Raw genomic sequence first — 57,671 nt, 5'->3', positions numbered from 1 at the left:
AAAAGATCACGGATGACCATTTCGATGGTGTTTTTGCGCTTTTGTGGAAGGGAAGCATCAAACCCTGCTAATTCTGCGGTGCCAGCTACGCGAATTCTGTCATCAAATCGAGTCATAGCGACTTTATAGGTTTCATCCATCACAGTAGATCGAGGAGAGAAGTGTTCATCTTCCATCGGGATGGTGAGTGAATAGCCTTTGACAGGGTAGACCGGAATATCAATATCGAGTTGCTTGAGTAGCGCTGTAGAGTAGCTTCCAGAGGCCACCACATATTGGTCTGCTTTAAATTGTCCTCGGTTCGTTTGGACACCTATGATCTTTTTGCCTACTGTAACCCAATTGCTTACTTCAGTATCGAATTCAAATCGGACACCGTGTGCCTTAGCAAGCTCCGTTAGTTGTTGGCAAAATTGATGGCAATCGCCCGTTTCGTCATCAGGTAGATGCAAGCCACCAACCAGTTTGTCTTTCACAAGTGCAAGCCCTGGCTCTTGTTCAATACATTGTTCGACGTCCATTAGCTTAAATCGGGTTCCGCTTTGTTCAAGGAGCTGCATGTCCTTTTCAATGGCTTGCAGCTGTTGATGTGTTCGGAATACTTGCAAGGTCCCAAACTGACGTCCTTGATACTCAATGGCGTGTTCTTGGCGTAACTGTTCTAAGCAAACACGGCTGTGGTTAGCGATCGAAAGCATGCGAGCCTTGTTAACTTGATAGCGAGGTAGGGTGCAGTTCGCGACCATTTTACTCGCCCAGCGGATCATGTCGGCATTCAGAGTGGGTTTGATTTTAAGTGGAGCATGCTCCTCCATTAACCACTTAATGGCTTTAACAGGAACACCAGGCGCAGCCCAAGGCGAAGAATAGCCATATGAAATCTGCCCGGCATTGGCGAAGCTCGTTTCCATGGCACTGCTTGGTTGGCGGTCAATGACGGTAACTTGATAGCCTGCTTGAGATAAATACCAAGCAGAGGTTAAGCCGATAACGCCGCTGCCTAATACGATGACTTCCATTGATGCACTCCACACATTTATCAGAGTGCTCAGTTTCTTTTCTTTACCTTTTGTTAACAATCGATATAAATTACACACAGCGTTTAGAAAAACTATAGGCTCAAGGATGAAAAGTAATCTGATAAGTGGTTTGTGTTTATTTAGCCAAGTCGCGGAGTACAACAGCTTTACTGGTGCTGCAAGACATTTACACCTCACCACTGGTGCCATAAGCCAACAAATTATTCATTTGGAAGCGTTATTAGGTTTTACTTTATTTGAACGCCATTCTCGCGGTATTCGTTTAACCGTAAAAGGCACTCAGTTACACCAAGCGACGCAGTTTCACTTTTCGGAACTGAGCAAATTGCTTGATGAGCTCAAAGTAGAAAAGCAAACCAATGAAATTCGTTTGAAGTTGACGCCTTCTTTTGCTTTCAAATGGTTAGTCCCAAAGCTCGAAAGCTTCCATCATGATAATCCGGATATCCAAGTACAAATCTTTGCGGAAGGTGCGCTGGTAAATAGTGAGATAAAAGACTATGACGTCGCAATTGACTATGGTCTTCATCCTTATAGAAATGCTAACGCGGAGCTGATTTTGGATGAGCATCTGCTACCGGTGATGAGTCCAAAATACCTTGAGGATCATGGCTGGCTAAAAACGTTGTTTGGTGAGCAAAAAAACTCAATGCCAGTGAAGCAATGGCAAGAGGCGACGCTACTACACGATGCGATGCCATGGGAAAAAGCGACGCGTGACTATGAGTGGCTATATTGGGCGTCAGCGATGGGGTTGGATTTTAAAACCGATATCGGACACTTTTTTAATCGAACGGATATGGCAATGTCTGCAGCCGAAGCAGGCGTTGGGATTGCGATGGCACGAATGGCACTGATTGAGGATGAATTGACGACAGAGCGTTTGGTTTCTCCATTCAAACCGATTCCTGCTAATGCAGGGTATTACTTGATCATGAACACACGTACGAATGCGACAGAAACGTTTCGTCACTGGTTACTTGGACAGTCGAAATAGCGTTTTATCTCTGTGATTCATCCCTACGTTATTTGTTGAAAAATTGGGCAATATAAGTTTTAAGCAAGGTAAGTGCTTTTCTTGCCGCTATTTGAGTGATGAAAGACAGGGAAGAACATGAAAGACGAAACGCTATCCATCCATTTTGGTTACGAAACTGACCCTACCACTAAATCTGTCGCGACGCCGATTTATCAAACAGTCGCGTACGAGTTTGACAACGCGCAGCATGGTGCTGATCTGTTTAACTTGGAAGTGCCGGGGAATATCTACACTCGCATCATGAATCCGACTAATGACGTGCTGGAAAAACGCATGGCAGCGTTAGAAGGCGGCATTGCTGGATTGGTCGTGAGTGCGGGGAGTGCAGCGATTAACTATGCGATTCTGACGTTAGCGCAAGCGGGCGATAACATCGTTTCTACGCCGCAACTTTATGGCGGTACTTATACCTTGTTTGCGCACATGCTCCCAAATCAAGGTATTCAGGTGAAGTTTGCTAAAGATGACAAGCCAGAAAGTTTGGCCGAATTAATTGATGAAAATACCAAAGCGGTGTACTGCGAGAGCATTGGGAACCCTGCGGGCAATATCATCGATTTAGAACGTGTGGCGGAGCTTGCTCACGCACAAGGCGTGCCTGTGATTGTGGATAACACCGTCGCGACGCCAGTGCTGTGCAAACCCATCGAGTTCGGTGCGGATATCGTAGTTCACTCTCTCACTAAATACGTTGGTGGGCATGGCACCACATTGGGTGGCGTGATTGTGGATTCAGGTAAATTCCCTTGGGCGCAGCACAAAGACCGCTTTCCTGTTTTCAACCAACCAGAACCTTCTTACCACGGCGTGGTGTATACCGAAGCGTTTGGTGAGGCGGCATTTATCGGGCGTGCGCGTACCGTACCACTGCGTAATACCGGAGCCGCATTATCACCGATGAATGCATTTATGCTTATGCAAGGGCTAGAAACGTTACCGCTGCGTATGGAGCGCCATACCGAGAACACACTCAAAGTGGCTGAATTCTTGGAACAGAATGACAAAGTCAGTTGGGTAAGTTATGCCGGATTGCCAAGTTCTGAACACTTCCATCTCGCCGAAAAATACATGAAAGGTAAGCCTTCTGCGATTTTGTCGTTTGGTTTAAAAGATGGTTATGACGCTGGTGTGCGTTTTTATGATGCTTTGAAAATCTTTAAGCGTTTGGTGAACATTGGCGATGCAAAATCATTGGCTTGTCATCCTGCATCGACGACTCATCGTCAATTGAGCGAAGCAGAACAAAAACAAGCTGGTGTGTCTCCAGAGATGATTCGTTTATCGGTGGGTATTGAACATATTGACGATATTCTAGCCGATTTAGAACAGGCACTAAACGCGTAAACGATTCTGTTTTTAGCTTTGGGTTACCCATAGGCCAGCCTTTAAAAAAGCTGGCCTATTTTTATTTTATTGTTTAAATATCAAGGGTTTTGGTGTTTTTGGTTTGTGGCATTCCAAAAGCTCATAGAGGGTGAGATTTATTCTCTTGTCACGTTTGGGTTTGTTCCTGATGATGTGTGCAAGTATTACACATTGGAAGGGACTCAAATGTCTTACGTATTTCACCGTCATTGCCATGCCACGCTACCAATCATCGATAGAGGTGAAGGTGTTTATCTATTCGATAAGCATGGAAAGCAGTATCTCGATGCTTGTGGTGGTGCTGTGGTATCAAACCTTGGCCACAGTCATCACGCCGTTAAAAAAGCCATGTTGGAACAGATCGAGCGAGTGCCATTTGCTCATACTGGATTTTTTACTAGTGACAACAGTGAGCGCCTAGCAGAATTGATTTGTCAGCACATGCCTGAACAGTTCAACCATGTGTACTTAGTCAGTGGAGGATCAGAAGCGGTGGAGTCGGCACTAAAAATGGCGCGGCAGTATTTCGTGGAATCAGGTAAGCCAGAGAAAAAGCAATTCATCGCGCGTCAGCAAAGTTATCACGGCAATACCTTGGGGGCTTTGGCTGTCGGAGGTAATGAATGGCGACGTGAACCGTTCAAACCTATCTTGCATCCGAGTCATTACATTGCCCCGTGCTATGCTTATCGTTATCAGCAGAGTCATGAGTCGGAATTGGGTTACTCATTGCGAGCGGCGAATGAGCTAGAGGCAAAAATTCTTGAGTTGGGGGCTGATAATGTCATGGCTTTTGTCGCCGAGCCCATTGTGGGAGCCACCGCTGGAGCTGTGCCTGCCACACAAGGTTACTTCAAGCGTATTCGCGAAATATGCGACCAATACGATGTGTTATTGATCTTGGATGAGGTCATGTGTGGCGTTGGACGCAGTGGCAGTTTTTTTGCATTTGAGCAAGAAGAGGCAGAACCCGATCTGGTGTGTATGGCTAAAGGGCTTGGTGCGGGTTATCAACCTATTGGCGCGGTGGTTGCGAATGATCGAGTCTACCAAGCTATTGCCGGTGGAAGCGGTTTTTTCCAACATGGCCATACCTTTATGGCGCACCCTGTGGCGTGCGCTGCTGCCGTGGCAACCATTCAAACCATCTTCCAAGATGATTTATTAACGGCGGTGAATCAGCAAAGTGCTTTGCTGCGTAATGAGCTTACTTCTGCATTGACCCATTTACCGTACATTGGCGACATTCGTGGTAAAGGCTTGTTTATGGGCATTGAGCTGGTGGCGGATAAAGAAAGCAAGGCGCCTCTGAGTAAAGCCACATTGGCAGACAAACGCATCAAACAGCGAGCAATGGAAAATGGCTTAATGTGTTACCCAATGGGCGGAACGATTGATGGCGTTAATGGGCACCATATTTTGCTCGCACCGCCATTCATTATTCAGTCTCATCATATTGATGAACTAGTCGGCAAACTCTCACTGACGTTAAAAGAGGTGGCGGAGACATGGAAGTAGCAAACCAATATTTGCGAGAACCTATCGCTATTATCGTGGCTCCAAACGGCGCAAGAAAAACCAAGCACGATCACGTCAACTTACCCATGACAACAGACGAACTGGTTGCAGAGGCTATTGCTTGTCAAACGGTAGGGGCTGCCATGATCCATTTGCATGCTAGAGACGCCAACGGACGTCATTCATTAGACATCGACGACAACATGGAAATTTACCATGCCGTGAAAGAAGCGGTGGGAGAAACCATGATGGTTCAGCTCACCACAGAAGCGGTGGGTTTATATTCTCCGCCACAACAGCGGGCGTTAGTCAAAGCTGTGAAACCTGAAGCGGCTTCTTTCGCATTGAGGGAGTTAATCCCCGATCGCGCAAGTGAGAAAGAAGGGCATGCCTTTTTCCATTGGTTGGCAGAGCACAACATCGTGAGCCAAATTATTCTCTACGATGCAACCGACATTGAACGTTATTTCCAACTACGCGATGCGGGCGTGTTACCTAAAACGTATCAGCATGCCTTAGTGGTGTTAGGGCGTTATCACCAAGCTCAACAGTCTTCGCCATGGGATTTACGAGGTTTGAATTTGGCGCGTTTTGTCGAGGAAGAAATTCGATGTGCCATTTGTGCTTTTGGCGCGCGAGAGCAAGACTGTTTAGCGAGTGCGATGTTACTTGGATTCGATGTGAGAGTTGGGTTTGAGAATAACCACTTCGATGTGGCAGGCGAATTAGCAATCAGCAACGCGGCTCAGGTGGAAGCTCTACGCGATGTGGCGCATCGCTTCGCGATACCTTTACACAGTGCGCAAAGTTTGCGTTCAGTTTTGAAGTAAATCTGTTCGCGGCAAGGAAAATAAAGAAGAAAGTAAAAAGGCTCCACCGGAGCCTTTTTGGTATTTGTCGTTAGTTTTCGGTTTGCACTGCGGGTTGACGAGCGGGATGTTTGATAAACACCGCGACAACAGCCGCTATCGCTAATGCAAAACAGTAGTAAGAATTAGCAACTACTTCAAGTGGCGATAGGTTGAATACGGAACCTAGCAGCAGTACTTGAGCACCGTAAGGCAACACGCCTTGCACCACGCATGAGAAAATGTCTAACAAGCTTGCTGAGCGGCGAGGAGAGACATTATTCTCTTCCGCCAGTTGGCGAGCAACGCTGCCCGATACAATGATGGCTACGGTGTTGTTTGCCGTACAGCCATTGACCATCGACACCAAGCCTGCGATACCTAGCTCACTCGCGCGGCTGTTGGCATGCTTAGAGTGGCTAGAGCCAAACGCGTGGATAAGGCTGCTAACGAAATTGGTTAGGAAAGCAAGGCCGCCTTGACGACGCATCAGTTCACTCAAACCACCAATTAGCATGGACAACAAGAAGATCTCTTGCATGTTACCAAAGCCTTTATAAACGTCTTGGGCTAGATTAGTCAGTCCGTAATTGTCAATCGATGCCAAGCTCACGCCGCCAGCCAAAAGGATACCAATCGACAGAACCACAAACACATTCACACCAGATACCGCTAGGATCAAAATAGTGATGTACGGCAAGACTTTTAGCCACTCAATATCGCCAGTTGCAGGCACTTGAGTCGCTGTACTGTTGAAAGCGAACACTGCAATCGCGATCAACGCCGCAGGTAAAGCAATACGAATGTTCTCTTTAAACTTGTCTTTCATCTCACAACCTTGAGAGCGTGTCGCCGCGATGGTGGTGTCAGAGATGATAGAAAGGTTATCACCAAACATAGCACCGCTCAGCACAACACCAGCGGTTAACGGTAAGCTCATTCCTGCTGATTCAGCAATCCCCAACGCTACGGGGGCAACGGCTGCGATGGTACCCATCGAAGTCCCCATTGCTGTTGCGATAAAAGCAGAAATCAGAAAAATGCCCGGTAAAATCATGCTGGTTGGAATAGCGGATAAACCAAGGTTCACTGTTGCATCAACACCACCAGAGGCTTTTGCTACCGCAGCAAAGGCACCTGCAAGCAGATAGATCATACACATTGCGATGATGTCTGGGTGGCCAACACCACGCATGAAGTGTTCGATTGAGCGGTTAAGTTTCTCTTTACTTAAAAGAAACGCAATGATGATGGCTGGTAATACCGCGATGGGTGCAGGCAGCTGGTAGAAGGCAAATTCCACGCCTTGCAAAGATAAGTAAGTGCCTACGCCAATAAATAGCGCAAGGAATACAATTAATGGGATCAGTGCGACCGCAGACGGTGCAACTGTTTTAGTAGTTTGTTGGGAACCGGACATGTAAACGACAATGTTAATGATAAGAGAGAAGAGCAGACTAATATCACATTTCTACATTGTCAACGTCTAGACGTCTAAATGGCTGTTTAAATTTTACACGTAAAGAAAAAGATAAAAGCTCGTGTTGCGTATCTCACTGATACCACGAGCTTTAGTTATGCGCTAATGAAGAGACTGTCGTTATTGCATTGATTTGGCTTTTTTGCGTTTAACAATACCTAAAACCATCCACGTAAATAAGACAGCAGCAAATGCCCATACCAGATATTTGTATTCGGTGTACAGGTTGCTCAACACGCTTAAATGTTCAAATGTAAAGTGAGTTAACAAGCTGAATACCAATACCCAAACCGTCGCCGCGAGGGCGTTACCGAGCAAAAACTCTCTACGTGGCATTTTCGCGATACCGCATGCAAGAGGCATAAATTGCTTCATTCCTTCAATAAAGCGGCTGACCACCAAGCACGTAGGGCCGTATTTCTGGATAGTCAATTGAAGCGTTTGCATCTTCGGGCCGGAAATGTAGCCTTTTTTATCTAACCACCCCTCAAAGTAATAACCGATTAAGTAGCCACAGGTATTACCAAAAAAGCAGCTCAGCCACGATACCATCATTACCATACTTAGGTTCATGACTTGTTCTGACGAGAGCAAAGATGCCGCGATCATCAGTGATTGACCAGGCATCGGGATACCTATCCCTTCTAGAAATATACTGACAATCAGCGCAACGTAGCCGTATTGCTCAAGCAAAGGCTTCATTGACATGAGAAGTTCGTTAATATGTTCCAAAAGCTTTCCCCTAATAAAAGCGGAACGAAGTTGGAGTGATACTCCGAATGTCCTATTGGGTCAATTCTTGTTTCTCACCGTTGAGAAAAACTGACATGCCTCTGATAATTGCGCAGAATCAACCTGCAGCTGGCTTTACTCGCCGCCACGCTCTTTGGTAGCGGCGAACTAGGGAGATCCTTATGACTCTTTGGCTTTGGTGAATGCGCCATACAAATCAAGGCGGCGATGACGTAAGTTGGTGACAGAGCCTTCGGTATTAAGCTGTTTCAACTTAGTCAAATCAACATCAGCGAAGATTATCATTTCGGTGTTGGCGCTTGCTTCTGTCAAGGTCGCATCGTGTGGGAAATAGATATCCGACGGTGAGAATACGGCAGATTGTGCGTACTGGATATCGACATTATCAACACGAGGTAAGTTGCCGACACTGCCCCCAATTGCAACGTAGCATTCGTTTTCGATGGCTCGTGATTGGGAACAGATTCGTACTCGTTGGTAGCCATTTTTTGTGTCTGTCCAGAAAGGAACGAACACAATTTGTGCGCCTTGCTCGGCGAGCATTCTTCCCAACTCTGGGAACTCGCTGTCATAACAAATCAGTATGCCGACTTTGCCTGCATCGGTTTCGAACACCTGAACATTGTCACCACCGTCGATCACCCAGTCTTTTTGCTCATGGGGCGTGATGTGAATCTTATATTGAGCGTTTATTTCACCATCTCGTTGCAGTAAGTAGGCCACATTATACAACTTGCCATCTTCGATGACGGGCATACTGCCAGCAATAATGTTGATGTTGTAGGTGACTGCCATCTGCGAGAAGCGGTTTTTGATCTCTTCTGTAAAGCTAGCCAAAAAGCGAATTGCTTCGACGGAATTTTGGTCGTTTTGCAAGCCCATCAGCGGCGCGTTAAAGAATTCAGGGAATAGGGCGAAATCGGCTTTGTAGTTCGCAAGAGAAGAAATGAAGAACTCAGCCTGATCGAGCAAGTCCTCTAAGTCATTCATGGCGCGCATTTGCCATTGCACAACACCAATCCGAATCAGTGTTTTTTCTACATCGTGTACGGATTGAATATCCTCTTCGTAGAAAAAGTTATCCCACTCCAGCAGAGTTGCGTAGCCTTTAGAAGCACTGTCCTCTGGCAAGTAACCACGCATAATACGTTTGACATCGAAGTCGTTTGCAAGCTGAAAAGACAAAATAGGATCGTGAAGCTCACGGCGTTTTATCTTGTCGATGTATTCAGCCACGCTCAGTTCGTCAGCATATTTGTGGTAATTCGGGATGCGACCACCGGCTAAAATTGCTTTGAAATTCTTACTCCGGCAAAGTTCTTTACGCGCATCATACAGACGGCGACCTAAACGCAGCCCACGGTAGTCCGGGTGAACAAATACATCGAGACCATACATGGCGTCACCGGTCACTTGGTTTTGGATGACGTTGTTTTCGGTAATGATGTCGGTATATAGATGAGGAAGAGAAAAGCGGTTGTAGTCCACTTTAATGGTTAATGCTGCACCGACTATTTTTCCGTTATCCTCAATACAGATTTGTCCATCAGGAAACTGATGAATGAGATCCATGATGGTCAGTCGTGGCCATGAGCCACCAACATCAGGAAAAACAAGGTCCATTAATTCCGCGAGCTCTGGGTAATCGGTCGGCTCAATGGTGCGTAAAGAGAGTCTTGGCGTGTTGCTGTCCATATCCTACTATCCATTTATCCTTTTTAAATAGTATGGATGAGAATGCCATAAATTTGAGCAGACAGATACCGAAGTCTTTGAGTTGTTTTGGTTTACCTAAACGAGCTTAAAGAAACAACATTAACTTAGCTTGCTCTTCAGCCATTCGTGAAACACCGCTACTTTTTTAGCTGAAAGTCGATAATTTGGAATCATCACGTAATAACCATAACCGCTCTGTAAAGAGAGGTTGAGAACATGCTGAATGTCCCCTCTTAAAATCGAATACTGCGCCATAAAATCAGGAAGCAAGGCGAGCCCTTTTCCCATTCTGACAGCTTCGCAAGCTAGGTAAAAATGTTCGACGCCTACAGGTTGATAGGTAACGGGAGATTCTACAGTGTAGACCGCTTTAAATTGCTCCCATAGCTGAGGGCGAGTGATTTGAGGTATAAACGGATAATTACTAACAGCGTGCACACTCTCAATTGCAGGAGCATTTGTGCAACCGACTAATAACAATGTTTCTTCGCACAGTAAGTGGCTGTATTCATAATGTGTGGATAATGGAAGGCAGCGAATATGTAAGTCACTTTCGTTGCTCGAATCTTTGACGTTCCCATCCCCGGTACAGACTCTTACTCGGATGTTAGGATGTTGCTGGTGGAAGTCATCAATATTAGGTATCAACCAAAGACTGGCAAAAGAAGGGGTTACGTCCACGGTGAGTAATTCTTGCTTTGAATCTGACTGGATTAAGTTGGCAGTTGCATGCTGAATAAGCTCCAAAGCTTCTGTGACTTGCGGCAGATAACGCTTGCCTTCTTCGGTTAACTCAATACCACTCGCCCCTCTTTGTATTAAAGGTAAACCCACCAATTGCTCCAGCGATGCGATTTGTTTGCTTACTGCGCTTTGCGTAATACATAGTGCATCCGCTGCTTTAGAGAAACTGAGGTAATTAGAGACCGCGACAAACGTCCTTAATGCTCGAATAGAAGGGTATTCACTGCCTTTTAACATACTTCAGTTCCATTAAACTCTGCTTAGGCAAAGAGTAGAATATTCACGGCTTGAAGCAAAGTAAGATGCAACGTATGTGTGATTAGCTTCCTTTCTTATAAAAACTAGCTAAGCGTTTTTTGACGGATTAATCTACAAGAGTATTTTAGATGTTTATTTAATTTCTTTGAAAAATCTACAAATTAACAAGAATCTTTTTCACATCAGCGATTAACCTCAATTTAGTATTGTTTATATATAGTAAACAGACAGCTCTTTTTTCTATTTTTGTTCGGCGATCTTTAGAGGATTGTCAGTATTCTATAAAATTAAATATATTTTTCATTAATTTAAAGTTGGCATTGCATTTGCTCTTTACTATTCGAACCTTCAATGGAACTTATATTAGGAGAACGAAATGAAAAGCAATGTTGTTACTTTGATTAGCCTTTTTTCTTTAGCAACGTTTAGTACTTTATCACATGCTGCGGACTCCAACGATCATGGTGTATATGTTGGCGCCAACTACGGTTACTTAAAAGTTGATGGACAAGATGACTTTGATGATGACAGCGATGTTATTCAAGGTTTAGTTGGTTACCGTTTTAATCCTTACTTAGCGTTGGAAGGTGGTTACATTGATTTCGGTAGCTATGGTAATAACCTAGCAAATGCCGAAACGGACGGCTATACAGCAGCTCTAAAAGTTACAGCCCCTATTGCTGATCGTGTCGACCTTTACGCAAAAGGCGGTCAAATGTGGTACTCGACGGATTACAACGTTGCTGGCTTCCAAGGCAACAAAGATGATGAAGGTGTATTCGCTGGTGCCGGTGTTGGTTTTAAAGTTACTGATAACTTCTTAGTTAACGCAGAATATATGTGGTACGACGTAGAACTCAATGCGGAGAATGTCGCGAACGGTGCAAACACGGAAACAGACTTTAACCAAGCATCACTAGGTGTGGAATATAGATTTTAATATTGTTAACAACTCTAAGCCCTAATAAAAAGCGAAGCCTAAATAGCTTCGCTTTTTCTGAACTCAATCTAATTGAGGATAATAGAGCGTTTTTTAGAATAATTGTTCGTGCCTTTTACTGTCACTCTACTATATTTAGAGCATTTCTAACATGACTATCTAACCTTCTTACTAGTCTCGAAAAACAAAGTTTTATCACTCTATAAGTAATACTCGATAGGTCGATCGCTGCGCTACCTGACATTACATTCATGTGACCTAAAATACCGCGAACGTGTTCTGTATACTCGTTTTTTAGTTTTGAGATGTACGCCATAGCTTTAGCTAGTTGATCCCAAGCAGTAAGGCCTACAGTTGCTATTTGTTGTATTATATGACCCAGACCTGAAATTCTTAATAAGGTCAAAATTGAAGAGACTATTTTACTTACCCAACCATCAGTCATCCGAGCATTATATCTATTGTTGAAGTCAAGAAATACGTTGCGTTCTAGGTAAGCTTGAGATTTGGGTTGTAGTGCCGACCACTCATTACTTGTAGCGGTATTGACATAACCCGGAACAGATTTTTTTCCTAGTCCATGAGCGCAGAAGTAGATGCCAGAACTTCCATCTAGCCGATACTCAATACCACCGTGAGTAAATGGCCAAAGAGGAGACATAGGAACTGGATCTGCGCCATGAGTGCAGCGATAGGAAGAATCTAACTCCCTTCTTGCGTATGGTTTAAAGCCAACTTTTGGTGCGCCAAAAGTATATAGATGTACGCTATAGCCGTACTGACTCTTCACCCAATCTGCCGCTAATGAAGCAAGAGCACCACCTAAACTATGACCTACACAGTGTATTGCCTTCGGTGCTTTCATGTTCTTTTTCGAATAACCAGCGATGTATGCTGCAAGTTGTGGCTTTATCGTATTGAAGAGATTTACAAAACCTGCATGTACCCTGTAACCGGATGAGGTACCTGATATCCCAATGTTTCCATCGGTCATAATGTCGCCGATGTTTACTTGAGTGCCACGGAAGGAAAATACCAAAGTATCGGCAAACTCGCCCTTACCTCGACCTATCGCTACAAAATCTGATGTCATTCCACCAAATCCCATAAAGCCACTTGTCGTTCCTTTTTTGACATCATTCCTTAGATCAAATGTAAAAAACTTTGCTATATAACCACTAACGTTACGAACATTAGTTGCGAATACAGAATAAGGGATTTCTGCGATTCTAGATGATAGTTTTGGTGAGAGTGATTGCATTCTTTAATTTCCATATAAGTCAGAGTCAATATATCCAAATAAATCACATTGACTATTTACGTAGTAGTCATCGTTTTCGTCATCATCAATTGAAAAAGCAAAGTACTTAAGAGGGTTTGCTGCATCACAGACTAGATTAGCCATATTGTTTTTTACGTAATCCTCTATTTCATAGCCATCGAACGAACCTTCCCAAATAATAACACTTTCATCAATATCTAGTTCTGTGGTTAAAACAATAGTTACATAATGTTCAATAAGCGGGATCTTAACGCTCTCTTTGTTCTCATACACAGGAGAAAATTCAAACCGACCATTGCTGTCAGTAAATGTTGATAAGTCTATTGATTTTCCTGAAGCGCTTAAACCAATACTAAGACTAACCTTTTGGTTATTAATCGGCTTCCCTTTTTTTGTTAGCACACCATTGATTTGTGGTGTGTATTGGTTAACTTTATCGCTATTCAATATACTCTCTCCAAAACTCATATTAATGCTCAACAATATGATTGTAATAAATCCAAATAAGTAATTTCTCACATCGACTTTTTTCATTTTAAAAATCTATAAATATATATGTATTGTGTTTTTTTACAATATTTAATTTTAACTATGTGATTAATATTGCATTGCTCTGTAACTTGTGAATTTGAAAATTACATTTTTAGATTTATGTTTATCTATTTGACCGATTTTTATTAGAATTAATAAAGTTTAAATCTGGAACACTCAGTCTTCGCTAATCTTAGGTAGTTATATTGTATTGGATTTTTGAGGCTTTCATCAGGTAATGTGAAAGCAAAATAAACGAGAGCTACCGAATGATAAAAACTCTATAAATACTAGGTTTCAGACAATGAAATCGTATTGAAAACAGTTAATTATTCGCTTGGTCAAGAGGTATTTTTATTGCTTTACATCGTAATGCTAGATTGACTTGATAATTTATTTTTCCGCCAATTGTGATAACCAAGAGCAAAAGAAAAGGCTTATTTAGTATCTTTTGATGGTTAGTGATAAACCCAAATTGTTCTACTTTAACCCATCATAATTCTATAACTTAGATTTAGCACTCGTAGTTGTTGATAACTCAAAAACTTAGAACACTTTAAATCGAAGAGCATATAGACACACTTTTGTCCTTGGATGAGTTCTTCTGAACTTCCGTGTAGTTTTGGTGGTGTATTTATGAGCGTATCGTCTGTTACTTAATACTCAACGAGTTTTTAAATCGGCGTACGTTCAGAGTTATGCAGTAATGCTCGTGAAAAGCTATCAGGTAGCATGAGTGCGTGAGAAAAGAAGACAATGTGGATAGTGGGTTATTGATACAAAAAAGGCCACCCGAGGGTGGCCTTTTCCAAATGTTTGGTGGGCTGGCGTAAGTTGATCTTAATTTTTAATTCATTGATTTTGTTTTCAATTATTCGGTTTGATTTTAATCGGTGTACCTTGTGGTGTACCTATTGTTCTCAATAACGACGAAATTAAATCTTAGTCGTACTTCAGAAGATGTCTTCCAAACGATGGTTTGTTAAACAATTCATTGACAGATTGCTTGCTATCTTTGTTTTTGTCTGGGGTTTGGGTTTCACCGTTCGTCTCCTGATCTCCTCTACCCTTTTTAGCATCCTTTTGATCTGCTAATTCTTTGTCGATCAACTCTTTCAATTTTGCCTTAATCTCGTTTTTTGCGTCGCTGCCGGTAAGATCGATGAGTTTCATCCAGTCCGACTCGCTGAATGTTAGGGTTTTTTCTTCTTTAGTCGTCTTTGGTACTTTACCTTTTGCTTTGTCCCTTTTACTTCTATTGAATTTCTCAACCAATTTGTTTTCTAACTGTTTAAACGTGTCTGGATCGTTCGTCGCACAAAGTACATCGAAAATACACATGATTGTTTGCTTTTGCTTATCGATATCCTCTGTCATGGATAACCCGGTGTATGGGTATTTTTTTGTTAAATATCGGTAATACCGATTGATTAACTCAGCGTCATCTGTTTTAAAGGCTTTTCTATCTGCATTTCTGTTAACGAAAACAGTCTCATATAGGTTTTCTATATCCTCAAGTAAGCGGTATGTGCTTTTCTGTTCCCTTGGTGATCTTGATGTGATGATGACTTCTAGTGCACTAACAAGATTCTCGTAGGTCGAGAGGTTTTTGTTTGGACAGATTTTGCTTAGCGGCTCTAGGTAGTCGGTGTCTTTAAGTAAGTATTTTACTGCTGAAAAACTTTGTGATTTGGATTGATCTTTTGACTCTGACTTGGCTTCGAAAGAAAATTCAGTTACAGGGTAGCTAAGCTCTGTGTTGCCTGTGTCAACTATGGCACGAGCGATAACAACAAAAAAGTAAAGGGCCCTTGGCTCTCTATCTAGCCATCCGATGTGATTGCTAAATTCATAACTAATCTCTCTTGATTGAGCAAAAAGCTCGTCAATACAATCGCCTAGTTTATATTCTTCCCTCTCGGATAAGTGTCCGCTATCTAGTTTTTCTCTCGCAATTCTTAATTTATTACTAATCAACTCACTTAATGTTAATTCAAGGTTAGCTTTCTTGTGATTATTAAGACTAGTAATTGTTTCGCTATATCCAAGCTCTGTTTCAATGATTCTAATATATCGCTTTAATTCGTTTTCAGTTGATTTTTTTATTAATTCTAAATAGCGATATGAACTCATCCTGAATCCTTACGTAAGATTTTTGTGGGAATGTTGTAAGAAATATACAGGTTTTATTGCAGATTTACAGTGGTTTTTTGTTTTTTAGTGTGGGTTTCGTGTTGTTTTTATGTTGGTTTTTACCGTTTCTGTGTTTTCTTAATTAGTCAACTTTTTTTGAAAAAAGTTAGTGAGTGAGATTGACCTTTCAAATACTAATTTTATTTACTTGAATTATTACTGCTATGTCAATCATTATATTAGCATGGTTGAAATTTAATGTAATATTAATCTTTAAGTTTCGAGTTAGTGATTTATGATGAAAGTAATATATGGGTGGTGAAATAGATGGTGCAAGTTGAGTTTGATATAATTATTAGTAGGTAAATCTGGATTTATGCTATGGTTTTGGTGTGAAAGTTATTTTCAACTTGTTGGTATAGGTAATATACATAACCCCATCAACTACTAAAATTTACGTTACTCCCAGTGTGTATGAGAGACACACGAATAGGGATAACAACACCATGAATCACCAGTACACATCTGAAGACAAATTCAACAACTACGACCTACCTCAACCAACGAAACGAAAGCAACGATTCTTCTATCGTAAGTTTCACCTCTACAAGATTTCTCAATTGATAGAGAAAGCATTGAAGTATCACCCTAGGCTATCCGTGTTTCGGATAGACCTACACTTACCCGAAGATTTCGATGATGCAGATTCGAAAGTCATCACTCGATTCTTCAAATCTCTAAATGCCAAACTGGACGTAGATATAAAACGTAAAGAGAAAAGCTGGGGAAGGGGGTTGAGAAACAAGACAAGTTACATCTGGGCAAAAGAGAAGAATACCTCTGAGCAGTACCACTACCACGTTGCACTCTTCCTGAACAAAGATATCTATTATCAACTCGGGGATGTAGGAGCATCAGACGGCTCTCTAGCCGACTTGATTAAGCAAGCGTGGTGCAGTGCTATCAAACAGGAGAAACCAGCATTAGTTCATTTCTGTAAGAATGGTGTGTATCGCTTAAACCTGAAAGCATCGGATATTGAACAATCGAAGAATGAGCTATTCAAAAGGGTGTGTTATTTCGCTAAACCTAATTCAAAGGTATACGGAGGGGCTATGAGAAACTTCGCTACTAGCTCTTAATCCCCTTAAAAAGTAACGGCAGTACCAGTTCCTGTGGGAATCACAACAAACCACAGGAACCAATCATGATTCATCAACTCAACGTGGCTCATCAAAGAGCCCACATCATCACTCATGACAGAACGTTTAATGGGAAACCACTATACTACTTTGGGGATGGTCTCGTCTTCGAATACCTAGAGGGGATAGACCGAGTGCTGACTGAAGTACTAAACCAATACCCAAGAATCTATGCTGTTCACATCAACCTAAACCTACCGAGTGACTTCATTGGCGATTACTTAACGGTGTTTGCCCACTTCTTTCGTATTTTAGAATCGGAGACTAATGAGCTCTGTAAGGACAAATACACCGACAGAACTTATCAATATCAGCAAACGGTCATTCGATATATCTGGACGAAGGCGAATGAATCCACCAGCAAGCACCATCATCTTATCTTGCTCTTTGATAGGGATCTCTTTCAAAACTTCGGTACTGGTCGAGAGGGTTGGGGCCGTTTTCTTTACAAAAAAGTGAGGAAGACATGGGATAGGGTGGTTGAAGCTAATTACAGTCAACCATGTTCAGGGTTAGCGTATTCCCCTACTAATGAGGGCTTTGAACTATTCTCCGATACAGAAACGTTCCCGCTACAGTTAAACGAGTTCTTCTATCGAATCAGTCGTATTGCGAAGCCCATTGCCAACCGGAACGATCACCGCAACAAGAGCTTTGGTTGCAGTCACAACTCACCTTAAAAAAAATACAGAGCGAGTAATGCCTATGTCATTAACACACAAAAGGTATTACTCATGGCGAATAGAACCTACCTCCCAAGCATTACTCTAGATAGAACTTTTGAAGATTACCCGCTGTATTACAGCGATAAGGGGTTATACGAGTCAGCACTGACCTCGATGGTCGATGTCTTTGAACAGGCACTCAGTCAGTTTGACATCGCTCTCGCTACACGTCTGGACTTATACCTGCCTAAAGATCATCAAGACACTGATCTCAGTACCCTTAAGGACTACTTTGAAATCTTAAAAGAGAAGCTGAACACCGATTCGTTGCATTACGTGTGGCGTAAGCGAGCGGATAGCCGTTCGCACCATTATCAAGTGATGTTGTTTACTGATTATAAACAGCATTTTGGTGATGTTATTTCCATGGACAAGCGTAACGAAATTGTGGGGCATCTGAAAACAGCTTGGGGAGAAGCGATGAAAAAGCACTACAAAGGTAATGAGCGTTCAATGGTCCAACTGAACGACCGAGGGAACTATAGCTTGGGCACACGCTGTAAAAGCAAAGACACAGACATTAAGAACTGTGTCTATAAACGGATGAGCAGTCTTGCTGAAGCTTGGAGCGAGACGCGTTATTTCTTTGGCTCTAGCTTGGAGTAGACCGACTGCATTTTTTTACAGTGGTGGCTTATCCCATGGGTATATACAAGAGGAGACAATTCCCATGAGATTTCTACGATTAAAAGAAGTGATGTCACTAACAGGGTTAGGCCGTTCAACTATCTACAAGTTCATGGCAGATGAAACCGATTTTCCTAAGAGTGTGCCACTCGGCGGACGAGCGGTAGCTTGGGTCGAAAGTGAAATAGAGGAATGGATGGAATCACGTCTGAGCATGCGAGACAACGCCGAATCCTTTCAGTAACACAAACATCAAATCACACTATCAACGGGGCGCTGGCTAAGTAAAGTCATGCGCCCTTTTTCAATTAGAGAGATAAAAAAATGAGTTGTTCAATTTACGTAGACGGCGCTGCACCAAACAACCAACACGGATGCAAACGAGGAGGCATTGGGCTGGTGGTCTTGGATGAAGACAACGAGATTGTCCATGAAGAGAGCATCACCATTGACCGAAAGACGGATTGTGCGGAGCTGGAGTTACTGGCATTTATCGAAGGGCTGGAGTATGCCGAAGATGGTGATGTTATCTATTCAGATAATGATTACTGTGTTAAAGGTTTCAACATTTGGCTTGATGACTGGAAAGACCGAGGGTGGCGTAAAGCGAATAAGAAGCCGGTTAAGCATCGGCAACTCTGGAAACAAGTCGATGAGCTTCGTTCTAGAAAGTATGTCGAGGTACTTAAAGTCAAAGCTCATTCTGGTGTTAGAGGGAATGAGATAGCGGATTCGTTAGCAGTTGATGCTGCTAGAAGCAATACAGACTGATATAAGTAAGGCGGCTTGTAGGTACAAATCCAACAAGCCGCTATTGCCTGTAATTTACGTTTTTCTAGATGACATATAACTGAAGATGGATACGATGCGAAATCGAGAATCGTTGGGAACTCTGTCAACCGAAACTGTCCTGATTTCTCCCCTTGGCCATCTTTAATTGTGACATTCACTTAGTGTTCTACGGATAAAGAATTTTGATGTAGAAAAAGCGAGTTTGGTAACAGTTGTAGGCTCGATCAAGAACTTAAACTGTTGGTATCGTTCCTCCATCTATCACGTATTCTCCTCCTGTTATTGAACTTGCGCGCTCTGAGACTAAGAACGTTATTAAATCTGCAACTTCTTCTGGTGTATTTGGCCTACCAAGTGGAATGCCTCCCAATGAATCCATTATAATTTTTTTTCCTCCTTCAAAATCTGTGTTTGCTTGTTTTGCTACACGATCAACAAGCTTCAGAGCCGCTTCAGTCTCTATCCATCCGGGAGAGACCCGCAGCACGCGAACGCCATACTTGGAAACTTCCTTTGAAATAGATTTACTGTATGCGGAGAGCGCGGCTTTTGATGCTGCATAAGCGGTCGTAGCTTCCGGCAAAGGCAGCGAGCTTTGTATTGAGGTAACATGAACGACTACGCCTTTACGATTGTTAACCATTTGGGGTAGTAACGCTCTATCTAGCCTTACAGCGGCAAGCAAATTCAAAGAGAGTTCATCGAACCAGATATCATCATCTAGCTGCTGGTAGCCCCCACTTGGACTTTTAGAGCCTCCTAGAACGTGCACTACAATATCAATAGAACTGAATTGTTCTTGGACCGTTTGGACCAAGATTTGACAGCCATCTTTGGTAGTGAGATCGGCTTGAACAAACGTTAAGTTCTCGGAATGGATTTTTGGTAATTCTCTGGCTGTTGTAATAACTTTAACACCTTGAGCTAAAAGTGATTTTACGAGCGCTAGACCTGTTCCTCTGGTGCCAGCTGTCACTAATGCCGTCTTATCCTTCAGTGATAACTCAAAACTCATACGGTGATCTCCAGTTGGACAATTTGTTCATTCAGAATTTTAAACTCGTAGTGCAAAGTAACCGGACTACCAGGGAAATTGCCTTCCACGATTGCCTCCACAACAGTTGTCTCCGCTTTATCAGAAACATGAATTGGTGTCGATGTGTACTGATATTGTTGGCGTGAATCAGTTCTCCATTTGAGTATGTTGCTTATGCCGACATAATGAGTCTTTTCATCAATGACGACTGCATTTGGGGCAAATGCAGTCCTAAATACTTCATTTGATGCTGTAGCATCAAAGTAGATATTAATAGCTTTGTATGGCTTTAGATTTAAAGATGATGCAGACATTTGTTCTCCTAGAATGACTATTGTTCAATTCATATAGAGTGTAATACCTCATTATTAATGTTATAAGTGGGATTGTTGTTTATGAACCATTGATTAAAGTGGGATAGTTATGGCGTCCATTAGTGATTTGACCGCTGTTAGTGTATTGGCAAGAGAACGCAACTTCCGAACGGCATCTGAAGTGCTTGGAGTTTCAACGTCTGCATTGAGTCGGACCATTGCTAATGTAGAGAATGAAGTTGGAGCAAGGTTGTTCAACCGCACAACAAGAAGTGTTTCTTTAACAGATGCTGGAAGGCATTTTCTTTTAAAAATTGAACCAGCACTGATTGAAATTAACTTAGCAATTTCTGAAGTCAGAGATCTTCGCTCTGTGCACAGAGGAACAATCCGTATTAATGCAGATGAAGCGGTCGCTAGGCAAATAGTAGAGCCACTAATTGCAACGTATCTAAAGGAATATACTCAAATGGAAGTTGAGTTGATATGTGAGGGACGCTTAGTCGATATTGTTTCAGAAGGATATGACGCTGGGATCAGAAGTATAAACAATATACCAAAGGATATGATTGCTATACCGTTAGGAATCGACCGTAGAATGGTAGTTATTGCTTCTCAAAACTACTTAAAAAATAGAGATATGCCCTTAGTACCAGATGACTTACGGCATCACGAATGTATTAGAGAGAGATACCCCAGCGGGAGGCGATTTAAGTGGGAGTTTCAAAATAATAATGAATCCATCGCTATAGACGTTCCTGGAAGATTAACTGTCAATTCATATAGTTTAGTGTTGGATGCATGTATTGCTGGTGTTGGTATTGGTTACACAAGTTACCATTTTGCTAAACCTTATATTGAATCCGGGCAGCTTTGTTCGCTACTGGAAAAGTGGACGCCGAATTGGCCAACACTTTGTCTCTATTATCCTCAAGGTAGAAACGTTACTTCTTCTATGAGAGCTTTTATAGATACACTTAAAAATTCACATAAGTCCTAATTAGACAAGTGATTAGAGAGTTCCTTTTATACTTACTTGTGAAAAAGGCTGACTTAGAGCAGATAAAAAACAGAACAAGAATCGATGACTTTGGCAGATAGTTGATGAACTTCGTGCAGACAAGTATGTTGAAGTCATCAAGGTCAAAACATTCTGGTGTTAGAGGGAATGAGATAGCTGACTCGCTAGCAGTTGATGCTGCTAGAAGCGATATTGCCTGTTATTTGCGTTTTTCTAGATAACATATATCTGAAGGTTGATGCGATGTGGGAGCGAGAGCGTGTTTATGCCCCATTCCGAGTTATCAATCCATCACGCACTGTGCGTGATGCAACAAACTCGATGAACTCATTAATTTGTCCATTGTTTGTCGAATCGCCAAGTACAATAAAAGGCTTTCAAGGCCTTCTAGCAGATAGCAACTTATGTGATAGGCCAATCATACTAGCTATCAATATCAGCTTTTGATAGAGGAACTTCGAGCGGTCAGATGAACATGCTCAAAATTATTCATAAAGAGAAATTATCATGGTCAACCTAACTGAAATCCTTTGCAGGATACTGGCTTTCACTCCAACGCTAAAGGTTCCTGAAGTTAATCTTCAGACCAATACGTTTTAGTTTTAGTCCTCTGCTACAGAAATATAGATTCTGTCAGCACTCCATAACTCTATTATCTTTCTAGTCTTCTGAGCATTCCAAAAGCATTTCCCGAATAGAATCAATCCAGCACCTTCCAGATCTCGTTTCTCAGCGACATTGAATTGTTTAAGAATCGAATCCTTGTGGCGTTTGATAGGAATACCAACATCGTCACAATCAGCGGGATTCAACCATTCTATCTCTGTATCTGAGTGAGAAATCGTTCCCCAATACATTTTTGGTTTTGCTTCTTTTGGTGAGTCAGCCGCTTCAGCATCAGAGAATTTCACAAATAGATTCTTTGCTTTGTATTTGTATCCCTCATCTATCTCAATCAACGATTCTGATTCTGCTAGATTGCTTCCACGCAATAAGCTATTTAAAGCCTTTTCAAACCCAAGAAATTTCTTTCGGACTTGGGTAGGGCTTTGTGAGTGCGATTTAGTAGTGCCTGATGAGACAGGTTTATCTTTCTTAAGGCGGGATGTATCACTAGAATTGGATACCTTTGATTCTTTAGCAAAGAAATCGAAGACGACTTCATATTGTTCTGAAAGAATTTGGTTAACTTCTACAGCATGCCTTACTTCTCGTTCTTTTTGCGGAGATGAGCGACCTTCGTTACATCCTTCAGCATGGTAACGTGAGCCAAAACAAGCCGCTTTACCGTCTATACTTCTCTTACGATAGTAGGCTTGTTCACCGCATTCAGGGCATTCGAGATGCTGTCTATACTTTTCGATCTCTGAGTCAGAAAGGTTCTGAAAAACGAGAATTGAATATGTTTTTCTAGTATCTACATAGGTGCATACAGCATCAATCATTCCGATAACCTCAGAGTTAGTGTAACCTATTGCTTTTTCTTTTATTCGCAGAATTGATGCAATCGATTTGTACCATGAATGATACAAAACTTGAACTAAATCAATTGGCAGACAAAAAGAAGTCATATTCAGTTGCGATTACTGCGCTCGTTAGCATAGATTCAGAAGTGATTGGAGTATTATCGTGATTAATTTGAACAAAGATCAAAATCTTGCTTGGTGCCATGCCGCATTGATTCTTACAAAGAAAGTGTCGGCAGGTAGTGTCACATCCAACAAAAAATTGAGGGAAATGCTGACGAATATAGGGTCTTTAGAAGACATCTATAATCAGCACTTCGGGATGATTCCGATAGAGGAAAAAATCGAATCTCAATTGGATAAGGCATACAGCAAAATCGATTTTGATTTCAAAGTCATTACGATTAATGATCCCGAATATCCAGAGAAGTTGAAGTCTGTCGAGGGCGCAACACCAGTACTTTACTGCCGAGGTGATACGAGCCTATTGCATTTGGATAAAACCATTTCGTTTGTAGGCACTCGTGAACTATATAACCCAGAACATGTACGCCATGGTGATGCGGTAATAGCAAGAATGCTTAACGCTGGCTATCAGGCAATTGTCAGTGGTCTTGCTGCTGGCTCTGATACATTAGGGCACCAAGCGGCAATCAAGCATGGCGGTAGAACTATCGCCGTTCTAGGTACTCCTTTAGACCAATACTTTCCTAAAGATAATAAGGAACTCCAAGACGAAATTGCCAAGAATCATCTTTTGGTTTCTGAGTATCCGATAGGAATTCGCAGTTTTGGTTCTTTCTTTGCAAACCGTAATAGAACCACCGTAGGGCTATCGAGCGAAGGTGTTGTTGTTGCTCGTGCTGGTGACAGAAGTGGAACTCAATACGCAATAAGGCATTGCGTAGAACAAGGGAAACAACTGTATGCACTAGAAAACAACATCTATGAGCCTGAGTATCAATGGGTTCACAAATACAAAGATAATCTAAAAGTGATCAGGCAATAGGTTCATTGTTTTTGCAGAGGTCTGCACATGAAACTATTGATTTTTGATCTGGACTTTACACTGGTTAATACTACCACTTGCCAAGATTACTTAAAAACTCGAGCCGGAAGAGAAGCCATTGTAGAAAAGCTGGATTCTGGCGAAGTCGTCACTGAACTTTATTTCGCTGATACGGTTGAGTACGTCAATTCACTTGTTGAACGCTTCAATTCTGGTGAGTCTGATACTCTACCTATTGTCCTTTCTGATTCCCCTCAATCGTACTGTGAGAAAGTCCTAGAGAAGCAGGGCTTTAAGATTCAACCTGATTTCATTTACGGTAATGCGCACAAGCCTTGTACTGATTGGGAAACATTGATCGAAGAAGTCAAACGATATGAGTTGGTTGAAGAGAACGTTGTATCGGATTTCCTTGTTGTTGGCGATAGCCCACGAGATATTTTTTTTGGTCATGAAAGTGAAAGCCCTTCAGTATGGGCAAAATGGGGCTATAACGCTGATGATCATATGTTTCCTTTCCATACATGTAAGCCTACTAGAACAGCCAACACATTAGACGAACTAAAGGGTTATGTTGAGGAATTCATTGAAGGTGGAGAAGAGGTTTTTGATTATGAAAAGCCAAACTTTCAAGACGATTGGGATATTCAAACGATTGATCTTGAGAACTACCAAGTTCATGAAGTAAAAGCCATTGGTCACGCTCGTGAGTACGTACCGGAATTCCATGAGTTCGATAATCCTAACTATATCGCTAATTTCTTTGAAGTTAACTGGATGCTGAAGCCAGCAAAGGATGTTCCTGAAAGTGACTTGTGGAAGAAAGTTCCACAACGTTTCTATAAGCAAGGCGGAGGTTTTGCTGAAGCGAAGCATTTGATTCAGAAGGCTGGTGGCTACAAGTTTTTCTTTAAAAGTTGGCTGGAAGAACAGGGTGTCACAGGTAAAGTATTGTTAGTGCCAGTACCTAGCAGTGTTCCCGCAGAGTGCAATAAAACTCACACTGTGAAGTTAATCGCAACATGGTGGGAGCAATGGCTTAACAAAGAAAAAGATATCAAGTTTAAATTGATTCATGAAAATCTTCTGATTGAACGATTCCAACCGAAAATGCCTACCCATGCTCAGAAAGGTAAGCGCTGTATTGAAGACCAATTAAAGACTATGGGATTGTTTAGAGGCGTATTAGGACATTTACCTGATGATATCTCAGCGGTAGTGTTCTTGGATGATGTAACGACTTCTGGACAGAGTATTAATGCTATGGCAACGATCTTCAGAGAGTTGAAAGTAGTAGCTGAGCATATACCATTATATGGTTACGTCTGGTTCAAGACGCATCATCCAGAACCAGACTTCGATTTCGACAAGTTGATTGAACTTGCTGATAACGTAGCGGCAGACAATTAGTAACTGTAGTTGCATCTAAAGTGCTCCATTTGCTGTGAATTACAGTCACTAGGAGTGGCACAATGTTGATCAAAACATTCAATCTATAACAATGTAAGATATTGAATTTTAATAATATTCTTTATTGGCGTTAGACTGACGTGTATCGAGTGTGCGAATCTAAAAAAAGGAGGTCGATATGATCTCCTTTTTCATTTTTATCAGAGTTGCCTCTAACTCATAAATGTCCATAAGAGTGTTCTAGATGGGAAGCTTAGGTATAGAAGCAAAAAAAAACAATGGGAAGCGTAATTGCTCCCCATTGTCATTTTTACCACAGCTGGTGGTATTATTTTTCTGTGATGGCTTCACAGCCTTCAGGGACGGCGATGGTCGATACATTCTTGCCTTCCTGTTGCGCCGCTTTCACATCCATTTTGTATTGAGTGCATTTGCCCACACTGACGTTGACGGCTCCCGAATCTGCGGATGAATTACCGCCTAGTGTTCCACCAGCAAATGCGGAAGAGGTTGAGAAAACTAACGCTGAAGTGATAAGTAGAAATGACTTGTTCATAGTTAATCCTTACGAGTTGGTTGAGTGTGTTATTTGGGAATTGAAAGTTAAAAGGTGTAGACAAAGGTGCCAGCGCTGGAGGTGACTTCGATTTCTTTCACGTTGTCCACGGTGCAGTTGTTGCTGTATCCGGTGTAGGTTTGGCCGAACTTCAATGAAACGTTTCTTGATAGCTCGGAGGTTGTACCTGCGGGTAATCGGCAGTTTCCTCGGTTAATCACCACATTGCTTATTACGGTGTTGTCGGCGATAGCTTGTAGGTCAAAGACCAATGTTCCCCAATGCGAGTTAGTCGATATCGACACTTCAATGTCTGCCGTTGCTGCTTGGGTCTCTTCTTGGTCGCCACAGGCGGCAAGTCCAATAAACAGGATGGTCATAGCGGCGTATCGGAGTAGGGTGTTGGTTAATGTCATAACTGTGCTCTCCTTATCGGTGAGGGAAATTCAGGGTGTACTGATTCCATCGTGTTCACGCATGAACCGCTCAAGATTGAAATCAGTCGGATAGGTAAAAGAAAACGTCGATACACTGGCCTCATCAATCAAAGGCAAGGCTAGGGTGCGTATCGTGTGTTGACCGCATAATTGAAAGAGCAGCAAGAGCGCGTCACACTGAACCGAGAGTCCCAGTGGCTCAATGAGCGCCTTCTCTTGCTGCAATACTTGGCTAGATATCTTGAGCATACGGTTATGCAGTAATGCCGTGTGTACCGCATTCAACACGTGCCGTTGCTCGTCACTCCACTCGCGAATCGTGGGCAATGCCACATGCACTTTTCCCAACCATTCTTGCTCTTTTGAATGTGCTGAACCCTTGCGTGGTAAGGGTTTGTCTCTCTCCGAGGAGGACCCTTGTCCATAATTCAGTGCATCAGGAACTAGCGGTAGTAAGTACTTGTTGGTCAGTTGCCAATAGAGCATTTCCTGTCTGTTGAGCTTCAGTAATTGCTCTGAGGTTTTCCGATAAACATGGGGCATGCTCATCGAATCACACTCCACATTAAACACCTCCACAATGATGTCATCGAGGTAGCGTTTAATGCTGCGAGTGGTGCGGTGGATATCGAGTAGGGCTAACTGCTGCTGCAACTCCCTGACGGTGATCCATCGATGTTGAGGAATAAGCATCAGCGTGTGCAGCAAAGCGGATAACCCTTCAATGCTGGTTTTATTGCTCATGACTACGCTCTCAATACATCAAAGCTCCACACCGGAGTCGGACATTTAATGTCGGGAGAATAGATGTGGGTCAGACACATAATGTCCAACGGTTAAAATGCAATCAATTCGTTTCATAAAAGTGTGAATTAATTAACATTAACGAGGTTTATGCTTATCACTGAGCTCGGCAATGGCTGCCAATAATCCAATCAACAGCACCACCAGAAACCCTAACGTGGATAGGGCTCCGATGGCACCGAAGAACGGAGAAAGTGAGAACAACGTAATGAGGGCAGTGACAAGTTTGATGATTTGTAGAAGAAGGGAAGTCATGAGTTATTGCGGGGTGACGGCTATCTCGTTGTAGGAGTCCATATCGATATAAGCAAGAAAGTTATTCTCCCATAGCCGATACAGCTCTTTGGCATCACGGCTACCTTGCATCGGTAGCCAGCCACGATAGGCCACAAAGAACTGTCCAACCCGAAAATCAAAATCCAAGTTGCGCTCTAGCTCTGGGTAGTAGTTGCCCATATAAGCAAAGTCAGTGATGTACTCAATGCTCCATTCTCCTGTTGAAGTTTGGCAAATCGCAATCTCAACCGGATGGAAGCCGCCTTCTTCCGCGCTGTATGTTTTATCACGAAAGTTAAACACCAGATAACGGCTGGTGGTCAGTGCTTCATTAGTCAGTAAATAAGTGGTCAGTTGCTCACTTAACAGCTTATGCAGTTTCTTAGACACAGGTAATAATGATGCTGTGAAGTTTAATTTGGACATAGTGGGTCCTCCTTGTTTCAGGATTCAAATAAGAAATAACAGAGTGAGAATTATTGGAATGTGCCGACCATCGTCAGTTGAACGTCATCAAAGACGTTTCTGGAAAGGTGGCGAGCAAAGGCTTTCATCCATACCGAGAGCAGCTCTTGAACTTCTGGGTGGGATAAATCCGTGCTCCCCGCATCGGGTTGATAGCACCAGCAATTAGCTAGGTGAAAGTACAGCTCAGGCTCAACGGTTGTGCTGTTGTCATCGGGATAAGAGAAGCTGGCAAAGAACACTACCAGCCAAGGGCTTGAGGCTGACTCTCGTTTAAGCTGCACCTCAATCGGATGCAAACCTTGTCGATGTCGGTAGTAACTCATCTGACGGCAGTTGAGCACGAGTCGCTCTGCGTTATCTGGGAGAGTGTATCGATTCAGAAGTGCTTCTAGTGACGCATGTAAAGCATCATCAATGCACAGTTCTCCATAATGTAGCTCAATCATAACCACCCCCTTTCGGCAAACGAGGTGCAGGTATCGCCTGTCACGATATGGTCAAGTACGCGAACGTCCACCAGCGCTAAAGAGTCCTTGAGTCTTTCGGTTATGCGTCTATCGGCTTGAGACGGCGTTGAGTCACCGGATGGATGGTTATGGGCAAATATCACTGCTGCGGCATTGACTTCCAACACCGCTTTCACCACTTCTCGCGGGTAGACGCTGGCCGCATCGATTGTTCCATGAAACAGCTCTTTAAATTCAATTAGTCGGTTTTGGTTATCCAGTAGCAATAAGGCAAAGACTTCACGCTCATAGCTGCCTAGCTTACAGCGCACATACTCTTTGGTGGCATCCGGGTTGGTTAGCGCATCACCACGCACGTAGCGCGTAGCCAGTATCTCAGCCGCATGCTCCAGGATTTCATTTTCCTGATAGCGTTGCTGCTTTTGGTAATCGGGTGTTTTGGGGTTCATGTCAGGCTCCTGTCGGAATCAATGATGGGGTTTCACATTGATGACATATGCCTGAATATTTTTGGGTTGAGCTCTGGAGGGGGATAAGCTCAATTATGTGCATTATTTTTAACGTTAGAGTCCAATACCATGAGACCAAATTGGTTGTTTACACATGTTGAGGAAAAGATAAATCCTTTACTGAGTCGATGGGTGAGAGAAAATCCAATGCTTAAGTTTCAATACTGTGATTTGTGAGCTTGATTTCATACTTCCTTTGAACTCTATTGTTTTTATGTTCTAAAACTAATTAATGATAAGGCTTTAGGGATATGGCTCGAATCACAAAAATTCGCAAGGAAAAGCTATCAATTTATCTCGCACGAGATAGCCATAAACCGATATCAGAGCTCATTAGATTAGATAATGTGAAAAGGCCAATTCAGCTAGATTTACCAGATACAGAGTTGGCAGAGCTTTACATTAAAATCCAGCCGCCTAAAACCGTGCCTCCTTGGACAAAAATCTTTACTGATAGCAAGCAAGTTGAATCTCAAGAATTTGGTACATCTTCAAACGTCGGAGCCGTACTCGTGGTGAGAGTAGCTGGCTCAACTTTCGTTTTATCATTTGGTATGGGATTTCACCTAATTAAACAAGAGGCTATTGAACGAGATTTTGGGCTGAAGGTGACCTTGAACTCAGTTGATCCAGACAAGCTCAGAAGCCTAGACAAAGCAAGTTATGACCACAACCCTTTAAACTCTAGAACTCAGAGTACTAGAGATGTGGATATATTTAATCTTCACCTCGATTCAGAAAGCGAGATGCTGTACGCCATTACTGGAACTTCTCAAGTTGAGCTATTTGGTAGTCATGTAACCGGTCGTGATGCCTTGACCATTGCAGTCGAAACCGATTTAGCTAATCTTCCTAAAATACTGTTGGAGTCTGTGCAACGTTATAGAGCAAAACTACCGGCTAAGTTTAGTTGGGTTGAAGACATAAACAGAGTTCGAGATCTTGATGAGGTAGAAGTTCTCGATATGGAACTCGATAGTCACTTTGAGTTGGGGCAATACGATGGGTTTTGGCTAGGTGAACCTGAAGTGGTTGATTGGGAGTCTCAAATTGGTTACTCCTTCCATATGTCCCCAAGAGCGGTTCGCCATGTAGTGCTTTCTTTAAACGATTATCTTGTTTACTTGGAAGGCGCTGTACCAAGCGTTGAAGCAATGAAACATCATGTTGTTCACGTTAACAATAGTGAATATAAGTCTGTGAAGAGTTGGCCTGTATATCGTTGCTTATACGCAGAAATTAGCTACGGTTCAGACCAGTACATTTTGCGAAATGGAATTTGGTACAAGGTTAATCAAGATTTCGTTACTAGAGTTGATGATTACCTTGCGAGTTTGAATGTCCACCCTTACCAGTTCCCTGTTTATAATCATGATAGGGAGGAGGATTACAACCAGCATGTGGCTGCCAATGATTCTAGTTTCTGTCTTATGGACAAGAAAAATATCAAGATTGGAGGTATTTACGACAAATTAGAACATTGTGATCTTATTCGAAATGGTAACGAGTTTATTCATGTGAAATTGTATCGAAGCTCTAGCACATTGAGTCATCTTTTTTCTCAAGGTTTTGTTGCGGCGGAGGCGTTTATCAAAGACGAGTGGTATCGCGAAAGGTTGAATCCTAAACTACCAGCATCAATTAAGCTTCAAACTCCAAAAGATAGACCCGATCCAAGTAACTATCATGTGGTCTATGCCATTGCGACAACAAAAAATATTCCTGATGAACTTCCATTTTTTTCTAAAGTAACATTGAAAAATGCACTCAAAACGCTAGTCGCGCTCAACTATAAGATCTCGTTAGCCAAGATTGATGTAGATCCACTGCTATTAGTGAAGAAGAAATGCAGGCCGAAGTTGTAAAGAGCAACGACTTTATACTGGGTTCACATAATTGCATATCAATCGTTCGAATGATTGATAGCTACAATCTTCATCATTGTTCATTCCTCAATTTTCCCATATTCTCTCAATATTAATTTTTCAACAGAGCCGTCTTGAGCTAACACTCTGAAATGAATGATCAAATTTTAACCTTGAAAGAGGTGGCTGTTTACCTAAAGTTGGCTGAAAAAACAGCATATAGATTGGCAAGCGAAGGAAAGCTTCCTGGTTTCAAAGTTGGCGGTTCATGGCGTTTCAAACGTGAAGACCTTGAGGCTTGGATCGAAAGTCAAAAGCCCAAAAACTAACTAGTGTGATCTACAAATGCTGTGTCAGGTGATGTTTATTTTCCAGTGAATCAACTCATTGCAGACAGCACACAAATTAATATATTTCACCGCATGGCGGTGAGTCGAATTAAAAAATTTCAGGTACCACAATGAACTTACAAGACAAAGAACAAAGCGCCAAACTCTCCAGTGCTATTTGGCGTATGGCAGATGACCTATGGGGTGATTTCAAACACACCGACTTTGCACGCATCATACTGCCCTTTTTGCTACTGCGTCGTATTGAATGCGTGTTGGAACCCACCCGTGAGGAAGTGCGCAAGTTCTATCTGGCCGAGAAACAATCGGGCATTGACCTTGGTTTAGTGTTGCCAGAAGTCGCGGGATTCGCCTTTTACAACACCAGTGAATACAGCCTGGAAACCTTAGGCGCGTCAGATACAGGCGACAACCTAGAACACTACATCAGCCAGTTCAGCAAAAACGTTCGTACCATCTTTGATGAGTTCAAATTTGGTCAAACCATAGAAGATCTGGAAAAAGCCAAGCTGCTCTACCGCATGGTGAGCTACTTTGCCAATCTCGACCTACATCCTGATGTGGTGTCTGATCGCGTATTGTCAGATGCCTATGAAGAGCTGATTTTTAAGTTCGCCAGCTCGGTTAATGAAAAGGCGGGGGAATTTATGACCCCGCGCGATGCCGTGCGTCTTGCCACCAAACTGGTACTGGCGGCAGATGAAGATATCTTTAGTGAAAAGGGCGTGATCCGCACCATCTATGACCCCACCTGTGGTACGGGCGGCTTCCTTTCCGATGCTATCAGCCAAATTGAAGAGATGGGCAGCAGCGCCAAAGTGGTGCCTTTTGGTCAAGAGCTCGACCCCGCGACTCATGCCATGGCACTGACCAATATGATGATCCGTGGCTTTGATGCCAACAACATCAAACAAGGCAACACCCTATCAGATGATCAGTTACGTGCTGACAAGTTCCATTATGGCCTTGCCAACCCGCCATTTGGCATTAAGTGGGAAAAAGCCAAGAAAGAAGTAGAACGTGAGCACAAACAGCTCAAATACGCTGGTCGCTTTGGCCCTGGTCTACCAAGTATCTCTGATGGCTCCATGCTGTTCTTGTTGCACTTGGTATCAAAAATGGAAACGCCTGAAAATGGCGGTGGCCGCGTCGGCATCGTGCTCTCAGGCTCGCCACTGTTTAACGGTGACGCAGGCTCAGGCCCATCAGAAATCCGCCGCTGGCTGCTAGAACAAGACTTGGTAGAAGCGATTGTTGCTCTGCCAACCGATATGTTCTTCAACACCGGAATTGGCACCTACATCTGGATTTTGTCTAACCATAAAGAGCCAAGACGCAAGAATCAGGTACAACTGATTAACTTGGCAGACATTTGGTCACCAATGCAGCGAAGCCAAGGTAAAAAGCGCAGATACCTGAGTGAAGCTCAAATTGACGACATTGTACGCGCATACGATAGCTTTGAAACCAGTGACTACTGCAAGCTCTTTAGCACCACCGATTTTGCCTACCGCAAAGTCACCATCCAGCGCCCACTGCGCGCCAAACTCAATATCACTGAGGGTGGTATTGCTCAGTTGAAAGACTTAGCGGCGTTCCAAAAGCTCAAACCTGAACAACAAGCGGCGTGGGTACAACACCTCACCGAAAACCTTGGCCTTCAGCCTTTTGATTGGACACATTTGGCAGCGAAACAAAATCACAATAAAGGTGACTTTGGTAAGTGCTCGAAAGCACTGGCTACGGCCTTAACTTCGCACTTTATGTTGATAGATCCGCAATTCGAGCCTGCGCTGGATGAAAAAGGCCAAGTAATCGCCGACCCGAAACTCAAAGACACCGAAAGCATTCCCTTTGATCGTGATGTTGAGGATTACTTTGCGCAAGAAGTACTGCCACATGTGCCCGATGCCTTTATCGATCACTCGGTGCGGGATGAAAAAGACGGTGAAGTGGGCATTGTCGGTTATGAAATTAACTTTAACCGCTATTTCTACCAGTATGTGCCGCCACGCGAGCTGACTGTGATTGATACAGAGCTAAAGGCATGTGAAGCACGCATTCAAGCACTGCTGAATGAGGTAGCTGAGTGATGAAACCTTACCCTAGATACAATCAGAGTTCAGCTAGATGGTATTCATCCTTCCCAGAAAACTGGTCTGAGGTAAAAGCCAAACGACTATTTTCGAATGAACGGGAAAGAGCATCTTCGGAAGATGAACAATTAGCTGCCAGCCAAAAGTATGGCGTTATTCCGCAAGCCTTGATGATGGCCCAGAACAATGCAAAGGTCATGTTAGCGTTGAAAGGGACAGATAACTTCAAGCAGGTAAAAGAAAATGACTTCGTTATAAGCCTACGAAGCTTTGAAGGTGGAATTGAGCATAGCAAATACAATGGATGTATTTCTCCAGCCTATACCGTGTTGAGATTGCAGCACGAATCCTCATATCCAAACTACTTTAGATATGCTCTGAAGTGTTCTCCATTTATTCAAGCCTTAAACTCAACATCAGAAGGCATTCGTGATGGAAAAACAATTACTTATGATGAGTTTGGGGAGTTACTTGTAGTTCTACCAAGTCAGGCGGAACAAAAAACCATTGCGACATTCCTTGATCGCGAAACCCAGCGCATCGACAGTCTGATCGAAGAAAAACAGAACTTTATCAAGCTGCTCAAAGAAAAACGCCAAGCGCTGATCAGCCATGTTGTGACGAAAGGGCTTAACTCGAATGTGGAGATGCAGGATTCTGGCATCGAGTGGATTGGGCAAGTGCCGAAGCATTGGGTTTGCCCTAGCTATAGATATGTATGTGAAATTTACAGAGGGAAGTTCACACATAGGCCTAGAAATGACCCAGCGATGTTTGATGGTATACACCCATTTATTCAAACTGGGGACGTTGCTCGTGCAAAAAATACTATATCGTCATATAGCCAAACTCTGAGTGATGCTGGAACAGAAGTTAGCCAATTGATCCCCAAAGGGACATTAATGATGGTAATTACAGGAGCTAAAATTGGCTCCACAGCCGTTTTGGGCTTTGATTCATATGCGCCAGATAGTGTCGTAGGTTTTAAGGCTAAACCAACCGTTGAACTGAGCTATTTGAAATACTCATTGATGGCAGCTTTGCCAGCATTAGAACAAACATCAATTCAGAGCACTCAGCCAAACTTAAACATCGATCGAATTGGCTCTTTGAAAACACCATTACCACCATTAGATGAGCAAGTTTCGATTGTTAACTATATAGAAAATCAGTTGAGTAATTTTGAAACTGTCCTTAGCGCGGTTGAAGATTCTATCAAGTTGCTACTTGAGAGACGCACATCGCTGATCAGCGCAGCAGTAACAGGGAAAATCGACGTCAGGGAGGCGGTGTAATGGCAGCACATCATGAAGTGCATTTTGAACAATATATTACCGAGCAGTTGGTGAACAACGGCTGGAAAGAAGGCCACTCCAGCCATTATGACCAGCAACGCGCTATTTACCCGCAAGATGTTATGGATTGGGTAAAGGCCACCCAAGCTGATGCCTGGCACAAACTGAATAAACTGCATGGTGCGAATGCCGAGCAGGTGCTAATGGAGCGCTTAGAAAAAGCACTTGCCAGTAAAACAGGTGGCACCATTAATGTGTTGCGCAAAGGGTTTACCATTGCAGGGTGCGGCACCATTGCCATGGGCCAACGCAAACCCGAAGATACGCGCAATGAAGAGCGTATTGCCCGTTATGATCACAACATTTTGCGCGTGGTGCGCCAACTGAAATATTGCCCGACTCGCGAGTGGGAAATTGACCTGGTGTTCTTTATCAACGGCCTGCCTATTGCCACCGCCGAGCTAAAAACCGATTTCACTCAATCGATAGAATCAGCGATAGCGCAGTACAAGCAAGACCGCTTACCCGTTGACCCAAAAACCAAGCGCAAAGAGCCGCTGTTAACCTTTAAACGTGGCGCAGTGGTGCATTTTGCCATGTCTGACACAGAAATAGCCATGGCGACCAAACTGGCGGGAGAAAACACCTATTTTCTGCCCTTTAACAAAGGCCATGACGGTTCTACCTCTGATTTACCCGTGCATATCAACTTACTGGGTGAAGATGGTGAGTATCCGGTCAGCTATTTCTGGCAAGAGATCGCCCAAAAAGATAACTGGTTGCGTATCTTCTACAGCTTCGTGTATGTCGAAACCAAAGAAGTCGCCGATAGCAATGGCAAGGTTCAGCGTAAAGAGACGCAGATTTTCCCCCGTTACCATCAGCTTGATGCGGTAAACAAGATGATTGACGATGCCCGCCAGAACGGTGCTGGTATGCAGTATCTTTGCGAGCACAGCGCTGGCTCAGGCAAAACATCGACCATTGCCTGGACAGCCCATGATTTGATTCGCTTGCGTAGCACCGATGGTAAAGCGGTCTTTAAGTCAGTGATCATTGTTACGGACCGAACAGCTTTAGATGCATCACTTGCCGAAGCAGTTGTGCAACTCGATCATCAGTACGGTGTTATAGAAACGATAGACCGCAGTAATAGCAGCGATTCAAAATCAAAACAGTTGGCTGCCGCTCTGTTGAAAGGCACTCCGATCATTGTGGTGACGATTCAAACCTTCCCGTATGCGTTAGAGGCGATTCTGACCAATCAATCTTTGGCACAAAGTAACTTTGCGGTGATCATTGATGAAGCGCACACCTCGCAAACTGGCTCAACAGCCAAAGGCCTGCGCGCAGCGCTTACGCTAAACCTGAGCCCTCAAGAGTTGGAGCAAATGAGCATTGAGGAAATTCTCACTAAGGTTCAAGAAGCGCGTGCCATGCCAAAGAACGTTTCGCACTTTGCTTTCACTGCCACACCAAAGCACAGCACAAAAATGTTGTTTGGTCGCCCGAAAGACCCTCGCCAGCAGGTGTCAGATGACAATCTTCCGGAATCGTTTCACATTTACACCCAACGTCAGGCCATTGATGAAGGCTTTATTCTCGATGTGCTGGAGAATTACACCCACTACGATACGGCTTACAAAATTGGTGAGAACAATCTGGATGAGAAGCGCGTAGATAGCAAACAAGCCCGTCGCGCTTTGGCTCGCTGGATGTCACTGCATCCAACCACAGTCAGCCAAAAAGTCGAATTCATCATTGAGCACTTCAAGGCCAATATCGCTCACCTTCTGGAAGGTGAAGCCAAAGCCATGGTGGTCACATCTGGCAGGCCGCAAGCGGTGAAGTACAAGCTTGCCTTTGATAAGTACATCAAAAAGCATGGTATCGAAGGGATTCAAGCCTTGGTCGCCTTCTCAGGCAAAGTACCCGGCAAAGATTTGGGTGATGAAGACAGCCTAGACCCTCTAGGGATTGATTTCGACAAAGAATACACCGAGTACAACTTAAACTCCGACACGTATGGGAGTGATTTGCGCCACGAGTTTGAGAAAGCCGAATATCGCGTCATGTTAGTTGCCAACAAGTTCCAAACGGGCTTTAACCAACCAAAACTGGTTGCAATGTACTTAGATAAGAAGATCTCAGATGTAGAAGCGGTGCAAACACTGTCGCGCCTAAACCGCACCTACCCAGGCAAAGACACCACTTACGTGATTGATTTTGCCAATGAGCCGCAAACCATTCTCAATGCCTTCAAAAAGTACGACAACGGCGCGCAGCTTAACGAAGTGCAAGATGTGAATGTCATTTATGACATCAAAGAGATTCTGGATGATCAAAGCATATATAACCATCAAGATTTAGCGTTGTTTAAGCAAGCGCGTGGTAAATCGATTCTCGGGCAAGCACCCGACAAAAAATCTCACGCACACAAGAAACTGCTTGCCGCCACGCAACGTCCTACCGATGTGTTCAACGTTAAGCTGAAGGAGTTGGTTGATGCTGCAAACCATTGGGATCAGCAATACAACAAAGCGCACCTTGCGGGTGATGAGAAAGCGGCGAACTACGCAGAATCGCAACGCAGCGAGTTCACCAAGCAGCGCGAAGCACTGATGCGTTTTAAGTCGGATTTGGCTCGATTTGTGAAGCACTACAGTTACATGGCTCAATTGATTGAGTTTGGTGATCCAGAACTGGAAAACTTTGCCGCGTTTGCCCATTTGCTATCACGTCGATTGAAAGGAGTAACACCAGAAAACATCGACCTTAGTGCTCTGGTGTTAGAGAAATTCAAAATCAAGCATGACAAAGAGCCGCTTCCAATAGCAGTGAATCAGGTACTTGAACCTATCCGCCCAAACTACAACGACCCAACCGATCGTGAACAGGAATTTCTTGCCGATATCATTCGCCGCCTAAACGAACTGTTTGGTGATGTCGGCGATGAGCCAGGCCGCCGAAACTTTGCCAACGGCACCATTACGCGTGTCGCCCAAAACCCAATTGTGGTTGAGCAGGTAGAAAAGCACGACAAGTCGATTGCCCTCAAAGGCGACTTGCCACAAGCGGTGAAGCAAGCCGTTGTGCAGGCTCTGCTGAAAGAAGGCGATATAGCCCGAACGCTACTCAAAGACCCACAAGTTATGGCAAGTTATGTTGAGTTGATTTTTGACATGATGAAGCAAAATAGCAGCATGAATGAATAGAGAACGCTTGGCTAACTTAGGGCTCTATACGTTAAACGTTAAGTAATGAGATAAGAAATGACATATCGCGATGAAGACCTGAAAATTGCGAAAGCTCAGGCAAGAGAAATATGGAAGATACTTAATTATGTTCGTGGTGCTTCACCTATATCGAACTATCGTTCATTAGCCTATTCAATTTTCTTTATACGTTATCTCCAATCTAATACTGGTCGGCATTTTGAGGCACTGAGATTCGATTCTTTTAATGCTATTGCTCGTTACTCTTCTGAGTTGGTTGAGCATGCTGTTCATATAGGATTAATTCATCGTGATGTATCTAATTTCCTTTGTGATTACTTAGAAAACACATTACGTTCATTCGACAACATTGATGAGTCTTTTGTTCGTCATGCAATCAGAGACGGGCTATTAAATAGAAGCGCTTCCATAGCGTCACTTTCTCTATCTGAATTAGATTTACTCTTTGCTGAGAATGAAGGTAAATCAGGAAGTGAGTTTTACACTCCCAAAGATGTGAACCAATTGGTCACTGCGCTCGGGTTGCGTTATCAACCAAAGTCAGTGTGTGACCCATTTGCAGGGGCTGGAAACACAGCGTTTTCTTTTTTCAATGTAAGTAAAGAAAGAGTTTGTATAGATACTCAAGAAGTCAACAAGGACGCTTATTTTCAACTAATCATAAGCCGATTAATCAGGGGCATACAAGGTAGAGACTTTTTTGGAGACTCCTTATCGCAGCCTACCTATCAGGAAAATGAATACGATCTAATTGTTTCCTTTCCACCTTTTGGAATGAAAATCCCCAAATCATCTCGTGAAAATATTTATTATTCAATGCGTAATGAGTGGCTAGATGTAGCCGGTATTCTGCCAGAGAGTAGAAGTGATTGGTTTATAACGCTATCAATGCTGTCAGCTCTTACAGTGAGAGGTAAGTTGTTAGTCGGTATGTCTCTGGGAGCTCTAACGAGAACAGGCTCTGAAGCCAAAGTTCGCGAGTATTTAGTGTCTCAAGGTGTTATCGAACAGGTCATTTTATTACCTAAAAACATCCATTACTCGACGTCAATTCCGACAGTGCTTCTTGTCCTCAATTCGGGGGGCGAAAATCATAACCACAGAAGCGTCAAGTTTGTCGATGCTTCGTTGTTTTATGAGCCAGCTCGAGGTCGAAATGTTCTCTCACCCGACAATATAACAGCGATTGTTGAGGCTTGTGACAATGACGGCCGATTTAGTGTTAGCTTGCCCCCTCGGCAGATAGCAGAAAGACAATTTAACTTAGATCCTTCTCTTTACGTACGCAAAGACCTCAAAGTTAGTGAAGTTTCTGTAAGCAACTTTAGGGGATACACGGATTTTAAAGTGCCAATGCATTCTTCTCTGAATGTCTTGGTTGGTGAAAATGGTGCCGGTAAAACTTCAATTTTAGAAGCGGTGGCTTGTGGTCTTGGTCCTTTTCTTACCGCTATGCCTGATGCAAAGGGAAAGCTGATAAAAAAATCGGATATTCATGTTAGTTCAAACGGGGTTGCGAGCCATGCTCGTATAGCGATTGAGACAACATCAAGTTTGAGTTGGGACCTTGTAGCTAAAGGTGCGGGGACTTCAGAGCCTCCGAAGATAGGAACGGCAGCATTAACTGGCTATGCCAGTCAGTTGGTTGATAGCCAATCTGAGTTTCCATTGATCGCCTACTATGGAACAAGTCGCGCCCTCACCCCAACAAGTTCTAAAGTAGCAATAAACCCCTTCGAAAAAGATATTCGTGGCGAAGGTTATGACTCTGCTCTAGATGCTAAGGTGAACTACGGCATTATAAAAAACTGGTTCTCGAAAATTGAAGTAGATGAACTTCGAAAGCGTGATGAGCTAAAACAACACAAGTTTATCCACCCGGCAAAGAGACTTGTCTCTGAAGCTGTTTATCAGATTGTAGAGCGAGCAACGAGCATAGAATTTGATAAAAACAGCAATGATGTTGTGGTGCATTGGAAAAATGAGAAGGATGAGTGTGTACAGCTTACCTTAGAGCAGCTAAGCGAAGGCTATAGAAATATGGTCGCTTTAACAATCGACTTAGTACGACGTGCCTATTTACTTAACCCTGCCAGTAATAACCCATTAGCAGTGAATGGGATTGTTCTAATCGATGAAATTGAGCTTCACCTACACCCAAGATGGCAGCAGAAAGTTCTAAATGATCTTACAAGCTTGTTTAAGAATATCCAATTTATTGTTACTACGCATAGTCCTCAAGTACTTACCACTGTTCATGCAGAATCAATCCGAATTGTTTCTGCCGATGAAAGTGAAGCAAAACTATTAACAGGAACTAGTACTTATGGCTCTGAAAGTACAAGAATGTTGGAAGATGTCTTGGGAGGCAATATTCGACCTCAACACATTGATATTGTCAAAAAGCTAAATCGTTATACGGAATTGGTAGAAGCTGATCAATGGGATACAGATGAAGCGTTAGAGCTTAAAACTGTTCTATATCGATGGGGTGGGCAGACAGAAGCTGAACTTCAAAAATTAGAAACTGATATTCGTATTCGTGAGTTTGAGCGGGACAATGAAAACCATCAATAAAGGAGCGGAACCAAACCGACTGGGTGTATTCAGAGCAGCAAACCCTGACGCTTTGTGGGATAAAGATAAAAAAGACAATGAATTAATTGGCGAAACTTTCCGCTGTTGCGGTGCAAGATATCATGAAACACAGCAACAACTACGGACGGACCAAGGCAATTTATGTGCATATTGTGAACAGGATTTATTGTCAGGAACAAACGGAGCTCTAGATGACTGCCGCATCGAGCATTTTCACCCAAAATCGAAACGCGAGCAGGGAGAGCTTAACTGGGGGTTAGATTGGGCTAACTTACTAGTTGTTTGCTGTGGTGGAAATCAAAGCAAAGTTGTTGAGCCTGAGCAGAGGTTCGATACTGATCGGAAAAACTATTCTTGTGATGTACCAAAAGATGACAAAATTCTGGATGCGATTATCTTCAACCCGTTACATTTACCAGATGTAAATATTTGGAAGTTTTACCGTTCGACAGGTTTGATTGATGTAAACGAAAGGGTTTGTGAAGCTCAAGGGCTAGACGCTGAAATGGCGCGCCAAACAATTAAAGAACTAAATTTAAACTCTCCTCGGTTAATGAGAGCTCGAAAAGTGATTCTTGAAGACCTCAATAGTCGAATCACAGAAAGGGTGCGACGTGGTCTAACGATAGAGCAAGCTAGTAGTTCGTTAGCCGAATCTGTTCTTAGGAAAAATAGAGCCGGGGACTGGCCATCGTTTTTTAGTGCGACTCGCTCCTATTTAGGTCGTTCGGCAGAGGCTGTTTTAGTTCAGCCTCTTTAAACAATTTTCAACTGCTTAGTCCCAGTAACAGAAAGGCTGCCTTTGGCGGCCTCTTCTATATGCTCGCTCCACCAGCTCATCATTGGGCGGCGGCGTTCAAGGTAGTCAGTTCGGTTATAGGCGCTACGCACTTGGTTATCATCAACGTGTGCCAGTGACGCTTCGATTAAGTCACGGTCAAAGCCTTGTTCATTGAGTGTAGTACTTGCGAGAGACCGCAGACCGTGGCTAACCAATCTCCCCGCAAAACCCATACGTTTTAGAGCCATATTTGCCGTTTGGCTGTTACATGGTTTCTTCGGATCGCGATCTGAAGGAAATATGTATTCACGGTGGCCGCTTATCGGCTTAATTACTTCTAATAGCGCCAGCATCTGCTCTGTGAGCGGGATGCGGTGCTCTCTTCTTTTTTTCATTCTTTCGGCTGGAATGGTCCATATCTTTTCTTCCCACTCAATCTCATCCCATCTAGCGCCTGCGGCTTCAGAAGGACGAGTCATAGTGTGTAGTTGCCACTCGATTAAACAACGAGTAGTACGCTTTATACTGGCATTGGCGATAGCTCCCATTAGCTCTGGTAACTCATTTGGTGCTAGTGCAGCCATGTTTTCTTTTTTGGGCTTTTTGAAAGCGGCTCGAATACCTGTTAATGGATTAGCTTTTACAAGACCACAGTTTGCCGCGTAGTTCATTATTTCGTTTAAGCGTTGAGATAAGCGTTTAACCGTCTCTAGGCTGCCTTTTGCCTCGATAGGTCTAAGTAGATCAATAACGAGTGGGGCATCGATATCTTTTACTGGCGTATTCGCTATTTGCGGAAATACATGAAGTTCTAGTGAGCGCCAGATATCGACAGCATAGTCTGGAGTGACTTCGTGCTTTTTGAGGTTGAACCAATCTTCAGAGACTTTAGCAAAGGTATGTTCGTAGATTTCTTTGTGAACGAGTTCTTGGCGTTTTCGTTCTTCTTGAGGATCAATCCCCTGAGCTAGTAGCTCTCTGGCTGCCATTGCATTTTTACGAGCATTGGCAAGAGATAAATCTGGATATCTACCTAGGCTAAGGTTTGCTCGTTTTCCTGTAATGGGTTTGTAGTAGTTAAAGATCCACTGTTTTGAACCGTTAGGCTTGATACGTAATCGAAGGCCATCACCATCAAACAAGTTGTATTCTTTATCCTTGGGCTTCGCTGATTTGATATCTTTGTCTGTTAGACGAGTAGTTATTTTTGCCATGTTGGGTACACCAGATTAACTCATTAAAACCAGTGTACCCTGTTGTGTACCCAAAGATCAAAGAAGTAGTGAGACGTCCTTGGATGCTAATGGATGCTAAGTTATTGATTTTTGGTTAGTGTAGGCACAAAAAAAGACGCCCTTGGACGTCTTTAGATGTTGAATTGGTGGAGCTGGCGGGAGTTGAACCCGCGTCCGAAAACCGTTCATCATTGGTACTACATGCTTAGTCGATCTTTAATTTCGCCATCCACCTGCGAACCGACACGCTAATGAATGACTAGCCTGAATTAAAATTCGCCGTTCATCTCTCAGGCGGGAGAATCCGGGCTAGCGCGTTTGGGTTTGATCCCTCGTTATTCCCCGTCTTACGTGCGGAAGCTAGGGCGAGAGAGCTCTTAGCAGGTTATTAAGCTGCTAGTGCGTAGTTTTCGTCGTTTGCGACTATTTTTTTGCGGTTTGTTAACGAGGCCTACCGCACCTCGGCATGCACCTCAGACTTCTGAATTCCCGTCGAATCCTAAATCAGCCCCAGGTAATATTCGCATAGTAACAGAAAAGCATTGGCTGTCTAGTACTATGCGTTTAAGTGGTCAAGATTAACGCAGCGCGCTCTTCATTACGCGTGCTTTTTCTCTTGCCCAGTCTTTTTCTTTTAGATCCGTACGTTTATCGTGCAGCTTTTTACCTTTTGCTACGCCAATTTTTAGTTTCACCCAAGAGCGAGACCAGTACAGTGAGAGGGCCGTTAATGTCATACCTTCACGGTTTACACGTCCGAATAGGTTATCCAGCTCACGACGACTCATTAGTAGTTTACGCACACGTGTAGGGTTCGCCACAACGTGTGTCGATGCCTGATTTAAAGGAGTGATTGTCATGCCACTCACAAAGGCTTCACCGTCACGCATAAATACGTAACTTTCAGAAATATTGGCTTTACCTTGGCGAAGGGCTTTCACTTCCCAACCTTGGAGCTCCAAGCCAGCTTCGATTTCATCATCGATGAAATACTCGTGGCGAGCTTTTTTATTCAGCGCGATAGTATTGCTACCCGCTTTTTGTTTCGTTTTTTTCTTTGCCATAATAGCGTCATTATACGGGTTGGATATCGGATAGGAAATCCTTTTATTTGCGCAATCGTGGAATAAAAGTAAAATTGGCGAGTAGCTTTAAATCTGTACATGTATCGATAGGAGTATGTATGAAGCAAGTCAGCCGTTCTGCGCTTGTGTCTTTTAGCGCCGAACAGATGTTCAATCTGGTTAATGATGTTGCTAAATACCCTGAATTTCTGCCTGGTTGCTCGGGCTCTAGAATCATTGAGTCTTCGGGGAATGGTATGGTGGCTTCTGTCGATGTGGCGAAGGCTGGAATCAGCAAAACGTTTACGACTTCAAATGAGTTGATCCCCGGTCAGGCAATTATGATGAACTTGGTGGATGGCCCGTTTAAGACGTTGCGTGGTGGTTGGATTTTTACCGCGCTAGATGAGCAAGCTTGCAAGGTTGAACTAAAGCTTGAGTTTGAATTCTCAAGTAAAATGATTGAGATGGCCTTCGGTAAGATTTTTAACGAGCTTACTAGTAATATGGTAAATGCATTTACTAAACGCGCAAAACAGGTCTACGAGTGTTATGAGTATTGAGTCAGATATGATTCACGTTGAGGTTGTCTATGCTCTTCCTCATGAACAGCGTGTATTTAACTTAGTGGTAAATAATCACGCAACGGTAGAAGAGATCATTAGACAATCCGGTGTATTGGAGTTGTACCCTGAAATTGATTTGTCCAAGAACAAAGTGGGTGTGTTTAGTCGTAACGTGAAGTTGGATGCGACCGTTCGAGATCGAGATCGAATAGAGATTTATCGTCCGTTACTTGCCGATCCGAAAGAGATTCGCCGTAAACGGGCGGAGCAGGCTAAAGCCGAGGGAAGTGCAGACCCAGTCACCGGTGGCAAGCCTAGTTCTGTACGTAAAAATAAGCAGGATTAATACAAACCCAATAGCTCATGTGAGTTACTCAAAGTTTGACTAACGTGATTTCTATATAATAAAAAACCTCCCAAACGGGAGGTTTTTTTGCAAAAGTCAGTTTACTGAATTTGCTCGTAAAATGCGTCACTTTTTGGAAAGTCACCACTGATGTCTGCGAGTGTGCCTTGGTCATTAAAGTTTACAATCAGATCTTTCTGTACTGGTTCGCCATGGCCAGGAGTATGATGATAGATGTAATACCAAGTGTTTGGATAGCCGTTTTCAATAAGCATTGGCGACCCTAATACGAAGCGAACCTGTGCTTTAGTCATCCCAAACTTTAATTTATCAACCGCACTTTGTTCTACATAGTTGCCTTGGTTGATATCAATACGATAAACCAGTCTTTCCAATACCGAACATCCTGTCAGCAATGTCATTGCTAATGGTACGGCAACTAACCACTTCTTTAATTGCATAATAATTTCTTAGTAACCTTTAAAATACTGCGCTGATAATAAACAAGCTCGACGCAGATGTAAAAAGCTATGCGTCGTATGGTAGACAATCTGACAACGAATTTTGAGTTGAGTTGCATTTATTCACCGATATTAGGCGGTAAATGTCACCACATGACGTATTAGTTAGGTGACGAAGAGCAAATTTCAATCGGAAGTAGGGTGATGGACGCTTTCAGCGGTGAGCCAAGCCTAGTGACTTGTTAGTCGGTTTTGGCGAATTCGCGTAATGCATCACCTGAAAAACGATAATACTCTTTTTCATGAATTAGTGTTGCACCAATTGAGCGGTAAAACTGACCTGCGGTAGGGTTACTACTTTCAGCTGTCCAGTCCAACCTTTGGCATCCACACTTGATCGCCAAAGATGCCAGATACTTCATTAACTTGAGACCAACCCATTTTCCTCGAACCTTCGAAGATACGAACAGATCTTTTAAGTACATCTGCCCTGAGAGTTTTGGGGCAGGGAACATGACGGTATAAGATGCAAAGCCTACGACGTCATCATTATCGTAAACCGCAATGATATTAACGCCAGAATGTTCAGAGAAGACTTGGCTCTTTAGATAATGGACCAGATCGTGTTTTGATGAAGCTTTTTCTTTGAAGTAGTAATGTTCTAACTCAATAAAAATAGGGATGAGATCTAAGCAGTTGGTTTTGTGTATTGCTCTGATATCCATATCTCATCCCTTGTCGATTTATTAAGCGGCGATAAGCAGTTCTTTTGCGTTTGCCAACGTTGAGTCGGTTATTTGACTACCACCAAGTAAGCGAGCTAATTCTGCCACACGTTGTTGTTCATCTAATGCGTGCATTTGGGTTTCGGTTTGGCCTGCTTTGGTTTGCTTAGCAACAAACATTTGTTGATGGCCGCATCCGGCAACTTGAGGGAGGTGAGTGACACACAATACTTGAGTAGATTCGCCAAGCTTGCGTAGCATTTTGCCCACTACGGCAGCTGTTGGGCCACTAATACCTACGTCCACTTCATCGAAGATTAAACTTGGTGTATCTACTTTCTGAGCGGTGATCACTTGGATCGCTAGAGAGATACGTGATAGCTCACCGCCTGACGCAACTTTTGCTATAGGTTGCAATGGTTGTCCCGGGTTGGTCGATACTAAGAAGTACACGCTGTCCATGCCAAGCGGCGATGGGTGCGTGTTGTCATTGCTAACTTCGATACTGAATACTGCTTTCTCCATGCTCAATTCGTGCATGCTTTGTGTGATCAGTTTGTTCAGTTCTTTTGCGTAACGGCTGCGTGATTTGTGCAGTTTTTCTGCTTGTGTTAGAAAGCTTTGGTACTTGTGTTCTACTTCTTGAGCAAGTTCATCTAAACGTTCATCGGAGCAATCTAACGCTTCTACTTGGGCCAGAAGATCTTGATGATGCTGGTAGAGTTCTTCTGGCATTACGTGGTGTTTACGAGCTACAGACATCACTTTAGAAAAACGTTCTTCTACATAAGCCATACGAGCTGGATCAACATCGATGCCATCTAAGTAGCTGCGTAATTCATTCTTCGTTTCTTCAAGTTGAATCATCGCTTCTGACAGCATGTTAGGTAGCTCAGATAGCTTTTCATCTAATTCGGCTAATTGAATTAGGGAGTGATTGGCCGATTGCAAAATACCAAGCGCATTGACTTCTTCACCTTCGTAAATAAGTTCGATGGCTTGCTGACAGGTAGTGGCGAGTTCACCACTGTTGGATAGTCGTTTATGCTCTTGCTCGAGCTCTGCAAATTCTTCTTCACCTAGCGATAACTCATTCAGTTCTTTGATTTGGTATTCAAGCAACTGTTTTTGCGCCTGGTTTTGCTGGCTATTTTCTTTTAGCTGCTTGAGGTTATTATCCGCCTGACGCCAATGCTGGTAAGCACTTCGTGTGCTTTTTAGTAGGTTTAAATGCCCAGCATATTGGTCGAGCATGGCCATTTGGTGCTCACTTTTCATCAATTGATGATGAGCGTGCTGCCCATGGATATTGATAAGTAGCTGCCCTAGAGATTTGAGTTGTGATAGTGGAACAGGGCTGCCATTAATGAAGGCTCTTGAGCGGCCTTCTTTTGTGATAATACGACGCAAAATACACTCACTGCCATCTAGCAGATCGTTATCTTCTAACCAACGTGTTGCATGTAAGTTGTTGTCCAATAAAAAAGCGGCGCTAACTTCGGTTTTCTCTTCACCTTGTCGCACCATGCCGGCATCGGCTCGTCCGCCTAAGCAGAGCCCTAAAGCATCGATAGCAATGGATTTACCCGCGCCTGTTTCACCTGTAATGGTGGTCATGCCCTTAGAAAGCTCGAGTTGTAAAGACTTAACAATCGCAAAATTATTAACACTTAGATGAGCCAGCATTTTATTTACCTGTATAACTGAACAATACTGTATAAGAGAACAGTATATACTGTTTCTTTATACAGTAAAGTCAGGTAAGGAAAATTTTCTTTGTAGGCTGTTTTTTTGTGATGAAGTGGGAAAAATGAGCCGATGTGATTACAACGACTCATTAAAATTGAACAGGTTACGGACGAGTTGGGTTAATCGTTAGTGGTTCTAGTGTGACGACTGCATTCACACCTGCACCTGGGTGATCCACGTATGAAGTGTCTTGCATTAGAGTGTAGTAAACGTCGACGAAGTCATCATCATTCGTGAGTACACCATCGGGGATAGTGTCGATGATCTTGTTCGTGATTTGCGGAATAATCGCGTAAGCCTGAACTTCTGGATCTGGAATCGCTTTCAATACTTCTTCGGCAACTTGAACAAGGAGTTTTGCCAATTGTTTATAGTCTGTGCCGTCATCTTGCTCCATGAGCACAATGTCTGCCGCACCCCAGCGGTAACGAGACCAGTGAATAATGATCTGATTTGGATAGTAATCTTGGTTATCGTAGTCTAAGTATGGAAGCTCCACCAAATCGAGAGTAGGTTCATCACGACTTGGATTGACGCCCGTTACGATAGCGTAGATTTCTGCCTTGCCAGAGATCCAAGGTTCTTTGTCATCGGCTAGACGGATCTTTTTCAACTGCGTGGTTTGAATTGGAGCCGCTTCGCCCACTGCGCTACTTGACAATAGCGGTGTATTTTGGCGTTGTTCATCAGCAATATATGGTTGAACTAAAGCTGGTTGACCGAGTTTTTTCATCTCAGCTTGCATAGCTTGCAAGCCTGCTTTTAGCTCTGCAGAGCTATTGTTATCAACGACAAGTACAGGTACCTCAGGGAGCTGGTAAACATCGAGTTGATGGATGTTGCCATAAACATCAAATGCTTCGATGTATTGCCAATTCTCATCATCACCACTTGGTTCAAATGCAAATAATGGCTCGACCTCACCACTTTGCCATGCTGTTATCATGGCTTCATTTGCCAAGCGAACTTCTAACAACTGATCTGAGTATTCAGAAATACCTTTCCAGCTACGAATTTGAGTGTCAGCTTGTACAAGCTGGCGGCTGAACTCTGAGTTAGGGTTTTGCTTAACAAATGCTGATACAGAAACGTTAGTCTGTTGCGGAGTAATATCTCTTCTCAACATGGGTTCAATGGCAGCATAATTCTCACTCAATTGTTGAGCTAGGGCCCGTTTCGTCTTAGTGATATCTTCCGCTTTTGCGTTGGACACACTGTTGACTTGCGTTTCCTCTGATTGGCAGCCAATAAGTGCTAATGTACTGAGAACAGACAGAATGATGGTTTTCTTCATAATATGTCCTTTATTGATTGTATGAAATAGAGTTAATACTCTATTCATGGTGAGAATATCACCGGACATAGATCATTGAATTTGCTTTTCTATCTTTTGTGTAAAGTTTGCCCACAGGATCAAAATTTATAAGCTTCTCTTTAATGATGACAAATATCGTGTCGCCTCACTACTTTGTGTCTATTTCTTGTCTAAGAAAGCCAAAAGCCAGTAGCAATTGAGCTGCTGGCTTTTTTATTGAAGTTATTACCCTGAGTAACAAGTGTTAGAACAATTTACTAGACCAGCCAAGCTTATTCCGTAAGACGTGATAGTAGCTGTAGTCTTTTGGATGGATGAGCTTTAGTACATTTGGACTTTGATAGATGTGAATTTCGTCGCCAGGGGTAACTGGAAGTGAGACTTGTCCATCACAGCTAACTTCTTGTGTTCCACGGTTTTCTGGTGATACCACCAATTTAATTCGACGCTTTCCATCAACCACCAAAGGTCGACTCGACAATGTATGCGGGAACATTGGCACGAGTGAAATGGCATTCAAGCTAGGAGAAAGAATTGGGCCGCCGCCAGAAAGTGAATATGCCGTCGAGCCAGTCGGAGTGGAGACAATCAAACCGTCGGCCCGTAAAGAGAAGGCGAAGCTTTCATCTATGTACACTTCAAATTCAATCATATGGGCAATTTGCCCTGGGTGAAGTACGGCTTCGTTTAGCGCAGCGTTATGACTCTTTATTTGTCCGTGGCGGTGTACTTCCGCCTCTAAAAGAAAACGCTCCTCTTCAATATACTCACCGTCGAGTACCGCTTGCAGAGACGCTTGGAAGTCGTCTGGGTTCAAGTCAGTTAAGAAGCCCAGATTTCCACGGTTCACGCCTATAACTGGTACATCAAATCGGGATAAAATTCTTGCTGCACCTAGCATGTTGCCATCGCCACCAACCACAATGGCTAGATCGGCATTTTTTCCTAGTTCAACTAAGCTAGCAAACTGACTCTGTGGGATATCATCCAGTATTGCGGCAAGGCGATCGTCAATGAATACTTTATAGCCCTCAGAGGTCAACCATTGGTACAACTCTTTATGAGTTTGAATTGCTTGTTGATCTCTTGGTTTTCCGATAATCGCGATCACGTTACATGGATTTTTCATAGCATTTCCGCATTAAAGAGGCTTGAATCAGGAATCTTCATCCCCATAATAATGGCAAGTCACCTAAATATGCGAATTTTTATGTGGTTAAAGCCCGCAAAAACGCGCATGGCTTTAAGGGCATTATGTTGAATTCTGGAGATATCATGAGCAACGAAGAAAACAAAGTTACAGAAGAAGAGCTTGATCAAATCATCGAAGAGGCTGAAAAAGTAGAAGCTGAAGCACAAGAAGTTGAAGCTGAGCTTGAAGAGCTTGGTGATGAGACAGACGCTAAGATTGCTCAACTAGAAGCGGCACTATTGTCTAGCGAGGCAAAAGTAAAAGAGCAACAAGATGCGGTGTTGCGTTCTAAAGCTGAAGTAGAAAACATGCGTCGTCGCACTGAGCAAGAGATCGATAAAGCACGTAAGTTTGCGTTGAACAAGTTTGCAGAAGAGCTGCTTCCTGTTATTGATAACCTAGAGCGTGCAATTCAAGCGGCAGATACAGAGAATGAAACTGTGAAGCCGTTCCTAGAAGGCGTTGAACTAACACATAAAACGTTTGTAGACGTTGTAGCGAAATTTGGCTTGAAAGCAATCAACCCTGAAGGTGAAGCATTCAATCCAGAGTTCCATCAAGCGATGTCGATTCAGGAGAGCCCTGATCATGAATCAAACACTGTTATGTTTGTTATGCAAAAAGGTTACGAACTAAACGGCCGTGTGATTCGTCCGGCAATGGTAATGGTTGCTAAGTAACTTTAACTGCCTGTTTTTTAAATATAAAAGCGCCCATCATTTTTGATGGGCGCTTTTTTGTTTTAAACATAAATGACTGCATCGAACTTCGTTGTATATCGATAAATGAAAATTTGATCCCCTTCATATTTTTTCCTATTGGTTAATTATTTTCCTATAGGAGATTTTCTCTCATCTCGCTGCGTGTTTATTAACGGAAAGGGCTATAAGTGATTGTAATCATTCGTTGTGTGAATATTTGTTCTGCATAGGAATGTAAATATAGTCATTTTTTCTAAAACAATGTCGTTAACAAAAATGTAAATTATCACTTTATTTTGTAACTTCGGTGTGTATGATTTGCGACTAATGCTTTAAAAGTAAGCATATATAACTACAAAAATGTAAATAGTAAACACAACATATCGGAGATTTATAATGGATAAATCGCTTTCTAGTAAGATTTTTATAGGCTTGTTTGCCGGCCTTGTGCTGGGGACAGCAATTCAGTACTTATTTAGCGGTATTGCGATTTTTGATACATACCTACTTGGAGCAGCAGAAGGTGTTGGCGGCATGTTCGTCTCACTGATCAAATTGCTTGTTGTTCCTTTAGTTTACGTTTCAATCGTATGCGGCATTGTTGACTTGAAAGATATCAGTGCATTTGGTCGTCTTGGTGGAAAAACTTTTACCCTTTACATTCTTAACACCATCATTGCGATTACGGCGGCTTTGACTGTCGGCTTGATCTTCCAGCCAGGAGCGGGCGCTAATCTAGCAGGAACGGTATCTGAGGCTGTACAGCTGACAACGACAGAGACGCCGGACATTTTCTCTTTAGTTGTTAACATTGTTCCTAGCAATCCTGTACAAGCGTTTGCTAGCGGCGACATGCTGCAAATCATCTTTATGGCAATTTTGACGGGGCTTGCAATTCAAGCTTTGGATTCTCGTGGTGGCCCAGCTATTCGCACATTCAAAATGGCAAATGAAATCATGATGAAATTGGTTGGATTAGTGATGAGTCTTGCACCATATGGTGTGTTCGCACTAATGATTCAACTAGGTGCAACGCTAAACGCCAATACATTAATGTCCGTTGCCGGTTACGTGGCTTTGGTGGTTGCGATGTTGGTGTTCTGGATCTTCTTCTTCTACCCAATGGCAGTGAGTATTGCGACAGGAACTTCTCCAAAGACTTTCCTACGTGCAACTCGTGAGCAGATTCTTTTCTCTCTATCTACCGCGAGCTCAAACGCGACTATCCCGGTAACGATGCGCACACTGACAGAAAAGCTTCAGGTCTCTAAATCGGTTGCTGGCTTCGGTGTACCACTGGGCGCAACGATGAATATGTCTGGTGTGTCTATCTATATTGCTCTAGCAACGATGTTTGTTGCGAACGCTTTTGGCCAGCCAATTAACACCGCAGACATCTTCACACTTGGCTTAACTATTCTTCTGTTATCTATTGGTGCTGGCGGCGTTCCTGGGGGCGGCGTGGTAATGGTAGGCGTTTTGCTTCACCAACTAGGTTTACCACCTGAAGGTTTAGCAATCATTGCAGCGGTCGACCGTATAAATGATATGTTCTGTACATCATCTAACGTTGTCGGCGACACGGCAGTGAACACCATTGTTGCAAAAACAGAAGGTGAGATAGGTAAAGAAGAAGGTGTTGATGCTGAGCCTGCTCAAGCGAACGCCTAATACCTTGAATAATTTATTTTAACCCTAATATTGAAGCGAGCTCTTATGAGCTCGTTTTTTATTTAGGAAGAGTCGGACATAAATAAATTTATCTGGGAAATGACGTTTTGTTGCGCTACAGCAGTGTGACGAGTTCCCAATTAATCAGAAAGAAACACATAAATTTCGAAAAAAGACGCTTTTTTTTAATTCTGCCCTTGAAAAGCATTTTGCCGCCCTTATCTATGTGGCATAGAGAAGCAAACATTGATTATTTTTGTTTGTGAGCAAGGGTTGAAACCCGATTCTCCTCCCCCCACATTGGGGTTATAACCAAACGAAAATAGAATTTATTCGGAGATAGCCAGATGGGTAAAATCATTGGTATTGACTTAGGTACTACTAACTCATGTGTTGCTGTATTAGACGGCGACAAACCACGTGTAATTGAAAACGCAGAGGGCGAACGTACTACTGCATCGGTTATTGCTTACACTGACGGTGAGACGCTAGTAGGTCAACCAGCGAAACGTCAAGCAGTAACTAACCCAGAAAACACGCTATTTGCAATTAAGCGTCTAATCGGTCGTCGTTTTGAAGACGAAGAAGTTCAGCGTGACATCGAAATCATGCCTTACAAAATCGTTAAGGCTGACAACGGTGATGCTTGGGTAGAAGCGAAAGGCCAAAAAATGGCAGCTCCTCAGGTTTCTGCTGAAGTTCTTAAGAAAATGAAGAAAACTGCTGAAGACTTCCTTGGTGAGGAAGTAACTGGCGCAGTTATCACAGTACCTGCTTACTTTAACGATGCTCAGCGTCAAGCGACAAAAGATGCTGGCCGTATCGCAGGTCTAGAAGTTAAACGTATCATCAACGAACCAACAGCAGCTGCGCTAGCTTACGGTCTTGATAAGAAAGGCGGCGATCGCACTATCGCGGTATACGACCTTGGTGGTGGTACATTCGATATTTCAATCATCGAAATCGATGAAGTTGAAGGCGAGAAAACATTCGAAGTTCTAGCAACTAACGGTGATACTCACCTAGGTGGTGAAGACTTTGATAACCGTCTAATCAACTACTTGGTTGATGAGTTCAACAAAGAGCAAGGCATCAACCTTAAAAACGACCCACTAGCAATGCAGCGTGTTAAAGAAGCAGCAGAGAAAGCGAAAATCGAGCTTTCTTCTACTTCTCAAACAGACGTAAACCTACCTTACGTTACTGCAGATGCAACTGGTCCTAAGCACATGAACATTAAAGTGACTCGTGCAAAACTAGAATCTCTAGTTGAAGACCTAGTACAACGCTCTCTTGAGCCATTAAAAGTAGCTCTAGCTGACGCTGACCTATCAGTAAACGACATCACTGACGTAATCCTAGTTGGTGGTCAGACTCGTATGCCAATGGTTCAAGCGAAAGTTGCTGAGTTCTTTGGTAAAGAAGCGCGCCGTGACGTAAACCCTGACGAAGCAGTAGCAATGGGTGCTGCAGTTCAAGGTGGTGTACTTGCTGGTGACGTTAAAGACGTACTACTACTAGACGTAACTCCACTGTCTCTAGGTATCGAGACAATGGGTGGCGTGATGACTAAGTTAGTTGAGAAGAACACAACTATCCCAACTAAAGCGAACCAAGTTTTCTCTACAGCGGAAGACAACCAGAGCGCGGTAACTATCCACGTTCTACAAGGTGAGCGTAAGCAAGCGATGTACAACAAGTCTCTAGGCCAATTTAACCTAGAAGGCATCCAGCCTGCACCACGTGGTATGCCACAAATCGAGGTTACGTTTGACCTTGATGCGGATGGTATCCTACACGTGTCTGCGAAAGACAAGCAGACTGGTAAAGAGCAGAAGATCACTATCCAAGCTTCTGGCGGTCTAAGCGATGAAGACATCGAGAAAATGGTTCAAGAAGCAGAAGCTAACAAAGAAGCGGACAAGAAGTTCGAAGAGCTAGCGACTGCACGTAACCAAGCTGACCAAATGATTCACGGTACTCGTAAGCAAGTAGAAGAAGCTGGTGAAGCGCTACCTGCAGAAGAGAAAGAGAAGATTGAAGCAGCAATTTCTGAGCTAGAAACAGCACGTAAAGGCGAAGACAAAGAAGCTATCGATGCTAAAGTTCAAGCACTAATGACTGCTTCTCAAAAGCTGATGGAAATCGCTCAACAACAAGCTCAAGCGCAGCAAGCACAAGGTGCTGACGCAGGTGCACAGTCTAAAGAAGACGACGTTGTAGATGCTGAGTTCGAAGAAGTTAAAGACGACAAGAAATAATATTTCTTAACCAGATGGCTGCATAGCCATCTGGGGTCGATAAGACTTCGTGTGCGGGCGTTTGGGGCAACTCTTACGCCCGTCTGTTTGTAAACGCTGTCTTTCTAGTTAAGTATGTTGCAGACAAGTGCACTTACCTAGAACGATACAAACACCAAGCGGTGAATCGATGCCGTTTGTAGTAATTAACTGGTGACGAAGAACATGTCAAAACGTGATTTTTACGAAGTATTAGGCGTAAGCCGTGATGCCTCAGAGCGCGATATCAAAAAGGCGTATAAGCGTCTAGCGATGAAATTCCACCCAGACCGAAACCAGGGTGATGATTCTGCGGCGGACAAGTTTAAAGAAGTAAAAGAAGCGTACGAAGTTCTGACCGACCCTCAAAAGAAAGCGGCGTACGACCAATACGGTCATGCTGCTTTTGAACAAGGCGGCGGTGGTTTCGGTGGCGGCGGCTTTGGCGGCGGCGGTGCTGATTTCGGCGACATCTTTGGCGATGTATTCGGTGACATCTTTGGTGGTGGTCGTCGTGGCGGTGGTGGCCACCGTGCCCAGCGAGGTGCTGACCTACGTTACAACATGGAATTGACGCTAGAAGAAGCGGTTCGTGGTGTAACGAAGGAGATCGAAGTACCGACACTAGTACACTGTGATACTTGTGATGGTAGTGGCGCGAAGAAAGGTTCATCTGCTGAAACATGTGGTACCTGTCATGGTCATGGTCAAGTACAGATGCGCCAAGGCTTCTTCGCAGTGCAGCAAACCTGTCCTACCTGTCACGGTAAAGGTAAAATCATTAAAGACCCTTGTAATGAGTGTCATGGTCAAGGTCGTAAGCAGAAAACAAAAACACTTAATGTTAAGATCCCTGCAGGTGTTGATACTGGCGACCGTATTCGTCTATCTGGCGAAGGTGAAGCGGGAGAAATGGGAGCACCTGCTGGCGACTTGTATGTACAAGTGCACGTGAAAGAGCACCATATCTTCGAGCGTGATGGCAACAACCTATACTGTGAAGTGCCAGTAAGCTTTGCGATGGCAGCTCTAGGTGGTGAAGTTGAAGTACCAACCCTAGATGGTCGCGTAAGCCTAAAAGTGCCTTCAGAAACGCAAACAGGTCGTATGTTCCGTATGCGTGGTAAAGGTGTGAAAGGCGTTCGCGGTGGCGGTGTTGGTGATCTTATTGTTAAGTTGGTTGTTGAAACACCAGTAAACCTAAGCTCACGCCAAAAAGAACTGCTCAAAGAGTTTGAAGAGTCTTGTGGTGGTGAAGCGGCGACAAAGCACAAGCCTAAATCAGAAGGCTTTTTCAACGGTGTGAAAAAGTTCTTTGATGATTTAACCAGCTAAGACGTTAGTGAAAAGCACAAATACAAAGGCCTGCTAAAATGCAGGCCTTTTTGCATCTCGGTGTTCTTCCTAATTCCAGCAATCACTTGGTTCTTCGACATTTGTTGACGTTAAAGTAATCGTTTTAGAACCAGTCAAGCACTCGTCGTCGTCTTGTCCCAGAGACGATTTTGCTGTTGCTGTAATGGTATAGGCCGTACTTGCAGAGCTCGCAATATCGAAAGAAAATCTATTTGTGTCTGAGTCACATAGAGTGCATGTGCCTCCAGAGAGAATATGACTCCAGTCGTACCCACCATCATAAGATGTCTCTAGCTCTAGCTGAATTCGATTAAGATCGCTCAAGGCAACCGTCCTATGAGACTTGATTACATGATTAGTGTAAGAAGGGTAGGCGATCGCAGCAATGATCCCGACAATCACGACAGCTATCAGTAATTCGATCAATGTCATCCCTCTCAATCCTTTTTTGTAGCCGTTACAACGAGAAATTCGAATCATCACGAGTAGTTTCCTTTTCACTTTTCCGCCTATTTTTGGCAGGTGATAGCATCTGTGCAAGATGAATTACGGCCCTTTTGCCGTTTACATAGGAATTTGGGAAATGCCTCGCGGGTTTACGTTGTTGGAGCTTCTTATTACTGTTGCTGTACTGAGTATTATATTGGCGTTTGCAGCTCCAAGCTTTAGCCGTGTTTCACAAACTGTGCAAATGCAGCGATTAGCAACTGAATTAGCTGGTTTTCTAAGCCAAAGTAAGTCCGAGGCGGTAATGAGAAATCAAAAGTTATATATTCATTTCTCTATGGCTAAAAACGTCGTTGTCAGTCAAGGTGCATGGTCTCTACAGTTAACTAACTCATCTAGCGGCTCAGGGGGAGTAATCTTAAACCTTTCCGGCTCCGCATACTCTGAATTATCTTTGAAGCACAGTTACGATAATCAAAAAATAAGCTTCGATGAGGTCCGTGGACGGCCCCAAGGAGGAAATATAGAGTTTTTCCCAACCAATGCTCAAAACATAAAACTACAAGCAAAGATCTCAAACCCTCCTGGGAGGATTAAGATTTGTAGTAACTCTGGAACTAAGTTATATGATTACCGTCAGTGCTAACAAACGCTATCAAATAGGTAGCTCTTTAATTGAATTAATGATTAGTTCTTTAATTGGGTTAATTGTTCTTAGTGTAGTGGGCTCTATATTCTTGAGTTTACAAAAAACAGCAAAAGAAAAAAGCTTAGAGCTAAATTTATTGCAAAGTCTTAATATCACTTTATCTGTTATGAAAGAAGATATTCAAAGGGCTGGTTATGATGGTGGTCATGGTATGTCTCTTAAATTATCCGGAGCCTTGGAAACAATTACAATCAGTGGTGCATCTTCTATTGGTTTTGTTTATTTTAGAGATGACTCTCCGCTAAATAAAAACTATAGAAATATTAAGTATGAGAAGCGAGATAGCAAACTTGTAATCTGTGAAAATGGCGTAGTATCCCAAACCAAAATACTGTCTTTTGATGGTGTGGATTTTTGTCGTTCTTTATTTGATGAAGATATTTTTCAAGTGACGAGTTTTACAGTAAATTCTGATGTCGTAACGAATGGCACAAATATTAGCGCTGTAACGGATGTTACTTTGGCTTTACAAACTGTAGATGGCGTAATTAATCAAGTTGCAGAATTTTCAATTAAGCAAAGGAATTGGCAATGAGATCTAAATTTGGATGTTCTGGGTACACGACGTTGTTAGTAACATCCATACTATTATTGTTTGCTTTGATTACATCTCTCGCATCATCAAAGGGAGTATTTTTTCAATTAAAAGTGGCTCAGAATGAACTAAAAGCTCGACAAGAACATTGGAAGGCTGAAGGAGGACTGGAATGTGCTTTTGCACAAATAAAGGAGAAGATGTTAGTTCTTCCTCCTTCCGGAACAATTACTTTACTAGGCTGTACAGTATCTACTGGCTTTGTTGCGTAATTCGATGGAACTAAATCAGGAAGTTACGATCTGATCGGTTACATCAGTTAATCATCGTAGC

At 43.1% G+C, this 57,671-nt stretch carries 55 protein-coding genes and 1 other RNA gene (1 of these 56 running past the window's edge); 29 read left to right on the top strand and 27 right to left on the bottom strand.

Annotation, left to right across the window (positions count from 1 at the left end; all coding sequences use genetic code 11):
- A protein-coding gene (locus tag R7O12_RS13660) for a D-amino acid dehydrogenase (protein ID WP_025768866.1) crosses the window boundary here: on the bottom strand, positions 1 to 1,019 show its 5' portion. Its footprint begins 238 nt before the window's first position; 1,019 of the gene's 1,257 nt are visible here — the first part of the coding sequence; it begins with the start codon at positions 1,017 to 1,019; the stop codon falls past the left edge of the window.
- A 106-nt stretch (positions 1,020 to 1,125) separates the two neighbouring features.
- On the opposite strand from R7O12_RS13660, the gene R7O12_RS13655 reads away from it, so the two are divergent.
- The 4 genes from R7O12_RS13655 (at position 1,126) to R7O12_RS13640 (ending at position 5,792) form a co-directional block, all read left to right on the top strand.
- Complete coding sequence (locus tag R7O12_RS13655; protein WP_318126006.1) at positions 1,126 to 2,037, top strand: LysR substrate-binding domain-containing protein; 912 nt, start codon at positions 1,126 to 1,128, stop codon at positions 2,035 to 2,037.
- A 117-nt stretch (positions 2,038 to 2,154) separates the two neighbouring features.
- Positions 2,155 to 3,423, top strand: a complete 1,269-nt coding sequence (locus R7O12_RS13650; RefSeq protein WP_005381677.1) for an O-acetylhomoserine aminocarboxypropyltransferase/cysteine synthase family protein — start codon at positions 2,155 to 2,157, stop codon at positions 3,421 to 3,423.
- A gap of 207 nt (positions 3,424 to 3,630) precedes the next feature.
- Positions 3,631 to 4,962, top strand: coding sequence for an aspartate aminotransferase family protein (locus tag R7O12_RS13645; RefSeq protein WP_318126004.1), 1,332 nt, complete (start codon positions 3,631 to 3,633; stop codon positions 4,960 to 4,962).
- Positions 4,953 to 5,792, top strand: a complete 840-nt coding sequence (locus R7O12_RS13640) for a 3-keto-5-aminohexanoate cleavage protein (protein WP_318104972.1) — start codon at positions 4,953 to 4,955, stop codon at positions 5,790 to 5,792. Before R7O12_RS13645 ends, R7O12_RS13640 begins: the two co-directional genes overlap by 10 nt.
- 70 nt (positions 5,793 to 5,862) lie before the next feature.
- On the opposite strand, the gene R7O12_RS13635 is transcribed toward R7O12_RS13640, so the two are convergent.
- From R7O12_RS13635 to R7O12_RS13620, 4 genes are all read right to left on the bottom strand, one after another.
- Complete coding sequence (locus R7O12_RS13635) at positions 5,863 to 7,230, bottom strand: Na+/H+ antiporter NhaC family protein (protein ID WP_192943676.1); 1,368 nt, start codon at positions 7,228 to 7,230, stop codon at positions 5,863 to 5,865.
- Positions 7,231 to 7,410: 180 nt separating this feature from the next.
- Positions 7,411 to 7,998, bottom strand: a complete 588-nt coding sequence (locus R7O12_RS13630; protein ID WP_213886785.1) for a DedA family protein — start codon at positions 7,996 to 7,998, stop codon at positions 7,411 to 7,413.
- A 204-nt stretch (positions 7,999 to 8,202) separates the two neighbouring features.
- The gene (locus R7O12_RS13625) at positions 8,203 to 9,738 is read right to left on the bottom strand and encodes a bifunctional GNAT family N-acetyltransferase/carbon-nitrogen hydrolase family protein (RefSeq protein ID WP_005381670.1); all 1,536 of its coding nucleotides are present in this window, start codon (positions 9,736 to 9,738) and stop codon (positions 8,203 to 8,205) included.
- Between the two features lie 120 nt (positions 9,739 to 9,858).
- Positions 9,859 to 10,740, bottom strand: a complete 882-nt coding sequence (locus R7O12_RS13620) for a LysR family transcriptional regulator (protein ID WP_085569924.1) — start codon at positions 10,738 to 10,740, stop codon at positions 9,859 to 9,861.
- Between the two features lie 397 nt (positions 10,741 to 11,137).
- Between R7O12_RS13620 and R7O12_RS13615 the strand changes: the two genes are divergently transcribed.
- Positions 11,138 to 11,701 carry a porin family protein gene (locus tag R7O12_RS13615; protein WP_005381668.1) on the top strand — a complete coding sequence of 188 codons (564 nt, stop codon included), beginning with the start codon at positions 11,138 to 11,140 and terminating at the stop codon, positions 11,699 to 11,701.
- Positions 11,702 to 11,822: 121 nt separating this feature from the next.
- Here the strand turns inward: R7O12_RS13615 and R7O12_RS13610 are convergent, their stop codons facing one another.
- From R7O12_RS13610 to R7O12_RS13600, 3 genes are all read right to left on the bottom strand, one after another.
- Positions 11,823 to 12,962, bottom strand: coding sequence for a lipase family protein (locus tag R7O12_RS13610; RefSeq protein ID WP_005383744.1), 1,140 nt, complete (start codon positions 12,960 to 12,962; stop codon positions 11,823 to 11,825).
- A 3-nt stretch (positions 12,963 to 12,965) separates the two neighbouring features.
- Positions 12,966 to 13,517, bottom strand: a complete 552-nt coding sequence (locus R7O12_RS13605) for an Ig-like domain-containing protein (protein ID WP_246543041.1) — start codon at positions 13,515 to 13,517, stop codon at positions 12,966 to 12,968.
- 939 nt (positions 13,518 to 14,456) lie between these two features.
- Positions 14,457 to 15,647 carry a hypothetical protein gene (locus R7O12_RS13600; protein WP_318126002.1) on the bottom strand — a complete coding sequence of 397 codons (1,191 nt, stop codon included), beginning with the start codon at positions 15,645 to 15,647 and terminating at the stop codon, positions 14,457 to 14,459.
- 506 nt (positions 15,648 to 16,153) lie between these two features.
- Here R7O12_RS13600 and R7O12_RS13595 point away from each other — a divergent pair.
- From R7O12_RS13595 to R7O12_RS13575, 5 genes are all read left to right on the top strand, one after another.
- Positions 16,154 to 16,789: an inovirus Gp2 family protein gene (locus R7O12_RS13595; RefSeq protein ID WP_318126000.1), complete on the top strand. Its 636-nt coding sequence runs from the start codon at positions 16,154 to 16,156 to the stop codon at positions 16,787 to 16,789.
- Between the two features lie 65 nt (positions 16,790 to 16,854).
- A complete protein-coding gene (locus tag R7O12_RS13590; protein ID WP_318125999.1) occupies positions 16,855 to 17,529 on the top strand; it encodes an inovirus Gp2 family protein in 675 nt (224 codons plus the stop codon).
- A 54-nt stretch (positions 17,530 to 17,583) separates the two neighbouring features.
- On the top strand, positions 17,584 to 18,180 hold the full coding sequence (locus tag R7O12_RS13585) for an inovirus-type Gp2 protein (RefSeq protein WP_318125998.1): 597 nt from the start codon (positions 17,584 to 17,586) through the stop codon (positions 18,178 to 18,180).
- Between the two features lie 64 nt (positions 18,181 to 18,244).
- A complete protein-coding gene (locus R7O12_RS13580; protein WP_001211743.1) occupies positions 18,245 to 18,445 on the top strand; it encodes an AlpA family transcriptional regulator in 201 nt (66 codons plus the stop codon).
- Positions 18,446 to 18,525: 80 nt separating this feature from the next.
- A complete protein-coding gene (locus R7O12_RS13575; RefSeq protein ID WP_318125980.1) occupies positions 18,526 to 18,972 on the top strand; it encodes a ribonuclease HI in 447 nt (148 codons plus the stop codon).
- Positions 18,973 to 19,225: 253 nt separating this feature from the next.
- Here the strand turns inward: R7O12_RS13575 and R7O12_RS13570 are convergent, their stop codons facing one another.
- Positions 19,226 to 20,008, bottom strand: coding sequence for an SDR family oxidoreductase (locus R7O12_RS13570; RefSeq protein WP_318125979.1), 783 nt, complete (start codon positions 20,006 to 20,008; stop codon positions 19,226 to 19,228).
- On the bottom strand, positions 20,005 to 20,343 hold the full coding sequence (locus R7O12_RS13565) for a hypothetical protein (protein WP_318125977.1): 339 nt from the start codon (positions 20,341 to 20,343) through the stop codon (positions 20,005 to 20,007). The genes R7O12_RS13570 and R7O12_RS13565 overlap by 4 nt, the downstream gene beginning before the upstream one ends.
- 109 nt (positions 20,344 to 20,452) lie before the next feature.
- On the opposite strand from R7O12_RS13565, the gene R7O12_RS13560 reads away from it, so the two are divergent.
- On the top strand, positions 20,453 to 21,343 hold the full coding sequence (locus R7O12_RS13560) for a LysR family transcriptional regulator (protein ID WP_318125976.1): 891 nt from the start codon (positions 20,453 to 20,455) through the stop codon (positions 21,341 to 21,343).
- Between the two features lie 623 nt (positions 21,344 to 21,966).
- Here R7O12_RS13560 and R7O12_RS13550 read toward each other — a convergent pair.
- Complete coding sequence (locus R7O12_RS13550; RefSeq protein WP_318125974.1) at positions 21,967 to 22,935, bottom strand: hypothetical protein; 969 nt, start codon at positions 22,933 to 22,935, stop codon at positions 21,967 to 21,969.
- Positions 22,936 to 22,993: 58 nt separating this feature from the next.
- Here R7O12_RS13550 and R7O12_RS13545 point away from each other — a divergent pair, with 58 nt between their 5' ends.
- Together R7O12_RS13545 and R7O12_RS13540 are read left to right on the top strand one after the other, a co-directional pair.
- On the top strand, positions 22,994 to 23,839 hold the full coding sequence (locus R7O12_RS13545) for a DNA-processing protein DprA (protein ID WP_318125972.1): 846 nt from the start codon (positions 22,994 to 22,996) through the stop codon (positions 23,837 to 23,839).
- Between the two features lie 27 nt (positions 23,840 to 23,866).
- Positions 23,867 to 25,249, top strand: coding sequence for a hypothetical protein (locus tag R7O12_RS13540; RefSeq protein ID WP_318125971.1), 1,383 nt, complete (start codon positions 23,867 to 23,869; stop codon positions 25,247 to 25,249).
- A gap of 328 nt (positions 25,250 to 25,577) precedes the next feature.
- Here the strand turns inward: R7O12_RS13540 and R7O12_RS13535 are convergent, their stop codons facing one another.
- From R7O12_RS13535 to radC, 7 genes are all read right to left on the bottom strand, one after another.
- Positions 25,578 to 25,805 carry a hypothetical protein gene (locus R7O12_RS13535; RefSeq protein WP_318125969.1) on the bottom strand — a complete coding sequence of 76 codons (228 nt, stop codon included), beginning with the start codon at positions 25,803 to 25,805 and terminating at the stop codon, positions 25,578 to 25,580.
- 47 nt (positions 25,806 to 25,852) lie between these two features.
- Complete coding sequence (locus tag R7O12_RS13530) at positions 25,853 to 26,221, bottom strand: hypothetical protein (RefSeq protein WP_318125968.1); 369 nt, start codon at positions 26,219 to 26,221, stop codon at positions 25,853 to 25,855.
- 30 nt (positions 26,222 to 26,251) lie between these two features.
- Entirely contained in the window at positions 26,252 to 26,986 is a 735-nt protein-coding gene (locus R7O12_RS13525; RefSeq protein WP_318125967.1) for a WYL domain-containing protein, read from the bottom strand.
- A gap of 138 nt (positions 26,987 to 27,124) precedes the next feature.
- On the bottom strand, positions 27,125 to 27,301 hold the full coding sequence (locus R7O12_RS13520) for a hypothetical protein (RefSeq protein WP_017044431.1): 177 nt from the start codon (positions 27,299 to 27,301) through the stop codon (positions 27,125 to 27,127).
- A 3-nt stretch (positions 27,302 to 27,304) separates the two neighbouring features.
- Complete coding sequence (locus R7O12_RS13515; protein WP_318125962.1) at positions 27,305 to 27,748, bottom strand: DUF2787 domain-containing protein; 444 nt, start codon at positions 27,746 to 27,748, stop codon at positions 27,305 to 27,307.
- 50 nt (positions 27,749 to 27,798) lie between these two features.
- Positions 27,799 to 28,236: a DUF2787 domain-containing protein gene (locus R7O12_RS13510; protein WP_318125960.1), complete on the bottom strand. Its 438-nt coding sequence runs from the start codon at positions 28,234 to 28,236 to the stop codon at positions 27,799 to 27,801.
- Positions 28,233 to 28,706, bottom strand: a complete 474-nt coding sequence (radC, locus tag R7O12_RS13505) for a RadC family protein (protein WP_318125959.1) — start codon at positions 28,704 to 28,706, stop codon at positions 28,233 to 28,235. Before radC ends, R7O12_RS13510 begins: the two co-directional genes overlap by 4 nt.
- 311 nt (positions 28,707 to 29,017) lie before the next feature.
- Here radC and R7O12_RS13500 point away from each other — a divergent pair, with 311 nt between their 5' ends.
- The 7 genes from R7O12_RS13500 (at position 29,018) to R7O12_RS13470 (ending at position 40,966) form a co-directional block, all read left to right on the top strand.
- Positions 29,018 to 30,631, top strand: a complete 1,614-nt coding sequence (locus tag R7O12_RS13500) for a TIGR04141 family sporadically distributed protein (RefSeq protein WP_318125956.1) — start codon at positions 29,018 to 29,020, stop codon at positions 30,629 to 30,631.
- 152 nt (positions 30,632 to 30,783) lie between these two features.
- A complete protein-coding gene (gene mads1 / locus R7O12_RS13495; protein WP_318125955.1) occupies positions 30,784 to 30,960 on the top strand; it encodes a methylation-associated defense system helix-turn-helix domain-containing protein MAD1 in 177 nt (58 codons plus the stop codon).
- Positions 30,961 to 31,091: 131 nt separating this feature from the next.
- Positions 31,092 to 33,074, top strand: coding sequence for a class I SAM-dependent DNA methyltransferase (locus R7O12_RS13490; RefSeq protein WP_318125949.1), 1,983 nt, complete (start codon positions 31,092 to 31,094; stop codon positions 33,072 to 33,074).
- On the top strand, positions 33,074 to 34,372 hold the full coding sequence (locus R7O12_RS13485) for a restriction endonuclease subunit S (RefSeq protein ID WP_318126009.1): 1,299 nt from the start codon (positions 33,074 to 33,076) through the stop codon (positions 34,370 to 34,372). The genes R7O12_RS13490 and R7O12_RS13485 overlap by 1 nt, the downstream gene beginning before the upstream one ends.
- Positions 34,372 to 37,587 carry a type I restriction endonuclease subunit R gene (locus R7O12_RS13480; RefSeq protein WP_318125947.1) on the top strand — a complete coding sequence of 1,072 codons (3,216 nt, stop codon included), beginning with the start codon at positions 34,372 to 34,374 and terminating at the stop codon, positions 37,585 to 37,587. Before R7O12_RS13485 ends, R7O12_RS13480 begins: the two co-directional genes overlap by 1 nt.
- 57 nt (positions 37,588 to 37,644) lie before the next feature.
- The gene (locus tag R7O12_RS13475) at positions 37,645 to 40,185 is read left to right on the top strand and encodes an N-6 DNA methylase (RefSeq protein ID WP_318125946.1); all 2,541 of its coding nucleotides are present in this window, start codon (positions 37,645 to 37,647) and stop codon (positions 40,183 to 40,185) included.
- Positions 40,169 to 40,966, top strand: coding sequence for a retron system putative HNH endonuclease (locus tag R7O12_RS13470; protein WP_203480492.1), 798 nt, complete (start codon positions 40,169 to 40,171; stop codon positions 40,964 to 40,966). Before R7O12_RS13475 ends, R7O12_RS13470 begins: the two co-directional genes overlap by 17 nt.
- Here the strand turns inward: R7O12_RS13470 and R7O12_RS13465 are convergent.
- The 3 genes from R7O12_RS13465 to smpB all read right to left on the bottom strand — a co-directional run bounded on the left by R7O12_RS13465 (position 40,963) and on the right by smpB (position 43,286).
- Positions 40,963 to 42,201: an integrase domain-containing protein gene (locus R7O12_RS13465; protein WP_318125941.1), complete on the bottom strand. Its 1,239-nt coding sequence runs from the start codon at positions 42,199 to 42,201 to the stop codon at positions 40,963 to 40,965. The genes R7O12_RS13470 and R7O12_RS13465 overlap by 4 nt on opposite strands.
- A 165-nt stretch (positions 42,202 to 42,366) precedes the next feature.
- Positions 42,367 to 42,734: a transfer-messenger RNA gene (gene ssrA, locus R7O12_RS13460) on the bottom strand.
- A gap of 66 nt (positions 42,735 to 42,800) precedes the next feature.
- Entirely contained in the window at positions 42,801 to 43,286 is a 486-nt protein-coding gene (smpB, locus tag R7O12_RS13455; protein WP_005381642.1) for an SsrA-binding protein SmpB, read from the bottom strand.
- Between the two features lie 119 nt (positions 43,287 to 43,405).
- Between smpB and R7O12_RS13450 the strand changes: the two genes are divergently transcribed.
- Both R7O12_RS13450 and R7O12_RS13445 read left to right on the top strand, forming a co-directional pair.
- Positions 43,406 to 43,849, top strand: coding sequence for an SRPBCC family protein (locus R7O12_RS13450; RefSeq protein WP_005381641.1), 444 nt, complete (start codon positions 43,406 to 43,408; stop codon positions 43,847 to 43,849).
- Positions 43,839 to 44,198 carry an RnfH family protein gene (locus R7O12_RS13445; protein ID WP_005381640.1) on the top strand — a complete coding sequence of 120 codons (360 nt, stop codon included), beginning with the start codon at positions 43,839 to 43,841 and terminating at the stop codon, positions 44,196 to 44,198. The genes R7O12_RS13450 and R7O12_RS13445 overlap by 11 nt, the downstream gene beginning before the upstream one ends.
- Positions 44,199 to 44,299: 101 nt before the next feature.
- Here R7O12_RS13445 and bamE read toward each other — a convergent pair whose 3' ends face one another.
- From bamE to nadK, 5 genes are all read right to left on the bottom strand, one after another.
- Positions 44,300 to 44,659 carry an outer membrane protein assembly factor BamE gene (bamE, locus tag R7O12_RS13440; RefSeq protein ID WP_017820585.1) on the bottom strand — a complete coding sequence of 120 codons (360 nt, stop codon included), beginning with the start codon at positions 44,657 to 44,659 and terminating at the stop codon, positions 44,300 to 44,302.
- A 242-nt stretch (positions 44,660 to 44,901) separates the two neighbouring features.
- Positions 44,902 to 45,384, bottom strand: a complete 483-nt coding sequence (locus R7O12_RS13435; protein WP_318104969.1) for a GNAT family N-acetyltransferase — start codon at positions 45,382 to 45,384, stop codon at positions 44,902 to 44,904.
- Positions 45,385 to 45,405: 21 nt separating this feature from the next.
- Positions 45,406 to 47,070, bottom strand: coding sequence for a DNA repair protein RecN (gene recN, locus R7O12_RS13430; RefSeq protein WP_318104967.1), 1,665 nt, complete (start codon positions 47,068 to 47,070; stop codon positions 45,406 to 45,408).
- Between the two features lie 166 nt (positions 47,071 to 47,236).
- Complete coding sequence (locus R7O12_RS13425) at positions 47,237 to 48,427, bottom strand: DUF3103 domain-containing protein (RefSeq protein WP_005383752.1); 1,191 nt, start codon at positions 48,425 to 48,427, stop codon at positions 47,237 to 47,239.
- Between the two features lie 265 nt (positions 48,428 to 48,692).
- Entirely contained in the window at positions 48,693 to 49,577 is an 885-nt protein-coding gene (nadK, locus tag R7O12_RS13420; protein ID WP_005381631.1) for an NAD(+) kinase, read from the bottom strand.
- Between the two features lie 146 nt (positions 49,578 to 49,723).
- On the opposite strand from nadK, the gene grpE reads away from it, so the two are divergent.
- The 4 genes from grpE (at position 49,724) to dnaJ (ending at position 55,626) form a co-directional block, all read left to right on the top strand.
- Positions 49,724 to 50,320 carry a nucleotide exchange factor GrpE gene (gene grpE / locus R7O12_RS13415; RefSeq protein ID WP_021034134.1) on the top strand — a complete coding sequence of 199 codons (597 nt, stop codon included), beginning with the start codon at positions 49,724 to 49,726 and terminating at the stop codon, positions 50,318 to 50,320.
- Positions 50,321 to 50,737: 417 nt separating this feature from the next.
- Entirely contained in the window at positions 50,738 to 52,012 is a 1,275-nt protein-coding gene (locus R7O12_RS13410) for a dicarboxylate/amino acid:cation symporter (RefSeq protein ID WP_005381625.1), read from the top strand.
- Between the two features lie 347 nt (positions 52,013 to 52,359).
- Positions 52,360 to 54,273 carry a molecular chaperone DnaK gene (gene dnaK, locus R7O12_RS13405; protein WP_005381623.1) on the top strand — a complete coding sequence of 638 codons (1,914 nt, stop codon included), beginning with the start codon at positions 52,360 to 52,362 and terminating at the stop codon, positions 54,271 to 54,273.
- A 204-nt stretch (positions 54,274 to 54,477) separates the two neighbouring features.
- Complete coding sequence (gene dnaJ, locus R7O12_RS13400; protein ID WP_005381620.1) at positions 54,478 to 55,626, top strand: molecular chaperone DnaJ; 1,149 nt, start codon at positions 54,478 to 54,480, stop codon at positions 55,624 to 55,626.
- Between the two features lie 69 nt (positions 55,627 to 55,695).
- On the opposite strand, the gene R7O12_RS13395 is transcribed toward dnaJ, so the two are convergent.
- Positions 55,696 to 56,127 carry a type IV pilin protein gene (locus R7O12_RS13395; protein WP_205391100.1) on the bottom strand — a complete coding sequence of 144 codons (432 nt, stop codon included), beginning with the start codon at positions 56,125 to 56,127 and terminating at the stop codon, positions 55,696 to 55,698.
- A 103-nt stretch (positions 56,128 to 56,230) separates the two neighbouring features.
- Between R7O12_RS13395 and R7O12_RS13390 the strand changes: the two genes are divergently transcribed.
- Genes R7O12_RS13390 through R7O12_RS13380 form a run of 3 tightly spaced genes read left to right on the top strand, consistent with a single transcriptional unit; the run spans position 56,231 to position 57,610 of the window.
- On the top strand, positions 56,231 to 56,740 hold the full coding sequence (locus R7O12_RS13390; protein WP_064369022.1) for a GspH/FimT family pseudopilin: 510 nt from the start codon (positions 56,231 to 56,233) through the stop codon (positions 56,738 to 56,740).
- The gene (locus tag R7O12_RS13385) at positions 56,721 to 57,338 is read left to right on the top strand and encodes a PilW family protein (RefSeq protein ID WP_206954188.1); all 618 of its coding nucleotides are present in this window, start codon (positions 56,721 to 56,723) and stop codon (positions 57,336 to 57,338) included. Before R7O12_RS13390 ends, R7O12_RS13385 begins: the two co-directional genes overlap by 20 nt.
- Positions 57,335 to 57,610 (top strand): hypothetical protein, encoded by a 276-nt coding sequence (locus R7O12_RS13380; RefSeq protein WP_411913082.1) that lies wholly within the window; start codon positions 57,335 to 57,337, stop codon positions 57,608 to 57,610. The genes R7O12_RS13385 and R7O12_RS13380 overlap by 4 nt, the downstream gene beginning before the upstream one ends.
- Positions 57,611 to 57,671: the final 61 nt, after the last annotated feature.

It is taken from the genome of Vibrio sp. Vb1574 (genome assembly GCF_033338675.1).
Note: the sequence above shows the minus strand (reverse complement) of the source record. Positions and strands in the feature narration are given on the sequence as shown.

Coding starts and splice junctions, on each gene's coding strand:
- R7O12_RS13655 (WP_318126006.1), top strand. CDS start 1,126: ATGAAAAGTAATCTGATAAGTGGTTTGTGTTTATTTAGCCAAGTCGCG.
- R7O12_RS13650 (WP_005381677.1), top strand. CDS start 2,155: ATGAAAGACGAAACGCTATCCATCCATTTTGGTTACGAAACTGACCCT.
- R7O12_RS13645 (WP_318126004.1), top strand. CDS start 3,631: ATGTCTTACGTATTTCACCGTCATTGCCATGCCACGCTACCAATCATC.
- R7O12_RS13640 (WP_318104972.1), top strand. CDS start 4,953: ATGGAAGTAGCAAACCAATATTTGCGAGAACCTATCGCTATTATCGTG.
- R7O12_RS13635 (WP_192943676.1), bottom strand. CDS start 7,230: ATGTCCGGTTCCCAACAAACTACTAAAACAGTTGCACCGTCTGCGGTC.
- R7O12_RS13630 (WP_213886785.1), bottom strand. CDS start 7,998: ATGTCAATGAAGCCTTTGCTTGAGCAATACGGCTACGTTGCGCTGATT.
- R7O12_RS13625 (WP_005381670.1), bottom strand. CDS start 9,738: ATGGACAGCAACACGCCAAGACTCTCTTTACGCACCATTGAGCCGACC.
- R7O12_RS13620 (WP_085569924.1), bottom strand. CDS start 10,740: ATGTTAAAAGGCAGTGAATACCCTTCTATTCGAGCATTAAGGACGTTT.
- R7O12_RS13615 (WP_005381668.1), top strand. CDS start 11,138: ATGAAAAGCAATGTTGTTACTTTGATTAGCCTTTTTTCTTTAGCAACG.
- R7O12_RS13610 (WP_005383744.1), bottom strand. CDS start 12,962: ATGCAATCACTCTCACCAAAACTATCATCTAGAATCGCAGAAATCCCT.
- R7O12_RS13605 (WP_246543041.1), bottom strand. CDS start 13,517: ATGAAAAAAGTCGATGTGAGAAATTACTTATTTGGATTTATTACAATC.
- R7O12_RS13600 (WP_318126002.1), bottom strand. CDS start 15,647: ATGAGTTCATATCGCTATTTAGAATTAATAAAAAAATCAACTGAAAAC.
- R7O12_RS13595 (WP_318126000.1), top strand. CDS start 16,154: ATGAATCACCAGTACACATCTGAAGACAAATTCAACAACTACGACCTA.
- R7O12_RS13590 (WP_318125999.1), top strand. CDS start 16,855: ATGATTCATCAACTCAACGTGGCTCATCAAAGAGCCCACATCATCACT.
- R7O12_RS13585 (WP_318125998.1), top strand. CDS start 17,584: ATGGCGAATAGAACCTACCTCCCAAGCATTACTCTAGATAGAACTTTT.
- R7O12_RS13580 (WP_001211743.1), top strand. CDS start 18,245: ATGAGATTTCTACGATTAAAAGAAGTGATGTCACTAACAGGGTTAGGC.
- R7O12_RS13575 (WP_318125980.1), top strand. CDS start 18,526: ATGAGTTGTTCAATTTACGTAGACGGCGCTGCACCAAACAACCAACAC.
- R7O12_RS13570 (WP_318125979.1), bottom strand. CDS start 20,008: ATGAGTTTTGAGTTATCACTGAAGGATAAGACGGCATTAGTGACAGCT.
- R7O12_RS13565 (WP_318125977.1), bottom strand. CDS start 20,343: ATGTCTGCATCATCTTTAAATCTAAAGCCATACAAAGCTATTAATATC.
- R7O12_RS13560 (WP_318125976.1), top strand. CDS start 20,453: ATGGCGTCCATTAGTGATTTGACCGCTGTTAGTGTATTGGCAAGAGAA.
- R7O12_RS13550 (WP_318125974.1), bottom strand. CDS start 22,935: ATGACTTCTTTTTGTCTGCCAATTGATTTAGTTCAAGTTTTGTATCAT.
- R7O12_RS13540 (WP_318125971.1), top strand. CDS start 23,867: ATGAAACTATTGATTTTTGATCTGGACTTTACACTGGTTAATACTACC.
- R7O12_RS13535 (WP_318125969.1), bottom strand. CDS start 25,805: ATGAACAAGTCATTTCTACTTATCACTTCAGCGTTAGTTTTCTCAACC.
- R7O12_RS13530 (WP_318125968.1), bottom strand. CDS start 26,221: ATGACATTAACCAACACCCTACTCCGATACGCCGCTATGACCATCCTG.
- R7O12_RS13525 (WP_318125967.1), bottom strand. CDS start 26,986: ATGAGCAATAAAACCAGCATTGAAGGGTTATCCGCTTTGCTGCACACG.
- R7O12_RS13520 (WP_017044431.1), bottom strand. CDS start 27,301: ATGACTTCCCTTCTTCTACAAATCATCAAACTTGTCACTGCCCTCATT.
- R7O12_RS13515 (WP_318125962.1), bottom strand. CDS start 27,748: ATGTCCAAATTAAACTTCACAGCATCATTATTACCTGTGTCTAAGAAA.
- R7O12_RS13510 (WP_318125960.1), bottom strand. CDS start 28,236: ATGATTGAGCTACATTATGGAGAACTGTGCATTGATGATGCTTTACAT.
- radC (WP_318125959.1), bottom strand. CDS start 28,706: ATGAACCCCAAAACACCCGATTACCAAAAGCAGCAACGCTATCAGGAA.
- R7O12_RS13500 (WP_318125956.1), top strand. CDS start 29,018: ATGGCTCGAATCACAAAAATTCGCAAGGAAAAGCTATCAATTTATCTC.
- mads1 (WP_318125955.1), top strand. CDS start 30,784: ATGAATGATCAAATTTTAACCTTGAAAGAGGTGGCTGTTTACCTAAAG.
- R7O12_RS13490 (WP_318125949.1), top strand. CDS start 31,092: ATGAACTTACAAGACAAAGAACAAAGCGCCAAACTCTCCAGTGCTATT.
- R7O12_RS13485 (WP_318126009.1), top strand. CDS start 33,074: ATGAAACCTTACCCTAGATACAATCAGAGTTCAGCTAGATGGTATTCA.
- R7O12_RS13480 (WP_318125947.1), top strand. CDS start 34,372: ATGGCAGCACATCATGAAGTGCATTTTGAACAATATATTACCGAGCAG.
- R7O12_RS13475 (WP_318125946.1), top strand. CDS start 37,645: ATGACATATCGCGATGAAGACCTGAAAATTGCGAAAGCTCAGGCAAGA.
- R7O12_RS13470 (WP_203480492.1), top strand. CDS start 40,169: ATGAAAACCATCAATAAAGGAGCGGAACCAAACCGACTGGGTGTATTC.
- R7O12_RS13465 (WP_318125941.1), bottom strand. CDS start 42,201: ATGGCAAAAATAACTACTCGTCTAACAGACAAAGATATCAAATCAGCG.
- smpB (WP_005381642.1), bottom strand. CDS start 43,286: ATGGCAAAGAAAAAAACGAAACAAAAAGCGGGTAGCAATACTATCGCG.
- R7O12_RS13450 (WP_005381641.1), top strand. CDS start 43,406: ATGAAGCAAGTCAGCCGTTCTGCGCTTGTGTCTTTTAGCGCCGAACAG.
- R7O12_RS13445 (WP_005381640.1), top strand. CDS start 43,839: ATGAGTATTGAGTCAGATATGATTCACGTTGAGGTTGTCTATGCTCTT.
- bamE (WP_017820585.1), bottom strand. CDS start 44,659: ATGCAATTAAAGAAGTGGTTAGTTGCCGTACCATTAGCAATGACATTG.
- R7O12_RS13435 (WP_318104969.1), bottom strand. CDS start 45,384: ATGGATATCAGAGCAATACACAAAACCAACTGCTTAGATCTCATCCCT.
- recN (WP_318104967.1), bottom strand. CDS start 47,070: ATGCTGGCTCATCTAAGTGTTAATAATTTTGCGATTGTTAAGTCTTTA.
- R7O12_RS13425 (WP_005383752.1), bottom strand. CDS start 48,427: ATGAAGAAAACCATCATTCTGTCTGTTCTCAGTACATTAGCACTTATT.
- nadK (WP_005381631.1), bottom strand. CDS start 49,577: ATGAAAAATCCATGTAACGTGATCGCGATTATCGGAAAACCAAGAGAT.
- grpE (WP_021034134.1), top strand. CDS start 49,724: ATGAGCAACGAAGAAAACAAAGTTACAGAAGAAGAGCTTGATCAAATC.
- R7O12_RS13410 (WP_005381625.1), top strand. CDS start 50,738: ATGGATAAATCGCTTTCTAGTAAGATTTTTATAGGCTTGTTTGCCGGC.
- dnaK (WP_005381623.1), top strand. CDS start 52,360: ATGGGTAAAATCATTGGTATTGACTTAGGTACTACTAACTCATGTGTT.
- dnaJ (WP_005381620.1), top strand. CDS start 54,478: ATGTCAAAACGTGATTTTTACGAAGTATTAGGCGTAAGCCGTGATGCC.
- R7O12_RS13395 (WP_205391100.1), bottom strand. CDS start 56,127: ATGATTCGAATTTCTCGTTGTAACGGCTACAAAAAAGGATTGAGAGGG.
- R7O12_RS13390 (WP_064369022.1), top strand. CDS start 56,231: ATGCCTCGCGGGTTTACGTTGTTGGAGCTTCTTATTACTGTTGCTGTA.
- R7O12_RS13385 (WP_206954188.1), top strand. CDS start 56,721: ATGATTACCGTCAGTGCTAACAAACGCTATCAAATAGGTAGCTCTTTA.
- R7O12_RS13380 (WP_411913082.1), top strand. CDS start 57,335: ATGAGATCTAAATTTGGATGTTCTGGGTACACGACGTTGTTAGTAACA.